This window comes from Veillonella parvula (assembly GCF_048309325.1).
GTDB classification, from domain to species: domain Bacteria; phylum Bacillota; class Negativicutes; order Veillonellales; family Veillonellaceae; genus Veillonella; species Veillonella parvula_T.
The window spans coordinates 57,672-115,342 of the sequence record NZ_DBFBTX010000001.1; the positions used below are offsets into that span (position 1 = coordinate 57,672).

At 39.1% G+C, this 57,671-nt stretch carries 49 protein-coding genes (1 of these 49 only partly in view); 46 read left to right on the forward strand and 3 right to left on the reverse strand.

Going from position 1 to position 57,671, the window contains the following annotated elements; genetic code table 11:
* Positions 1 to 137 precede the first annotated feature (137 nt).
* From ACMKPP_RS00265 to ACMKPP_RS00465, 41 genes are all read left to right on the forward strand, one after another.
* Positions 138 to 4,427: a translocation/assembly module TamB domain-containing protein gene (locus ACMKPP_RS00265; RefSeq protein WP_123138502.1), complete on the forward strand. Its 4,290-nt coding sequence runs from the start codon at positions 138 to 140 to the stop codon at positions 4,425 to 4,427.
* Between the two features lie 176 nt (positions 4,428 to 4,603).
* A complete protein-coding gene (locus ACMKPP_RS00270; protein WP_038125908.1) occupies positions 4,604 to 6,772 on the forward strand; it encodes a BamA/OMP85 family outer membrane protein in 2,169 nt (722 codons plus the stop codon).
* Between the two features lie 106 nt (positions 6,773 to 6,878).
* Positions 6,879 to 7,367 carry an OmpH/Skp family outer membrane protein gene (locus ACMKPP_RS00275; RefSeq protein WP_004695463.1) on the forward strand — a complete coding sequence of 163 codons (489 nt, stop codon included), beginning with the start codon at positions 6,879 to 6,881 and terminating at the stop codon, positions 7,365 to 7,367.
* 29 nt (positions 7,368 to 7,396) lie between these two features.
* Positions 7,397 to 8,368 (forward strand): coiled-coil domain-containing protein, encoded by a 972-nt coding sequence (locus ACMKPP_RS00280; RefSeq protein WP_008715796.1) that lies wholly within the window; start codon positions 7,397 to 7,399, stop codon positions 8,366 to 8,368.
* An 11-nt stretch (positions 8,369 to 8,379) separates the two neighbouring features.
* A complete protein-coding gene (locus ACMKPP_RS00285) occupies positions 8,380 to 8,907 on the forward strand; it encodes an OmpH/Skp family outer membrane protein (protein WP_004695467.1) in 528 nt (175 codons plus the stop codon).
* A 31-nt stretch (positions 8,908 to 8,938) separates the two neighbouring features.
* Positions 8,939 to 9,970 (forward strand): UDP-3-O-(3-hydroxymyristoyl)glucosamine N-acyltransferase, encoded by a 1,032-nt coding sequence (gene lpxD / locus ACMKPP_RS00290; RefSeq protein ID WP_004695469.1) that lies wholly within the window; start codon positions 8,939 to 8,941, stop codon positions 9,968 to 9,970.
* A 6-nt stretch (positions 9,971 to 9,976) separates the two neighbouring features.
* The gene (locus tag ACMKPP_RS00295; RefSeq protein WP_004695471.1) at positions 9,977 to 10,879 is read left to right on the forward strand and encodes a lysophospholipid acyltransferase family protein; all 903 of its coding nucleotides are present in this window, start codon (positions 9,977 to 9,979) and stop codon (positions 10,877 to 10,879) included.
* A gap of 263 nt (positions 10,880 to 11,142) precedes the next feature.
* Complete coding sequence (gene lpxC, locus ACMKPP_RS00300) at positions 11,143 to 11,982, forward strand: UDP-3-O-acyl-N-acetylglucosamine deacetylase (RefSeq protein WP_316604132.1); 840 nt, start codon at positions 11,143 to 11,145, stop codon at positions 11,980 to 11,982.
* A complete protein-coding gene (gene fabZ / locus ACMKPP_RS00305; protein ID WP_004695477.1) occupies positions 11,979 to 12,404 on the forward strand; it encodes a 3-hydroxyacyl-ACP dehydratase FabZ in 426 nt (141 codons plus the stop codon). The genes lpxC and fabZ overlap by 4 nt, the downstream gene beginning before the upstream one ends.
* Positions 12,405 to 12,424: 20 nt before the next feature.
* Positions 12,425 to 13,237 (forward strand): acyl-ACP--UDP-N-acetylglucosamine O-acyltransferase, encoded by an 813-nt coding sequence (lpxA, locus tag ACMKPP_RS00310; RefSeq protein WP_004695481.1) that lies wholly within the window; start codon positions 12,425 to 12,427, stop codon positions 13,235 to 13,237.
* A gap of 328 nt (positions 13,238 to 13,565) precedes the next feature.
* Positions 13,566 to 14,402 (forward strand): LpxI family protein, encoded by an 837-nt coding sequence (locus ACMKPP_RS00315; RefSeq protein WP_390525652.1) that lies wholly within the window; start codon positions 13,566 to 13,568, stop codon positions 14,400 to 14,402.
* Complete coding sequence (gene lpxB / locus ACMKPP_RS00320; protein ID WP_418369130.1) at positions 14,402 to 15,544, forward strand: lipid-A-disaccharide synthase; 1,143 nt, start codon at positions 14,402 to 14,404, stop codon at positions 15,542 to 15,544. Before ACMKPP_RS00315 ends, lpxB begins: the two co-directional genes overlap by 1 nt.
* Positions 15,537 to 17,267, forward strand: coding sequence for an ABC transporter ATP-binding protein (locus ACMKPP_RS00325; RefSeq protein ID WP_418369131.1), 1,731 nt, complete (start codon positions 15,537 to 15,539; stop codon positions 17,265 to 17,267). Before lpxB ends, ACMKPP_RS00325 begins: the two co-directional genes overlap by 8 nt.
* A gap of 2 nt (positions 17,268 to 17,269) precedes the next feature.
* Positions 17,270 to 18,574 carry a 3-deoxy-D-manno-octulosonic acid transferase gene (locus tag ACMKPP_RS00330; RefSeq protein WP_012864072.1) on the forward strand — a complete coding sequence of 435 codons (1,305 nt, stop codon included), beginning with the start codon at positions 17,270 to 17,272 and terminating at the stop codon, positions 18,572 to 18,574.
* A gap of 54 nt (positions 18,575 to 18,628) precedes the next feature.
* Positions 18,629 to 19,741 carry a tetraacyldisaccharide 4'-kinase gene (lpxK, locus tag ACMKPP_RS00335; RefSeq protein WP_418369132.1) on the forward strand — a complete coding sequence of 371 codons (1,113 nt, stop codon included), beginning with the start codon at positions 18,629 to 18,631 and terminating at the stop codon, positions 19,739 to 19,741.
* 44 nt (positions 19,742 to 19,785) lie between these two features.
* A complete protein-coding gene (gene kdsB, locus ACMKPP_RS00340) occupies positions 19,786 to 20,517 on the forward strand; it encodes a 3-deoxy-manno-octulosonate cytidylyltransferase (RefSeq protein WP_004695494.1) in 732 nt (243 codons plus the stop codon).
* Positions 20,518 to 21,336 carry a 3-deoxy-8-phosphooctulonate synthase gene (gene kdsA, locus ACMKPP_RS00345; RefSeq protein WP_008715784.1) on the forward strand — a complete coding sequence of 273 codons (819 nt, stop codon included), beginning with the start codon at positions 20,518 to 20,520 and terminating at the stop codon, positions 21,334 to 21,336.
* A gap of 11 nt (positions 21,337 to 21,347) precedes the next feature.
* Entirely contained in the window at positions 21,348 to 22,319 is a 972-nt protein-coding gene (locus ACMKPP_RS00350) for a KpsF/GutQ family sugar-phosphate isomerase (protein WP_004695498.1), read from the forward strand.
* On the forward strand, positions 22,319 to 22,840 hold the full coding sequence (locus tag ACMKPP_RS00355) for a KdsC family phosphatase (protein WP_128114130.1): 522 nt from the start codon (positions 22,319 to 22,321) through the stop codon (positions 22,838 to 22,840). Before ACMKPP_RS00350 ends, ACMKPP_RS00355 begins: the two co-directional genes overlap by 1 nt.
* 14 nt (positions 22,841 to 22,854) lie before the next feature.
* Positions 22,855 to 23,787 (forward strand): lysophospholipid acyltransferase family protein, encoded by a 933-nt coding sequence (locus ACMKPP_RS00360; protein ID WP_004695502.1) that lies wholly within the window; start codon positions 22,855 to 22,857, stop codon positions 23,785 to 23,787.
* Positions 23,774 to 24,310, forward strand: a complete 537-nt coding sequence (gene lptC, locus ACMKPP_RS00365; protein ID WP_021147890.1) for an LPS export ABC transporter periplasmic protein LptC — start codon at positions 23,774 to 23,776, stop codon at positions 24,308 to 24,310. Before ACMKPP_RS00360 ends, lptC begins: the two co-directional genes overlap by 14 nt.
* A 12-nt stretch (positions 24,311 to 24,322) precedes the next feature.
* Positions 24,323 to 25,045, forward strand: a complete 723-nt coding sequence (locus ACMKPP_RS00370) for an LptA/OstA family protein (RefSeq protein WP_004695505.1) — start codon at positions 24,323 to 24,325, stop codon at positions 25,043 to 25,045.
* Between the two features lie 9 nt (positions 25,046 to 25,054).
* A complete protein-coding gene (lptB, locus tag ACMKPP_RS00375; protein ID WP_004695507.1) occupies positions 25,055 to 25,774 on the forward strand; it encodes an LPS export ABC transporter ATP-binding protein in 720 nt (239 codons plus the stop codon).
* A gap of 8 nt (positions 25,775 to 25,782) precedes the next feature.
* Positions 25,783 to 26,874: an LptF/LptG family permease gene (locus ACMKPP_RS00380; RefSeq protein WP_105087056.1), complete on the forward strand. Its 1,092-nt coding sequence runs from the start codon at positions 25,783 to 25,785 to the stop codon at positions 26,872 to 26,874.
* A gap of 35 nt (positions 26,875 to 26,909) precedes the next feature.
* Positions 26,910 to 28,124, forward strand: a complete 1,215-nt coding sequence (locus ACMKPP_RS00385) for a DUF3084 domain-containing protein (RefSeq protein ID WP_021147892.1) — start codon at positions 26,910 to 26,912, stop codon at positions 28,122 to 28,124.
* 117 nt (positions 28,125 to 28,241) lie between these two features.
* Positions 28,242 to 28,769 carry a RuvC family protein gene (locus tag ACMKPP_RS00390; protein WP_418369133.1) on the forward strand — a complete coding sequence of 176 codons (528 nt, stop codon included), beginning with the start codon at positions 28,242 to 28,244 and terminating at the stop codon, positions 28,767 to 28,769.
* Positions 28,759 to 29,628, forward strand: a complete 870-nt coding sequence (locus ACMKPP_RS00395; RefSeq protein ID WP_418369134.1) for a YitT family protein — start codon at positions 28,759 to 28,761, stop codon at positions 29,626 to 29,628. Before ACMKPP_RS00390 ends, ACMKPP_RS00395 begins: the two co-directional genes overlap by 11 nt.
* A 9-nt stretch (positions 29,629 to 29,637) precedes the next feature.
* Entirely contained in the window at positions 29,638 to 30,222 is a 585-nt protein-coding gene (gene lepB / locus ACMKPP_RS00400; protein ID WP_418369135.1) for a signal peptidase I, read from the forward strand.
* A 578-nt stretch (positions 30,223 to 30,800) separates the two neighbouring features.
* Positions 30,801 to 32,063, forward strand: a complete 1,263-nt coding sequence (locus tag ACMKPP_RS00405; protein WP_418369136.1) for an S-layer homology domain-containing protein — start codon at positions 30,801 to 30,803, stop codon at positions 32,061 to 32,063.
* A 608-nt stretch (positions 32,064 to 32,671) separates the two neighbouring features.
* Entirely contained in the window at positions 32,672 to 33,913 is a 1,242-nt protein-coding gene (locus ACMKPP_RS00410; RefSeq protein WP_004698453.1) for a putative porin, read from the forward strand.
* Positions 33,914 to 34,199: 286 nt separating this feature from the next.
* Positions 34,200 to 35,012, forward strand: coding sequence for a Cof-type HAD-IIB family hydrolase (locus tag ACMKPP_RS00415; protein WP_008603424.1), 813 nt, complete (start codon positions 34,200 to 34,202; stop codon positions 35,010 to 35,012).
* A gap of 12 nt (positions 35,013 to 35,024) precedes the next feature.
* Positions 35,025 to 35,939 carry an RNase adapter RapZ gene (gene rapZ / locus ACMKPP_RS00420; RefSeq protein ID WP_004695526.1) on the forward strand — a complete coding sequence of 305 codons (915 nt, stop codon included), beginning with the start codon at positions 35,025 to 35,027 and terminating at the stop codon, positions 35,937 to 35,939.
* 12 nt (positions 35,940 to 35,951) lie between these two features.
* Positions 35,952 to 37,301: a gluconeogenesis factor YvcK family protein gene (locus ACMKPP_RS00425; RefSeq protein WP_004698495.1), complete on the forward strand. Its 1,350-nt coding sequence runs from the start codon at positions 35,952 to 35,954 to the stop codon at positions 37,299 to 37,301.
* A 15-nt stretch (positions 37,302 to 37,316) separates the two neighbouring features.
* Positions 37,317 to 38,264 carry a DNA-binding protein WhiA gene (gene whiA / locus ACMKPP_RS00430; RefSeq protein WP_004698478.1) on the forward strand — a complete coding sequence of 316 codons (948 nt, stop codon included), beginning with the start codon at positions 37,317 to 37,319 and terminating at the stop codon, positions 38,262 to 38,264.
* 12 nt (positions 38,265 to 38,276) lie between these two features.
* Entirely contained in the window at positions 38,277 to 41,324 is a 3,048-nt protein-coding gene (locus tag ACMKPP_RS00435) for a coiled-coil domain-containing protein (RefSeq protein ID WP_004698503.1), read from the forward strand.
* Positions 41,325 to 41,673: 349 nt separating this feature from the next.
* Complete coding sequence (locus ACMKPP_RS00440; protein ID WP_156696979.1) at positions 41,674 to 42,624, forward strand: aspartate carbamoyltransferase catalytic subunit; 951 nt, start codon at positions 41,674 to 41,676, stop codon at positions 42,622 to 42,624.
* Positions 42,608 to 43,894, forward strand: a complete 1,287-nt coding sequence (locus ACMKPP_RS00445; RefSeq protein WP_270279366.1) for a dihydroorotase — start codon at positions 42,608 to 42,610, stop codon at positions 43,892 to 43,894. Before ACMKPP_RS00440 ends, ACMKPP_RS00445 begins: the two co-directional genes overlap by 17 nt.
* Positions 43,894 to 44,961 (forward strand): glutamine-hydrolyzing carbamoyl-phosphate synthase small subunit, encoded by a 1,068-nt coding sequence (gene carA, locus ACMKPP_RS00450; RefSeq protein WP_008715755.1) that lies wholly within the window; start codon positions 43,894 to 43,896, stop codon positions 44,959 to 44,961. The genes ACMKPP_RS00445 and carA overlap by 1 nt, the downstream gene beginning before the upstream one ends.
* A gap of 1 nt (position 44,962) precedes the next feature.
* Positions 44,963 to 48,163 (forward strand): carbamoyl-phosphate synthase large subunit, encoded by a 3,201-nt coding sequence (gene carB / locus ACMKPP_RS00455; RefSeq protein WP_418369137.1) that lies wholly within the window; start codon positions 44,963 to 44,965, stop codon positions 48,161 to 48,163.
* Positions 48,164 to 48,168: 5 nt separating this feature from the next.
* Positions 48,169 to 48,936 carry a dihydroorotate dehydrogenase electron transfer subunit gene (locus tag ACMKPP_RS00460; protein ID WP_004698480.1) on the forward strand — a complete coding sequence of 256 codons (768 nt, stop codon included), beginning with the start codon at positions 48,169 to 48,171 and terminating at the stop codon, positions 48,934 to 48,936.
* Entirely contained in the window at positions 48,936 to 49,886 is a 951-nt protein-coding gene (locus ACMKPP_RS00465; RefSeq protein WP_302943501.1) for a dihydroorotate dehydrogenase, read from the forward strand. The genes ACMKPP_RS00460 and ACMKPP_RS00465 overlap by 1 nt, the downstream gene beginning before the upstream one ends.
* Positions 49,887 to 50,074: 188 nt before the next feature.
* On the opposite strand, the gene ACMKPP_RS00470 is transcribed toward ACMKPP_RS00465, so the two are convergent.
* A complete protein-coding gene (locus ACMKPP_RS00470) occupies positions 50,075 to 50,965 on the reverse strand; it encodes a LysR family transcriptional regulator (RefSeq protein WP_004695545.1) in 891 nt (296 codons plus the stop codon).
* A gap of 195 nt (positions 50,966 to 51,160) precedes the next feature.
* On the opposite strand from ACMKPP_RS00470, the gene ACMKPP_RS00475 reads away from it, so the two are divergent.
* A complete protein-coding gene (locus ACMKPP_RS00475; protein ID WP_004698441.1) occupies positions 51,161 to 51,346 on the forward strand; it encodes a hypothetical protein in 186 nt (61 codons plus the stop codon).
* A gap of 23 nt (positions 51,347 to 51,369) precedes the next feature.
* On the opposite strand, the gene ACMKPP_RS00480 is transcribed toward ACMKPP_RS00475, so the two are convergent.
* Positions 51,370 to 52,023, reverse strand: coding sequence for a YigZ family protein (locus ACMKPP_RS00480; RefSeq protein WP_004698470.1), 654 nt, complete (start codon positions 52,021 to 52,023; stop codon positions 51,370 to 51,372).
* A gap of 407 nt (positions 52,024 to 52,430) precedes the next feature.
* On the opposite strand from ACMKPP_RS00480, the gene ACMKPP_RS00485 reads away from it, so the two are divergent.
* Positions 52,431 to 54,605, forward strand: a complete 2,175-nt coding sequence (locus ACMKPP_RS00485; RefSeq protein WP_038150564.1) for a heavy metal translocating P-type ATPase — start codon at positions 52,431 to 52,433, stop codon at positions 54,603 to 54,605.
* Between the two features lie 207 nt (positions 54,606 to 54,812).
* Complete coding sequence (locus ACMKPP_RS00490) at positions 54,813 to 55,340, forward strand: ECF transporter S component (RefSeq protein ID WP_024060993.1); 528 nt, start codon at positions 54,813 to 54,815, stop codon at positions 55,338 to 55,340.
* A 194-nt stretch (positions 55,341 to 55,534) separates the two neighbouring features.
* On the opposite strand, the gene ACMKPP_RS00495 is transcribed toward ACMKPP_RS00490, so the two are convergent.
* Complete coding sequence (locus tag ACMKPP_RS00495) at positions 55,535 to 56,860, reverse strand: FAD-containing oxidoreductase (RefSeq protein WP_008603415.1); 1,326 nt, start codon at positions 56,858 to 56,860, stop codon at positions 55,535 to 55,537.
* 307 nt (positions 56,861 to 57,167) lie between these two features.
* Here ACMKPP_RS00495 and ylxM point away from each other — a divergent pair, with 307 nt between their 5' ends.
* On the forward strand, positions 57,168 to 57,503 hold the full coding sequence (ylxM, locus tag ACMKPP_RS00500; RefSeq protein ID WP_004695559.1) for a YlxM family DNA-binding protein: 336 nt from the start codon (positions 57,168 to 57,170) through the stop codon (positions 57,501 to 57,503).
* A protein-coding gene (gene ffh / locus ACMKPP_RS00505) for a signal recognition particle protein (RefSeq protein ID WP_008603414.1) crosses the window boundary here: on the forward strand, positions 57,493 to 57,671 show its 5' end (the start). Its footprint extends 1,174 nt past the window's final position; 179 of the gene's 1,353 nt are visible here — the first part of the coding sequence; it begins with the start codon at positions 57,493 to 57,495; its stop codon lies beyond the right edge, outside the window. The genes ylxM and ffh overlap by 11 nt, the downstream gene beginning before the upstream one ends.

The window sequence follows — 57,671 nt, forward strand, 5'->3', positions numbered from 1 at the left end:
TAATGGACATTATAGACAATGAGTGTTCTTGATAGGTTTTATAAAATTCACTCTGAAAATACTATAGTTATTACTGTGTCTGTGGTAAGATTAGTATATATATTTATATTATTCATAATGTGTATGGGAGTATCATTATGACCCGTAAAAAGTGGCTCCTTATCGGTGCAGCGATTTTAGGTTTGTCTAGTATTGTTGGTGCCAGCATCAATCCTATGGCTCAAACTTACATTGCACCTATGGTTAAAGAACAAGTAAATAATGTCATAAACGGATCTATAGACTATGATTCTCTCCGAATTAATTGGAATGGTGATGTTGTTCTAACAGATGTGACTATCAAAGATAGAGATGGTCATTTAGTTGGAACTGCTCAAGAGGTAGCTGTAGGAGTTAAACTATCTTCTTTGCCGAAGATTGTCGGTGGCAACACATCAGGGGCTACGGCTATTTCTAGTGTAATCGTTGAGGCGCCAGATTTTCATATATGGCAACTAGCTGATGGGTCGTGGAGTATAACTAAGTTAGTAAAACCATCCGATCCAAATAAGTCGGGTACTTTTGATGGCTCTGTGACTATTAATGATGGTCGCGTAGCGCTACGTACTAAAGATGGAATAAAGAGGAATGTAGAAAATCTTGATGGGACTATGGCGCTTGATATGAGTGGCATGTCTAAAGGTGCCTTTACTGCTGATGTAGATGGTTCCGCAATTACCTTGAATGGCAAAATTGATATGAACAATGTATCTAATTTTGATCTCTTTGTACAAGCTGATGAAATTGATACTGCTGGTATTATGAGTTTTGTTCCACTTCGTAAGGATCTATCTGTAACGAGTGGTAAGTTACAAGATTTACATTTAAATCTTAAAAGTGAAGATGGCAAATACATTATGAGTGGTAATGTAGGCTTTAAAGGTTTAACAGGCACTTATAAACGGGGTAATACAATTTATAATATTACCGATGGCACGGGTCGCATTATGCTTAATAATGATCAAATCGTTATTAGTCGTAGTTCTTGGAGGGTAAATGATCAAGTAACAAAGATCAATGGCTTAGTTACACTAGGCAAAGATGAAGAGTATTTAAATCTTAATGTTGTGGCCGATAAAGTAGATTTAGAGGCGATAACAGACGTCGGTGTTTCTGGTATTGTAGGTGGGCGTGCACATATTGGTGGCACGACAGTAGCTCCACGTGTAGATGCAACGATTGCTAGTGATGGTATTTCTTATAATGGTTACTATATTGATCGTTTACAAGGTGATATTGTATATGATAACGGTTTAGTTCGTACGGATGATGTGCGCCTATCAGTAGGCGAAGGTAGTGCAAAGGTTAAGGGCCAATATGTGGTTGATACAGGGGATTTTGATACTACTATAAAGATTCAAAATTTACCTTTAGGCACTTTCACAAAAGATATGATCTCACCGGTTACAGGTAATATCGATGGTGAGATGCGTATCTTAGGAAAAAATAATCAAGTTACAGATGTTGTAGGCTCTGTTAAAGGTCGCCAAATAGGCATTCGCGGTGTTGTAGTTGATACTGCAAAAGCTAACTTTACGCATGCTGATAATAGTACAAATATGACCGTTGTAGGCACTATAGGAGATGGGGCGCTAAGCGGATATGGCTATATCCAAAATGGTAATATAGATGCCACTATTTCCGGTAATGCATTGCCATTGACCGCACTAAGTCTTATTATTGGTCAAGATGTTGATGGCACCTTGAATACCTCTTTTGCGATACAAGGTACATTGGATAATCCAAATGTAATGGGCACTGTATGGGGGCAAGAGGTACATTATAAAGGGGCTCGATTCAATAATATCCATGGAGATATTAAGCTAGATAACCATATTCTCACTATCACCAATGGACATATTGGTGATGGCGATGGGGGCTATGATGTTAATGGTTGGTATAATCTTAATACAGATGTGTTAGATCTAAATGCCAAGGCTCGGGCTGCTCGTATTGAAAATGTGATTCGTACTGTTACAGATGTTCCTATTACAGGTTGGTTTGAAACAGACAATCATATTACAGGGACGGCTGCAAATCCGATTATAGAAGGTCGTGCTCATTTGTGGGATGGTTCTGCTTATGGCAAACTCGTGACCAATGCGTTTGCAAAATATAACTATCAGAATGATACATTAGAGCTTTATAGATTTGATATTGAAGGTTATGGTGCAACTATCACAGGTGGCGGTACAGTATCTAAAGAAGCAATTAATATTGATTTTGAAGGCAAAAAAATTGATATGGGCAGATTGCTCATTAATACGGATTACAAAGTTGATGGTTTGCTATCTGGTCGAGGACAAATTACTGGATCTGTGGATAACCCTCAATTCAATGGCTATATTTCATCCGATGCCTTATCAGTTAATGGGGAATTATTGAACGATATTCATGGTCGTGTTTATGCAGATAAATCGGTTGTAAATGTGCAAGATTTCACCTTTGCTGAAGCCGATGGTGGTCGCTACACTGCTAAAGGTGGTATGAAGTTTGATGATAGTAGACAACTATTTGGTGTATTAGATGTTACTAATGGTAGCGTAAAGAATTTGCTAACCTTGCTAGACCGGTCCAATGAACACATTGATGGCAAATTAAATGGTTCTGTTGAAATCGGAGGTACACGCGACAATCCAAGCGTTAATGTAACAGGCAAGATTAATGATGTAAGTATTGATGAAAAGATTGTTGGTGATGCAACTATCGATGCAAGTCTTGCTAATCGTAAATTCAAAGTTACAACTTTGAAACTGCCTGTTGATGAAGGTCTCATTGCAATAGGCGGTACGATGGATCTTGATGGTCAAGCGGACTTACAGGTTGCATTAAAGGATGTTGATATAGTACCGTTCTTGCCACTTATGGGTAAGGATATTCAAGCTACTGGTTGGGTGACTGGCGTTGTAAATATCACTGGGGAAACTAAGAATCCTAAAGTAGAATTATCCGGTGCTGTAGAGTCGGGGTCCTTTAATGGTGTTGGTATTGATGAAGGTTTTGTATTGGCTACAATGCAAGATCAAGTTATTCAGATTCAACGAATTCAAGGTGCCAAAAGTGGGTATAAACTTAGCGTCTATGGTAAGATTCCATTAGCGGCAATCTTTACGTCTGGGTATATTCCAGCAAATGATAGCAAATCTATGGATGTAACTATTGATTTTAACGAAGCAGATATGGCTGTTATCCCTCTTCTTACAACTAGTGTTAAGGAGGCAACAGGTCCGTTAAAAGGCACGGTTCACATTACAGGCACTATTGATCAGCCTGAAGCATATGGTACTGTATCCGTACGTAATGGTACGATGAAATTAGCAAGTGTAGAAAATCAAATTACTGGTATTGATGGTGACTTAATTTTCTCTGGTCAACAAGGTGATTTCCAATCCCGTATTAATATGGGCAAAGGCTCAGCTGGTTTGGCTGCTAAAGTAAATTGGTCTGGACATACTCTTACTAATTACAAGGCGGCAGTTCAGCTAGAAGACTTAGAGGTTCGCAGTGAATATGTAAGAGGACCGTTGAATGGTGAACTTTATATTGCTGACCGAGATGGATTGCCGACCCTTATTGGTACTTTAAATCTTGAAAAGATTCAATTCAAAATTCCTCTTTCCTTACAATCTAGTGAAAGTACCAAAGATATGGGGGTGGATGTTACTGTTCATGCGGGTAAAGGTGTACGTTTATATGATCGCACCTTATACAACATGTTTATCAGTGGCGATGTTCATTTTGGTGGATCTTTACAAAATCCAACTGCTAGTGGTCAATTTGATGTTAGAAATGGCACGTTTAAGTATTTGAGCCATGTATTTAATATTACAAAAGGGAATGCCCATTTCGTAGGTGGCTCTTATTTACCAAACTTACAATTAGAGGCTGAAACAAATGTAAGTAATTACACTATTATGCTTGGCGTAAAAGGGACAGTGGATCATATGGACTTATCATTGTCCTCTAATCCTAGACTGTCTAGAAAGCAAATCATTTCCATGTTGACCTTCGGCCGCGGTGCAGATTCAAATAGTAGTACTTTGACAAATGAAGATGTGAATGCCGTGGCTACAGCAGGGCTTCAAATGTTTGCTTTTGGCTATGTACAAGATGCATTACAAAATACACTTGGGTTAGACCGCATCAATATTACAACAGGGTCAATTGATCCCGATGAGCCAACCAATAGGGATACGGCAAGTAATTATAATATTGAAATCGGTAAATATGTATTACCGAGAGTCATGTTGACTTATTCTCAAGGTATTAATAACAAACAAAATAAATATGGTATAGAATATTCTGTTAAACGAAACCTTAAGTTCACGGGATGGCATACATCAAAAGGGAACAATTATATAGGTGGTCGTTGGACACGTAGCTTTTAAGAGTATGGCTAGAATGTGTAAACCCCTTAGGTATGCACATTCTAGTCATATTAATTTCATAAAATTTGTTTAATATAGTACTCATTCCAAGCAATTTATGCTATAATGATAAAGATTTATTAGTCTTTATAAATAAGATGTAAACTCTTTATGGGGATGAGTTCTAGGAGGAATTTATGTTTAAACCAAAAGCTTATAAAAGTATGCTTGCAGCGTCCGTGTTGACTGCTGTCATGGGGACAGGCAGTGTATTTGCTGCTGAGGTACAAGCTGGCTATACTCCAGATTTAAATAGCACAACGACGACTAATGCTGCTACAGCAAATGATGCAGCTACTACACAAGCTGTTTATAATGCTGATGCAACTACTACAACTATACAAGATGAAACTGATGCAGCTATCTTAGCTGCTCGTGGTGATACGACTATATCTAGTGACGGCACTGTAGTAAAAGGTTCTGATGGAACTGTTACAGTCAATAATGCTGCTTTAAAAACTGATGATAAACAAGTAAAAATGGTATCTAAAACTACTGGTGGTACTGATCTTGATAAGGCTGCTGAAAATGGCCAAACTCAAGCTGTTACAACAGTAGAAGCACAATATGTCACATCTGCTAGTGCTGAATCTGTTAATCCTTACGTAGGTAAATTGATTACCGGTTTATCTATATCTGGCGTTACAGCTGAACAGCAAGCAAATTTGTTGCCAATTTTAACTGAAAAAGTTGGCGATACCGTATCTGTTGATGGCGTATTTAAAGATGTAACTAATCTTGGTAATACTGGTTACTTCTCCGAAGTAAATCCTGTATTTACTTCCGTGCCTGAAGGCGTAAAATTGGACTTTGCCGTAACAGTAAATCCAGTTACTACTGGCGTTTCCTTTGAAGGTAATACTGTATATTCCTCCGAAGTATTGACTAAGTTCATGGATATTCAACCAGGTCAAGTTCTTAACTCTGTATCCGTAGGGCAAAAAGTTCAAGGCATTAATGCTGCATATGCTCGCGATGGCTATATGTTAGCACACGTTGATGGTATCCGTGTAGATGACCAAGGCATACTTCATATACACATTGTTGAAGGTGTCGTAGAAGATATCATTCCAGCAGGTAACAAGAAAACCCGCAATAAAGTTATTACTCGTGAATTTGTTCAAAAGAAAGGAAAACCTTTTAATAAATTCTTGGTACGTCGTTCTGTAGAACGCGTATATAACTTAGGTTTCTTTGATGACGTAAACGTTCGTATGTTGCCAGGTGAACAAGATCCAAATAATGTAATTATTGAAATCGATGTATTGGAACATAAGACTGGTACCATCACATTAGGCGCTGGTTACTCTAAATCTGATGGATTGATGGGTATTGTTGAATTTGGTGAAGATAATTTACGTGGTACTGGCGATAAATTTAAAGTTCACTGGGAAATCGGTGGTAAGAAAAAATATAAGAACTACCAAATCTCCTATTTGAAACCTTGGATTGATAGCAAAGGTACATCCCTTGGCTTCTCCTTCTTCAACCGCGAAGATGAATACACAGATTACAATGAAGATGGTAGTGAAGTAGCAGAATACAATAAGAAATCTCGTGGTTTCAATATTTCCTTCGGTCGTCAAACTGGGGAATATACTCGTGATTACTTGACATTAGAATCTCGTAAAGATACTTATAAATGGGATGATGATGATAGCTCTGGTTTCCGTTATGATAAAAATGCGGGTAAAGGTACAAACTGGGATAATGGTTCCTATAACTTTGCATCTGACAACTATGTAAAAAATAACTTCGGTCGCATTAACTCCGTAACATGGCAAAAAGTATACGATTCTCGTGATAATATCTATGAACCAACTCGTGGTCGTCGTATTTCCTATACTACACAATGGGCTGGTCATGGTTTAGGCGGTGACTTCGACTTCTATAAATTCACAGCTGAAGCACGCATGTATAAAAAACTTGGTGCTAAGAATGTATTGGCATTCCGTGCACGTGGTGGCTTTATTCAAGGTGATGCTCCTTATAGCCAATTGTTCACATTGGGTGGTGCTGATTCCTTACGTGGTTATGAAGATGATCAATTCCGTGGCAAGTATATGTACAATGCTACATTGGAATTCCGTTTCCCAATCGTTAAAAAGGTTAGTGGCGTATTGTTTACTGATATCGGTGATGCATGGGATGCACCAAATGTTACATGGTATAATAGCAAGAAAACCTTTAACTATGGCGTTGGTGCTGGTGTTCGTATTACGACTCCAATTGGTCCAGTTAAACTTGACTATGGCGTGGGTAAACACAAAAATAAATTCCACTTCAGCTTCGGTACACAATTCTAATATAGTAAATGTATATGGTGAAGGCCTCTTTTTAAAGAGGCTTTCACCAATATCTCTATATGGCATCCTTTGATGCAGTGATTTAAAGAAATGAGGGCACTCTATTATGATGCGAATGATGAACAACAAGGCGAATGTAAAGATTTTTTCCATCGTCATTGCTGCAATTTTTATTGTTGGTATTGGTGCGTTAGCTTATACGCAAATGGCTTCGCCTAGTAGTAATAGTGGGACTAGTACTATTGGGGTTATTGATACATCTCGTATGTTGTCTCAAGATAATCCAATTTATATCTCTGCAGCTCAAGAATATATGAGCTATCAAAGCCAATTACAACAAGAAACGCAAGCTAAAATTGATGCAGCACAAGATGATGCTACTAAACAAAAAATCGCTGAAGAAGCGCGTCAAAACCTAGCAAAAAAAGATCAAGAAATTGCTAAATCCGTTCAAGATAAAGCTATGGAGGCTGCAAAAGCAGTTGGTGATGCTAAGGGTCTTAGCGTTGTTATGACTAAAGATACTGTACTATATGGCGGTGTTGACATTACAGATCAAGTATTGAAAAAACTAGCTACTGATGCAAAAAAATAAACTGTAGTTCTATGTAAGGGAGAACGACAATGAACGGGAAACAACGATATATAGGACTAGTCATATTTCTCGTTGCTGCAATAAGTGCTATGGTTTGGGCCTATGGTTTTGTAACAAATCGCCAACAGGGTCCTGATGGCATGTCAATAGGTGTTGTACGCATTGATGATGTACTAGCGTTTAATCCATCCTATGCGGATTATAAACAAGCCAAGAATGAACTGGAACTTTTACAACGTCAATATGAACTTGAACAACAAGCCTTAAATGCCAAGTCAGAGACACAAGATGAACAGTTGAAAACACTTGCACTGGATTCAACCTTGTCAGATGCTCTTACGGTAGAATTGCAAACTCGTATTGCAACAAAAGAAAATGAACTAAATCAGCAATTAAATTCGAAGCGCAATGAATTGACTCAAAAGTATTTAGCTGAGTTAAAGGTTAGTACTAATGAATATGATCTGGAAATCGTAAACCTTCAATTAGACTTATATGCCTATGATGCACGTGTATATATAGATGATGCACAAAGAGCAGCGGCTATGGCTGAAAAGGCTAAAAAAGAAGAAAGGTTAAAAGAATTATTAGCTAAGAGAAAGCCGTCGGATTTCGATGTGGATTCAATTAAAGCAAAGGTACAGGCTGAGCTTGCTCCAATGCAACAAAAAGGGCAGGAAGAGCTCAATCAATACGCTGCATCCCTACAGAAGGAATTAGCTGAGAAACGAGACTCCATGGTGCAACAACAAGCACAAGCCATCATTGCTAATAATAATCTGCCTGTGGCGCAAGAGTGGAATGATACATGGGCAAAAAAGCTTTCAGATAAAGAAGCTGAAGTGAGTGCGCTTCATGAGGCCATTTTAGAAGATGTTCGTATGCGCGTAGCAATTATTGCTGAGGAACAACATTTGGATTTAGTCATCATCGATGATGGTGGTAATATTAAAGGGCTTGATATTACTGATGCAGTGAAGGCGTCCTATCGAGTTCAATAAGGAGTTATATTATGAATAAACGTATTAAATCTTTAGTATTAAGTGCAGCTTTAGTAGCTTCTATGGCTATCTTAGGTGGTTGTGGTTCTAACAATGTTGGCTATGTGGATAGCGTGAAAGTAGCAAATAGTACTGAAAAAGGTATTGAAATTACTAAAGAGATTAACGCTAAAAAAGCGGAATTAGATGCTAAAATTGCTGCTGCTGATGAAGCATCTAAACAAAATGTATTTAACCAAGCGAATCAAGAATTAAATGCCTTTGCAAATGCAAAAGCACAAGAATACCGTCAATATCAAGAACAAAAAATCAATGAACTTGTGAAAGAAAAAAAACTTGATGTTATTATTGAAAAAGGCGCTGTTGTTGGTGGTGGCTCTGATGTAACCGATGATTTGATCACAAAAATGGGTAAGGCTTCTGACGATCAAATCAAAGAAGTTGAAAACGCAGCTAAAGCTCAAGAGCAACAAGATGCTCAGCAAAATGCACAGCAAGCAGATCAAGCTACAACAAGTACAACTGAAGCTGCACAATAATTGAGGATTACCACAGGGGGAGGAGTTTGCCTTGGAAAAAACTTTACAGGAACTCGCAAATTTAGTAGGCGGTCAACTTATAGGGGATGAGTCTATTGTCATTACTGAGACACGTAGCTTTGAACAAGCGGTAAAACAATCCATAACTTTTGCAATTGGTGAATATGTTGAACATATTGCGTTATGCCAAGCGGGTGCTGTTATCGTTGAATCAGAAGTAAAAAATGCACCGATGGCGCAAATCGTAGTTGATAATGCAAAATCTGCATTTGCCCAAGTGCTAGAAGTATTCCATCCACCTGTTGTAGTTCCCCGTGAAGTGCATAGTACTGCTATTATTGGCAAGAATGTTACACTTGGTAAAAATGTAGCTATTGGTGCCTATTGTGTTATTAATGATAATGCTGTTATCGGTGATAATGTAACGATTCGACCTTATGTATATATTGGTCATAATGTACGAATTGGGGAAGATTCTGACATCTATGCGGGTGCTATCGTACATGAGAACTGTATTTTGGGTAAACGCGTTGTATTGCGTGCTAAAGCAGTTATCGGTGGTGAAGGTTTTGGTTTTGCCACAGAAAATGGTATTCATACGCATATTCCTCAAGTAGGCAATGTTATTCTTGAAGATGATGTAGAAATTGGCTCTTGCACTACTATCGACAATGCTACAATGGGATCTACCTTGGTACGCCGCGGTACCAAAATTGACAATCTTGTTCACCTTGGCCACAATGTTGAGATTGGAGAAGATTGTTTCTTAATCGCACAGGTTGGGATTGCAGGTAGTACAAAATGTGGTAACCATGTAATCTTTGCAGGACAAACAGGCTGTACAGGTCATATTACAATTGGAGATAATGTACAATTTGCAGGTAAAACAGGAATTACTGGCAATGTGCCTTCTAATTCTGTTATGGCTGGGTATCCAATGAGACCTCATAAAGAGTGGCTAAAATTGGCTGCTTACGAGAATCGTTTGCCAGAAATGGTGAAAACTGTAAAACAATTACAAAAAGAAATTGACGCTTTGAAAGCACAGCTTAAGGAGAGCTAATAATCCATGTATAGGTTTATGAAAATCTTTAGTGCCTTTATTTGCTTATTACCTAAAGGTTTGCAATATGCTATTGGTACATTGCTTGGTGAAATTGCGTGGTTAGTGGTGCCACCTAAACGCAAGCGCCTGGCGATAGGCCAAATTTTATTCTGTAATATTACAGATGATCCTAAAGAAGCTCGACGTATTGCGAAAGCTAGTACTACACGCTTTGGCCGTATGATTATTGATGTATTGCGCTATCCTGAAATTAAAGATGGCGCATACAAAGATATGGTGGAGTTTATTAATCGAGAGTACTTAGATGATGCCTTAGAAAATGGTCGAGGTGCAATTTTAGCTGCTGTTCATAGTGGTAACTGGGAACTTTTAGGTGGCGTTCTTGCTTCTGAAGGATATCCATTGATTTCTGTGGCTATGAAACAGAATGGTGATGCCGATAAGTTTATCAATGAATATCGTCGGATTATGCATCAACATGTGACCTATAAAACAGGTGTTCGTGAAATGATTAATGAACTAAAAAAAGGTGCATTTTTAGGCCTTATTATGGATCAGGACCCTGGTGATGATGGCGTTCTTGTACCATTCTTTGGCTATGAAACATTGACGGCTGCTGGGCCAGCTGTACTGGCTCGTATGCAAGATGTGCCTATTATTTTTGTAACCATACATTATAGCCCGTTTTCTGAGAAATATGAGATTGAAGCACATCCACCAATTTATGTGGAACGTACAGATGATAAAAAGCGTGATATAGCGGTAACAACAACTCGTCTAAATGAGTTTATTGAAGATTATATTCGACGATATCCTGAAGATTGGTTCTGGCTTCATAACCGTTGGAAATGGACTCGTCGTTTTTATGGTGAACAAATAGATACACCACCTGATGTTTTTCAATAGTTAATAATTTTAAAGAGATTTTGTTTATGCGATTGTGGAATCTTCAAGATGAAACTGATTCCTACTAGCATGGATGAAATCTCTTTTTATTTTATAACTTATAACTTAGTGTTTAAAAATAGTCTATTAAAATTTTAAAGACTAAGAATAGTCTTTCCAATTAGCGTAATATATGGTAAATTTCTTGTAACGCCTATGCAAATAGGGTATAATACATATTGGTGTATAGTAAACGTGAATTCGGATTATGAAAGGACATTCTTATGAGTAAGCCACAACAAACAATAAAAAAGGCTGTTTCATATCAAGGGATTGGCCTTCATAGCGGTGAACCAGTACATATGGTTTTTAAGCCTGCACCTGAAGATACAGGAATTGTGTTTGTCCGCACGGACATTGAAGGGCATCCTTCTGTGCGAGCACACATTGATAATGTGACGAACACTATGCGCGCTACCACGTTGGAAAATGGTGAAGCAAAGGTATTTACTGTTGAACATGTGATGGCAGCGTTCAGTGCTATGAATATTGATAACTGTTATATTGAAATGGATTCTCCAGAACCTCCTGTAGGTGATGGTAGTAGTGCTATTTTTGTCAATCTTATTGAAGAGGCTGGCATTGAAGAACAAATAGCGTCGCGTCATATATACAAAGTGACTCGATCTCATGCTGTTTATGATGGGGATCGTTTTATTGTGATTTTGCCATATGATGGCTATCGCATGACTTTTACATCAATTAACAGCCATCCGTTGCTTGGTACTCAACAATGTGATTTTGAAGTATCGCCTGAGTATTTCAAAGCACACATTGGATCGGCTAGGACTATCGGATTTATGAAGGAATTGGAACAATTACAGGCCATGGGGCTTGCAAAAGGCGGTAGCCTAGATAATGCATTAGTCTATGATGATGAGAAATGTCTATCTGTACCACGCTTTGAGGATGAATTAGTTCGCCATAAAGCATTAGATGTTATAGGGGATTTATTCTTGTTAGGACCGATTGAAGGCCATGTAATTGCTTTGAAATCGAGTCATGAATTAAATTCAAGATTGGCTCGCAGTATAATGGAAGAAATAAGGGAGACACAGCCATGATTCTTAATCACGAAGATATTTTAGAAATTTTACCTCATCGTTACCCAATGCTTTTGGTTGATCGTATTGTTGAGTTAGAACCTATGAAACGTGCTGTGGGTATTAAAAATGCTACATTCAACGAATTGTTCTTCCAAGGTCACTTTCCAGGGAACCCAGTTATGCCAGGTGTATTATTGACTGAAGCTATTGCTCAAGTTGGTGGTATTGCATTATTGTACCCTGAGGAAAATCGTGGTCTTACTCCTATGTTTACAGGTATTGATAAAGTGCGTTTCCGCCATCCTGTAAAACCTGGCGATCAAGTTCGCATGGAGGTAGATATTGTTAAAATTAAAGGTAAAATGGGCAAGGTTGAAGGCCGTGCCTATGTTGGCGACAAATTGTGCGCTAGCGGTGAATACATGTTTGCCCTTGTATAATAGAATGAGGAGTGATTGTAGTGATAGTTGTAGGCATGGAAAATGCGGAATCCAACATCCATAGTACAGCCATAGTCCATCCAAATGCTAAATTGGGCAAAGATGTAATCGTAGGTCCTGGCGCTGTTATCGGCGAACATGTCGAGATTGGCGATGGCACACAAATCGGTGCACATGTTGTAATTGGTGGTTGGACAACCATTGGTAAGCGTTGTGAAATTTATCCTAACGCATCTATTGGGTTGGAACCGCAAGATTTAAAATTTAAAGGCGAAAAAAGCTATTGTAATATTGGCGATGAAACGGTTATTCGTGAATTCGTAACTATTAGCCGCGCTACTGGTGAAGGTGAAGAAACACGTGTAGGCAATAATTGTTTACTTCAAGCCTGTACACATGTGGCTCATAACTGTATCGTTGGTAATAATGTAATAATGAGTAATTGTGCTGGTCTTGCAGGGCACGCTATCGTTGAAGATCGCGTGGTTATTGGCGGCCTTGCAGGTATTCATCAATTTGTTAAAATCGGTCGTAACGCTATGGTTGGCGGAATGGCTAAGGTGGTACAAGATATCCCACCTTACGTAATTGCCGATGGTCAACCGGCACGTGTTATCGGTCTTAACTCTGTAGGATTATCTCGTGCAGGGATTTCCGAAGATGTACGACGTGATTTGAAACAGGCATTCCGCATTATTTATCGTTCTGGATTCAGCTTATCCAAGGCGATTGAAGAAATGGAATTACAATTGGACTCTTCCGTAGAAATTGAAAATTTATTACGATTCCTACGCAATGCCGATAGAGGCATTATGCGTACTCGTCGCGACTAATTATGAGGACCTCGTACCATGTACGAGGTCTTTTTGTGCATATTATAACTGGTTGAGTTTTATATTAATGATAATTTGTACTATATTTTCATAATTATAAAAAGTTTTGATAGATATATTCGTAGATGTTTTAGTGCTTAAAAGTAATAAGAAAATTTTAATAAAATGATGAAGAAAAGGGCATAAAGCTTGGCTTTTTAATGGTAAAAAGTAGCTATTTATAGTAAAATATATTGTATATGATTATGTCTATTTTTAGGCATTTTCATAGGGAACTTGAAATTACTAATTGATATATAGGCCGTGAGGTCATCTAGGAGGTATAGTCTTGGCAAAGGTAGGATTAATTGCGGGCATAGGTGTTTTGCCTGTAGAATTCATGCGTGCCGCTCATGTATTGGGCCACGAGGTGGTTGTTATCGGTGTAGTACCTGATATAGACCCAGCTCTAAAGGCTGAGGCTGATGCTTTCTACGATATTGGTGTTGCTAAACTAGGTAAAATCTTCAAAACCTTGAAAAAAGAAGAGGTTCAAGAGTTAACTATGCTTGGGAAAGTTACTAAAGAGATTCTTTTTAAAGGCCTTACGTTTCCTGATTTAAAAACATTAGGCGTTTTAAAGCGTCTTAAAAATCGTAAAGATGATACGATTATGCTCGCTATCGTTGATGAAATAGAACGGGAAGGCTTTAAAGTATTAGATCAAACAGCATACTTAAAACCATTTATGCCAAAGGTAGGGGTGCTTTCAAAAGCACAACCTACAGATGAGCAATGGGCTGACATTTGTTTTGGTTTTGAATTAGCTAAACAAATGGGGGCCCTTGATATTGGTCAAACCGTTGTTGTTAAACATAAGGCGGCCATGGCTATTGAAGCCATTGAAGGGACTGATAAGTGTATCTTACGAGGTGGCGAACTGGGTCGTGGGGATGCGATTGTCGTTAAAACCGAAAAACCAAATCAAGACGTACGCTTTGATGTGCCGGCAGTAGGCATAAAAACTCTCATGTCTATGATTGATAGCGGTTGTAAGGTGCTAGCTGTAGAAGCGGAAAAGACTATTTTCGTACAACAACAAGACGTGCTTAATATGGCAGATCGTCATGGTATTGTTATCTGTGCTGTAGACCAAGAATTTGTAAATTCCAGAAAGGATGCATAATGAAAGTCATGTTTTCCGCCGGTGAAGCTTCCGGCGATACTCATGCGGCAAGTGTAGCCAATGCATTGAGAGAAATAGATCCTTCTGTAGAGATGTTTGGTATGGGTGGCAACCTGATGGAACGCGCTGGTGTTCGTATCGTGTATGATATTAAGAACCTTGGTGTCATTGGTATTGTAGAGATTGTGAAATCATTGCCAAAATTCTTTAAGCTGCGCACGTACTTGAAACGTGTCATGATGAAGGAAAAACCAGATATTCTCGTTTGTGTAGATTATCCAGGTTTTAATATGAAATTAGCTGCGGTGGCGCATGAACTGGAGATTCCTGTTTTATATTATATTGCTCCAACGATTTGGGCTTGGCACAGTAGTCGTGGTAATACAATTCGTAAGTATGTAACCAAGGTAGCATCTATCTTCCCATTTGAAGCTGAAGCGTATCGCAAGTACAAATGTGATGTAGACTTTGTAGGTCATCCTTTACTCGATATCGTACATCCTACGATGACTAAGGATGCGGCCGAAGAATACTTTGGGGCTCGCAAAGAGGCTAAAAAGGTATTGCTCATGCCTGGCAGTCGTAAACAAGAGGTTTTATCCTTGCTTGATACGATGTTAAAAAGTGGTGAGCAATTGATGGCGAAGTATGAAGATGTTCAATTCTTCTTGCCTCGAGCACATACGATTGATCGAAGTGAACTAGAAGCTTTTATCGATGCTCATAAGGTACCTGTTACGATTACGGAAGACCATACATATGACTTGATGCAGATTTGTGATGTGTGCCTTGCCGCATCAGGAACCGCTACATTAGAAACGGCTATGATGGAATTGCCAACAGTGTTATTGTATCGCGTATCACCAATTACTTATGGTATTGGTAAGATGGTTGTAAATGTAACACATGTGGGCTTGCCTAATATTGTAGCTGGTAAAGAGGTCATTCCTGAATTATTACAAGATGCTGTCACACCAGAAGCAATTGTGTCTTTGGTGGAACCATTGATTAGTGATGTAGAGAAAAACGAAGCTATGCGTAGTGAATTGCGCGAAGTACGTCATAAATTAGGTGAGCCTGGTGCAGTAAAACGAGTGGCACATCTTGTGTACAACCTCGGTAAGGAGAAATGTAATGAATAGTTATTCTAGGCTCTTATATTTTGTAAAGCCTTATTATAAGCGGATGCTTTTTGCAGTGTTCTGCATGATTGTTGCCGCTGCTGCCTATTTGGTAGTGCCTTGGCTGATTAAGAATGTAGTAGACCAAGTGTTAGATGAAAAGAATATGTTTATGTTGAACCTTATTGTAGGTGCTATCATACTCATCTTCTTAATTCGTGGTTTTGCAACCTATGGTCAAACCTATAATATGTCCTACATTGGACAACGCGTGATTATCGATGTCCGTGAGGCCATATTCAATCACTTACAAAGATTAAGTTTATCTTACTTTGATCGCCGCAAAACGGGCGTTATCATGAGTAATCTTACAAATGACGTAGCTGCATTGCAAACGGCCGTGGTAGATAACTTGATTTCTTTTATCACTGAATCGGTAACACTTGTCGGTTCTTTGGTGTCAATGCTTCTCATTGACTGGAAACTGACGTTAGTTACTTTTATTACGGTTCCCGTAGTTTTAGTGATTATCAATGTTTTTGGTAAGAAGCTTCGCGTGGCGGGGCATGATGTCCAAGGGCGTGTAGCTGATATTACGGCACTTTTACAAGAGGTAATTAGTGCAGTTCGCGTTGTAAAATCCTTTGCTCGTGAAGATTTTGAGCGCAAGCGCTTTGAAGATGAAAACGACCGTAACTTTAAAGCGGTTATTAAAGCTACTAAATTGACTAGTTTGTTAAGTCCAATGGTTGAGTTTTCTGCGGCAATCGCTGTAGCGGTCATCCTTTGGTACGGTGGTTACTCCGTAGTAACAGGTGCCATCACTGCTGGTTCTTTGATTGCTTTCTTGATTTATGCTATTAACTTGTCCAATCCCGTAAAACGTTTGAGTCAAGTATATGGTAATATTCAAAAGGCGTTGGCTGCTGCCGATCGTGTATTTGAAATTTTAGATACTAAAACAGATGTTGTGGAGAAACCTGATGCTATTACATTGCCTGCTATTACCGGCAATGTGGAGTTTAATGATGTTTCTTTCTCCTATGATGGAGAAAAGACTGCCTTAGAAAACTTTACCTTGTCAGTTAAGGCTGGCGAAAGTGTAGCCCTTGTTGGACCATCTGGTGCAGGTAAGACAACTCTCGCTAACTTACTACCTCGTTTCTATGATGTAACCGGTGGTTCTATTACAATTGATGGTTACGATATAAAAGATGTTACTTTTAAATCTTTGCGTGAACAAATTGGTCTTGTACCACAGGAAACCGTATTATTCAATGCTACAATTAAAGAGAATATCTTGTATGGCCGTTTAGATGCTACTGATGAAGACGTGTATGAAGCGGCTAAAGCGGCTAACGTACTTGAGTTCGTTGAGAAGATGCCTGATGGTCTCGATACAATTGTAGGCGAACGAGGCAGTTCATTATCTGGTGGACAACGTCAACGGGTTGCTATCGCACGTGCTATTTTAAAAGATCCTCGAATTCTAATTTTAGATGAAGCCACATCTGCTTTAGATACTGAGAGCGAAAAGCTTGTACAAGAGGCGTTAGATCGTCTCATGAAAGGGCGTACGGCATTTGTCATTGCCCATCGATTGAGCACCGTTCAAAATGCTCATCAAATTGTTGTACTTAATCAAGGTCGCTTGGTAGAGCAGGGGACTCACCAAGAGCTATTAGCTGTTGACGGCGGATTGTACAATCATCTTTATTCCGTTCAATTCTCCAATAAAGGATAACCATGTACTGGATATATAACGTATTGCTCATATTTTATTGGATAGGCTTGATTCCGGTTATTTTATACCGACTTGCCTTTGAAGATGGCTTTTATGAGCGTATCAAACAAAGTGCAGGCTATATGCCCGCTTCGCTATTAAAGAAAATTGAAGGGCGTCGTGCTATTTGGATTCACGCCGCTTCCGTAGGGGAAATTGTGGCTACCAGTCCATTGGTAAAAGAGGTTAAAAAGGAATTTCCTGAAGCTGTTGTGGTTGTGTCAGTAGTTACTGCTACTGGTCATGCTATGGCTCATCGTATCATTCCTGAAGCAGAAGGAATTATATTCTTTCCCCTTGATTTGCCGTATTTAACTCGTAAAATTTTACATATTATTAAGCCGATTACTATTTTACTCGTAGAAACTGAAATTTGGCCAAACTTCTTGCGTATCGCCGAATCGGAAAACATTCCAGTTATGATGGTTAATGGACGCATTTCAGATCGCAGTATGAAACGTTATAAGTATATCAGTGCTTTTACGCGTGAAATGTTACGCTCTATTGAACGTTTCTGCATGCAGTCCAAATTTGATGCGGCGTATATTGAAAGTTTAGGTGCTCATACACCTGATATTACCGTAACAGGTAATATGAAATACGATCAAACATATGCCACCGTATCATATGAAGAAAAACAAGCTCTTCTCGATGAATTTGGCTTTGGAAATAATCATCCTATCATTATTGCAGGTAGTACTCACAAAGGTGAAGAAGAGGCTATTTTTGAAACCTTCAAGCAAGTATTGAAAGAGTATCCACAAGCTCGTTTATTGATTGCGCCTCGTGAGATTTATCGCGGTCATGATGTGCAAAATATTGCAAAGCGTTATGAATTGAGTGCTATTTGTCGTAGCGATATGAAGGAGCCTGTTCATGAAGGTATTCCCGTTGTCGTTTTAGATACCATTGGTGAACTTGGCCGACTGTATAGCTTAGGCGATATTATCTTTGTTGGTGGTTCCCTTGTTAAAACTGGAGGCCATAATATTTTGGAACCAGCTGCACATGGTAAGCCAATTTTGGTTGGGCCTCATATGTTTAACTTTAAAGAAATTTTCGCCTTATTAAACTCTCGAAATGCTTGTGAGCAAGTGAAGAATGGAAAAGAGTTAACCGCTATGGTCTTGCGTTTATGTAAGGATAGAGACTTGGCTAAAAAGATGGGGCAAAACTGCCTGGATATCATTAAAGAAAATCGTGGTGCTACGCGGCGTAATACACAAGAGTTACGTTTGCTATTTGAGAAACATCAAATTATTCCGTAGTAAGACTAAATTTGTAGATTAGTTTACTGTATTACATAATAGGAGGCGTCACCTATGAGTGGGGAAGCATTATTCAAATCCATCGTTAGTGGTGAAGATCAATCCGTATTAGGTGATATAGCTCGCTCCAGTTTAGGCCTTTTGAGTAAAGGTTATGAGAAAGCTGTATCAATACGCAATGCTCGATTTGATGAGGGTAAAGGCGTTACGAAAGTTACAGTGCCTGTAATCAGCGTTGGCAACATTACGGCTGGTGGTACTGGAAAAACACCGATGGTGCGATTTATTTGTGATGTGCTTACTCAGAAGGGCCTTCATCCTACTGTTCTTAGTCGTGGATACCGTGCAGAAGATAATAACAAAAATATTATTATTTCTAAAGACGGAACAATGCTTGTAGAGCCATCTATCAGTGGTGATGAGGCTTGGTTACTGGCTAAGGTTTTACAAAAATCTAATGTAATCATTGGACGTGAACGTTCCAAATCTGCAGAAATCGCTATTAATGAGCTAGGTGCCGATTGTCTTATTATGGATGATGGCTTTCAACATCGTGCACTAGCAAGAGATATTGATATTGTACTAATTGATGCATCCAATCCGTTTGGCTATGAACATGTGTTGCCACGGGGACTATTACGTGAACCCCTTAGTGGTTTACAGCGTGCGGATATTATCGTTCTTACTAAGGTTGATCAAGTAGCACCAGGTATTGTATCCGGCATTCGAAAGCGATTAACTCAGATGATTCCCAATATACCTGTCTATGAAACAACACATAAACCGCAATTTATGTACACCTTAGATGAGTGGGCTAATGGCTCTATTGGGGCTTCTGTAGATGCTTACAAAGAACAACGCATTATGGCTGTGAGTGGAATTGGAAACCCTCAATCCTTTACACAAACGTTAACTGATGTAGGGTATAACGTTGTTCATACCTTGCCATTTGGAGATCATCATGACTTTTCAAATGATGATGTAGTTGAGATTTGGAAACAAGCATTTGCTCATCAAGCTGATGCTATTTGCATTACAGAAAAGGATGCAGTTAAGTTGAGTCAGTTGCATGCAATTGAAGACTTGGAAATACCGATTCTGGTGCTATCTATAGGAATTGAATTTGTTTCTGGAAAACAAGAATTCATAGAAAATTTAGAGATTTAGTGTATAATAATAAGATACACGAATAACAGAAATGGGGTTTTATCGTGAAGTTTGGATGTGTTATTCCTGCGCGTTATGGTTCTACAAGATTACCGGGCAAACCATTAGCTGATATTGCAGGTAAACCTATGATTGAACGGGTTTATGCAAGGGTATCACAAGCTACAAAGACAGTATGTACAATTGTAGCCACTGATGATAACCGCGTATATTCTGCAGTACAACAGTTTGGGGGAACTGTTATGATGACAGATCCTAATCATCCTACAGGGACGGATCGATTAGCAGAGGTTGCGAGTCATTATACAGACTTGGATGTTGTTATCAATGTCCAAGGTGATGAACCGATGATTGATCCAAATCTTATTGATGACTTGGCACGTCTATTTGAGGAAGATCCAAACTTGCAGATGGCCACAGTAGCTACTCCTTTATTAGAGGAAGAGTACGAGGAGCCATCAGCGGTAAAGGTCATTTTAAATAATCGTAATGATGCGATGTATTTTTCTAGATCTTTAATCCCATATCCTCGCCATGATTTTGTGCGTCCGCCACTAAAACATATTGGCATCTATGCATATCGTAGAGAGTTTTTATTAAACTACGCTAAGATGGAGCCAACTCCGGCGGAGCAAACAGAATCTCTAGAACAATTACGTGCTCTAGAGAACGGTTATACAATTCGTGTTATTTTGACAAATAAACGATTTATCGGTGTTGATACACCTGAAGACTTAGCTCGTGTTAATGCAATTTACGAGCAAGAGGAGAAATAAATGAAAACAGTTCAAATTAAAGATATTACTGTGGGTGGCGGCAAGGGTTTATTTGTCCTTGCAGGTCCATGTGTTATTGAGGACTATGACCGCACATTAGCTATCGGTAAACGAGCAAAAGAGATATGCGAACGTTTAGGTGTTCCCTATATCTTTAAAGCTTCCTTTGATAAAGCTAATCGCTCTAGCTTTAGTTCCTTCCGTGGACCAGGTCTTGAGGAAGGGTTAAAAATGCTTGCTTCTATTAAGAAGGAACTCAATGTGCCCGTTGTCAGTGACATTCACTCTATCGAGCAAATTGAACCTGCAGCTGAAGTATTAGATATTCTACAAATTCCAGCTTTTTTATGCCGTCAAACTGATCTTGTTTACGGCGCTGCTAAAACTGGTAAATGCGTAAATGTTAAAAAAGGTCAATTCATGGCTCCTAAGGACATGGAAAATGTTCTTAATAAAATGAAAGAAACAGGTAATGAAAATCTTATGCTTACCGAACGTGGTTTTAGCTTTGGTTATAATAATCTCGTAGTTGACATGAGATCGTTTCCAATTATGCGTTCTTTCGACTATCCAGTAATCTTTGATGCTACTCATAGCGTTCAATTACCAGGTGGTGCAGGGACTAAATCTAGTGGTAACCGTGAATTTGTACCAAATTTGGCGCGTGCGGCTGTGGCTAGTGGTGTAGATGGGCTATTCTTTGAAGTGCACGATAATCCTGAGGAAGCATTATCTGATGGTCCTAATATGTTGTATTTAGATCAATTCGAAGATGTGCTTCGTGATTTAGTAGCTATTGATAAAATCGTAAAAGGTTAGGGGCGGTATTTGTGACTATTTTAGAACAAGCGGCACAGGTGCTTCATGAGGAAGCTCGTGCTATTGAAGAATTAAGTTCTCGTTTGGATCACAATTTTGTAAATGCTGTAAATATGATTTTGGCTTGTAAGGGCCGTGTAGTATGTACAGGAATGGGAAAATCTGGTCATATTGGTCGTAAAATTGCGGCTACCTTGGCTAGTACAGGGACACCGGCACTTTTTATGCATCCTGGTGAAGGCGTGCATGGTGATCTTGGTATGATTACTGAAGATGATGTAGTGTTAGCCTTTTCTAATAGTGGTGAAACAGGAGAAATTATTAGTATTTTGCCGTCTCTGCGCCGCATAGGGGCTAAATTAATCTGTGTTGTAGGGAAACCAGAGTCTACATTAGCAAAAAATTCTGATATTGTATTGTTGGCAGAGGTAGAACGAGAAGCTTGCCCATTAGGTTTAGCACCTACTACAAGTACTACTGTTGCCCTAGCACTAGGTGATGCGTTAGCAGTATGTTTATTGGAACGCCATCATTTTACTCCAGAAAACTTTGCTGTATTCCATCCAGGTGGTTCCTTAGGTCGCAAATTATTGTTGACTGTAGAAAATATCATGCATGGTGGCGAGGATAATCCAACAGTATTTAAAGGGGCTACCGTTCGTGATGCACTTTTTGTAATGACAGAAAAAGGGTTAGGTGCTACAAATGTTATTGATGAAGAAGGACATTTGTTAGGTCTAGTGACTGATGGTGATGTTCGACGTGGACTTGATTCTGGCAGCAATTTTTTAGAATGGCCCGTAGAGGATATGATGACGTCTATGCCGCGTACGATTACAAAGGATAAATTGGCCGCAGAAGCGCTTCATTTGATGGAGAAAAATCAACCTCGCCCTATCACCGTATTACCTGTGGTTGATACTAATAATGTATGTCTTGGCATTGTTCACATTACCGATTTATTGCGTAGAGGCATTGTATAATGAATATTCAATGGATTGTTCTCGATGTTGATGGAGTTTTATCAGATGGCACTCTAATTTATACATCGACTGGAGAAGAGCTCAAAGCCTTTTCTGTAAAAGATGGTTTAGGCTTGACTGCGGCTCGTAAATCAGGGATAAAGTTAGCAATTATTACGGCTCGCGTATCTCCGATGGTAGAGCGTCGTGCAAAGGAATTGCACTTTGATGAACTTCTTATGGGACATGCTAATAAAACTGAAGCATTAAGAGCTCTTTGTAAAAAACATCAAACCGACTTAGATTCGGTTGCTTACATGGGGGATGATCTTAATGATTTAGGAGCTCTTCAACTCGTAGGTTTACCGATGGCACCAAACAATGCGGTATTAGAGGTTAAATCATTAGCTAAATTTATTTCTAACGCAAATGGTGGTCATGGTGCCGTTAGAGAGGCTGTAGAATATATCTTGAAGAATCAAGGTTTATGGGATTCTATTGTTGCAGATTATGCGCGAGAGGCCCATGCTCATGGACAATAAAGGAGGTGGGCAGAATGAATAACGAATGGCAATACCATTTAGTTAAAGGCATTAGTTGGCTTGTTTGTCGACTACCATACAAGCTCATTTTGCTCATAGGCGCTTGTTTAGGTCCTGTATATGGGCTAATAGCGAAGAAGCAAAAGCTTAGAGGCATAAATAATATTAAAATTGGCATGAACATGAATGATCAAGAGGCGGAACAATTAATTAATAAGTTGTTCAAAAATCTTGGCCGCAGTGTTATGGAAGTATTATACATGCCAAACCTGACGAAATCCTTTATCAATAAACACATAGAGATGCGTGGTGTTGAACATTTAGAAAAGGCCATTGCTGAAGATAAGGGAGTTATCGTTCTTACCGGCCATGTAGGCAACTGGGAATGGATGGGGGCTGCTATGGCAGCTCATGGATATCCTTCCACTACAATTGTTAAGAAACAACCTAATGCTCAATTCACACGCCTTATGAATGAATATCGTGAGATGGTGGGGCTTGACGTATTTGCTAGTGGTGGCAACGAAATCGTTTCTGCTGCTAAGGCTTTAAAAAAGAAAAAACTTCTTGGATTCTTAGCGGACCAAGATGGATATATAAATGGTTTACCAGTTCCGTTTTTGGGACAAGATTCATCAGCTGTTATGGGACCAGCCACATTTGCAAAGAAATTTGGCTCTCCTGTAGTACCTATTTTTGCATCTCGTAAGCCTGAAGGAGGACATATCGTTCATATCTTGCCGGCATTACATTATGAGGAAACTGGCGATGAAGATGTTGATATGTATCGTCTAACTGAAGCCTGTGTACGTGTTACAGAAGACTTTATTCGTGAACATCCAGATGAGTGGCTTTGGTTCCAACATCGTTGGATGACTAAGATGGATCAAATTATTGATTACGATAAGAAGATAGCTATACGGGAGAGAGCACATGAAAAACAATAAAAAGTTAATTGCCATTGTGGTCGCTATAGTATTAGCTCTAATCGGTCTTATTGTATTTATTATGAAAGACTCTAATGAGGCTACTTCCACTCAAAATCAAAGTGGACAACTCGTTAATTTCCAAGGTGCTGACTTGCAAGAGGAGAAGGATGGCAAGCTAGTATGGGCATTATCGGCTGAGAAGATTGAATATGACCCGCGTACAAAAGCTATCGTTCTGACCAATTTGAAAGGTCTGTTCTATCAAGATGATGTGACTACTACGATTACAGCTCCTCATGCTGTACTGACGGGTGATCGAAACTCTCTTGATATTGATCAAGGCGTTACTGCTACTAATACGGAAGGTGCAGAATTTAAAACTGAGGCCCTTCATTTTGATAACAAAACGAAAACATTGACATCTAAAACGGCTTTCACTTATAACAGCAAGGATGTAACCCTTACAGGTGACAAACTTGAGGGCAATATGTCCTTAAAAATTATTAAAGCCATTGGACATGCGAAATTAACAAAGAAGTAATTGAGAGGAAATATGATGAATAAGAAAAAACAGATTGGTATGGCTATATTAGCTGTACTCATGACCGCATCTGTTACAGTTTGGGCAGCAAATGATCCGTTGACTATCAGTGCTGATACATTGTCTTATGATGGCAATTCAGGTCGTGCAGATGCAACAGGTAATGTTGTTATTACCCAAGCGGATAAAACTATGACTGGTGCCAAGGGTTGGTACAATACAAAAACTCAAGAAGCAAATCTTGATGGTGGTGTATCTATGATTGGTTCTGATATGGCCATGTCTGCTCAAACGGTTCACAGTTACAATAATAATAAATTCACTGCTAATGGTAGCGTTCATTTACAACGTGCTGATCGCCAAATATTTGGTGACAGTGTTGAGTATAGTACTGATTCTGAATACGGTCTTGTAACAGGTAATGCCCGTTTGATTGCTGAAGGGACAACCTTGACAGGTGATAAGGTAGAAGGCTGGATGAAGGAAGTTCGTGCTGTAGCGCAAGGTAATGTTACTTTCTCTAATCCTGAACGAAACGTATCTGGTTCTGCTGACCGAGCTACATATACGCAAACACCAAACCAAAATGATGGGGTTGTACTCTTATCTGGTTCTGCGCATGCCGTTCAAAATGGTAATGTACTGAATGCACCGGAACTGAAAATTCGTTTAGCTGATGATTCTGCTGAAACATTAGGTGGACGTAGCACACTTGTCATTGTTCCGAATAAATAAGGATAATATATGTATATTGAAACCAAAAACTTAGTTAAAACCTTTAGCGGACGCAATGTAGTAGATGGGGTGAGTCTACGCGTTGATAAAGGCCAAGTTGTAGGTCTATTGGGTCCTAATGGGGCTGGTAAAACTACGTCATTTTATATGATTGTAGGCATTGAAAGACCGAGCTCTGGCATCATTACCGTTGATGGCAAGGATATTACAAATATTCCTATGTATAAACGGGCTGCTGAAGGGATAGGATACCTACCACAAGAGGCATCAATCTTTCGTTCCATGTCTGTAGAAGATAACATTCGTGCCATGCTACAGATTACGGCAAAAAAGCCTGATGAGATTGAAGCTATCGTGGAATCATTGATTGAAGAATTTCATATTGGACATGTCCGTGACCGTATGGGGATGCAATTATCTGGTGGTGAACGACGTCGAGTAGAAATTGCGCGTTGCCTCGCCTTAGAGCCTAATTTTATCCTTCTTGATGAACCTTTTGCAGGTGTCGATCCAATTGCGGTTGCTGACATTCAACAAATTATCTTGCACGTCAAGAATCGAGGTATTGGTATCTTGATTACAGACCATAATGTTCGTGAAACATTGGGGATTGTAGATAAGGCTTATATTTTGAGTAGTGGTAAAATCCTCCTAGAGGGTACCCCTGATGAAATTGCGAATGATCCAATCGCTCGTGAACATTATTTAGGGGATAACTTTAAATTATAGGAGGGGCTATGAGATTATTAGATAAATATATTTTAAAAGCCTTTGTAGGCCCATTCCTATTTGGGGTTTTTGCTTTTACTAGTATTTTTATTGGTACAGGCACATTGTTTAGGATTGCTCAATATATTACTGAATATGGAGCGCCATTGTTGCTTGTCATGCAAGCATTTGTCTTGGCTTTACCAAGTATTGTTATCTTAACATTCCCAATGTCGGTTTTATTGGCTTCTCTTATGACCTTTAGTCGTTTGAGTAGCACTAGTGAAATCGTTGTTATGCGTGCTGGTGGACTAAGCTTTTTACGCTTGGCCATGCCCGTATATATTATTGCACTCATCATTTCCATTGGGGCTGTAGCATTTAATGAATTTGTTGTGCCTCGTACAAATCATATGTATCAAACGATTGTGCGCGAACAAATCATGAAAAATGCATCACCTCAAACACAAAATCATATCGTGTTAAAAACGATGAATGGTGATGAGCTAGGCACATTGATGTATGCTAAGAGCTATGATGCTGAAACCAAACAGTTGTCCATGATTACGGTTCAACAATTTGGGGAGGGTGGCAAGTTACAACAAGTTGAAAATGCAGATACGGCTATTTGGAATGGTCAATATTGGGTGATGCAGAATGGTATCATCTATGATTTATCAGCTGGTAATGGTGTTGAACGTACCATGAAATTTAAGGAGCAATCCTTGCCGATTAAGTCTGCTCCAAAAGATATTCAACAAGATCAACGTAAGCCTGAGGAATTGACGATTAAGGAGTTACGTCACCAAATCAGAGCTTATAAGGCTGCTTATACTAATGCTAATAAACTTGAAATGGAAATGTACCAACGCTTCACAATTCCGTTGGCAAGTTTTGTATTTGCTCTCGTAGGTGCACCTTTAGGCCTTCAAAAACAACGCTCTAGTTCATCTATCGGCTTTGGTATTAGTATTCTCATCATCTTTATTTATTATGGGGTGATGACCTTTGCTGGTGCATTAGGGAAAGGTGGAGCATTGCCAACCATATTGGCTGCATTAATACCGGATACATTAGGTATTATTGCAGGATTGTATTTGAATTGGCGCGTATCGAAATAACAGATTGTATATTCTTAGGAGAAAGGAGGGACATGATGTTAGTAGGTGTCAAAATCTTAATAATTATCGCTCTTATGGGTGGTCTCATTGCTTACATGGGGGATAAGCTGGGCACTAAAATTGGTAAACGTCGTATGTCCCTCTTTGGATTACGACCTAAGCACACATCTATTATAGTCACTATTGTGACAGGCCTTTTAGTTGCAGCAGCTACGGTTGGAGTATTAACCTTTACGTCTCAAAGTGTAAGAACCGCATTGTTCGGTATGGATCAGTTGCGAGCTGATATGAAGCAGTTGAATAATGAGGTCGCTGCAAAGACGCAAGAACTGATTCGTGGACAGGCTTTGTTAGAACAAAATAAACAAGAGCTTGAAGAGCGGATGGCTGAGATTGAACAAATTCGCCGTGAAGTAGAGGCTACAAAAGCCGAATTGGCGAGTGCACAAGCTGCTAAAGATGCAACAGAAGCCGAGCTGGCATCTTTACAAGCCTCTTATGCAGAGGTATCTCAAAAGGTAGCTGAGCTTGAAGCAACACGTGCTAAGATGGAAGCCCATATTAAGAATCTACAAAATACACAAGAACAATTGCAAAATGGCATCATTCATTTACGGGAAGGAACCATTCTTTTCCAAGTAGATCAGCTATTAGCACAAGCTGTTGTACGACCTGGTCTAAGTGAAGAAGATAGTAATAATGCTATTAAACATATTATCGATGATACAAATAAACTTGTTTTGCGCCGATTAGGCATAGAGGATAATGGTCAATCCGTTGTGTATGTAGATCGACAAAATGTTGAGGTAGCTACTCAAAAGTTAATCAATTCCAAGACTCCTATGGTGGTTCAAGTTGTGGCAGCCGGAAATATTATTTCAGGTGAACCTGCAGTTGCAGTTATTCAAGTATATCCACAACAATTTATCTATAAAAATGGAGAGGTAATTCACTCTACAGTAATTGATGGGGGTACTAATGCTCAATCGTCTATGCTTCAATTCTTGAAACAAGTAAACGAGCGTGCTAAGGCAAAGGGGATTATTCCTGATTCCTTATCAGGTGATATTGGAACGATACCTGGTGATGATTTGTTTACAGCAATTAAGAGAATAAGCACTATGCGTGGTAAGGTTCATGTGGAAGCTTATAGTGATGGCGACACATATTCATCTGGTCCTGTTCACCTCAAGTTGCGTATTACTCAAATGCCAGATTTCAATGATAAGGCAAAAATGCAAACTAATTAATATGATGAAGGTATGCTGTTTTCATACATTATAAAAGAAGGTCTTATGTAATTTTCAACATAAGACCTTCTTTTTATGTTAAAATATAACTACTGTATTTACAAAGGGGATAATTAAATGATTGAAAATACATATATTTTAGCAGTGGATCCAGGAAATGTGAAGACCGGTATAGCCATAGTAAGACCTTCTGGCGATATGGTGTGCCGTAAAATTATTTCCTCAAAGACCTTCAATGATGATATTGAACGTGTTTTAACTGAATATTATGGTATCGTTCATATTGTTTGTGGCAATGGCACGAATCATAAGCATTTGTATCCTTCTCTTCAACAAATTGGACGCAATCACAAGATTACAACTAGTTTAATAGACGAATCTCACAGTACGGAGGAGGCTCGTAAATTATATTGGCAATATAATCCTCCTACAGGGTGGCGAAAGATTATTCCTACATCTATGCAATTTCCACCAGAACCTGTAGATGATTTGACTGCTCTCGTTATTGGTTTGCGTTATACGAAGCAATTAGCTCAAAATGAACTAGCTGCTAAAGAAGATACTGTGGACGCAAACGAGTTAGAAGAAAAGCGATTACATGCTATGGAACAGTTATACGGAAAAGGAGAAGCTCATGACAAGTGAAACTTCAACGCGTAACTGGTCAAACCTTATTATGCGTTGTGTAATGATGATTCTAGGGGCCTTAATATATACGGTAGGGTTAGATTTATTTTTAGTACCCAATAGTATTATTGACGGTGGGGTAGTTGGTATTTCATTGATGGCTGCGGAACTATCTGGTATATCTTTTAGTATTTTCGTAGTACTTATCAATTTACCATTCTTGTATTTAGGCTATAGAGCAATCGGTAAAGGCTTTACCTTATCTACATTGTTCTCCATTGTCTGGATGGCTATATTTTCTAACTTTGCTCATGATTTTACACCGATTACGACAGATCCATTTTTAGGATCTATCTTTGGTGGTATAATCTTAGGTATTGGGGTAGGTCTTATTATTCGTAATGGTGGTTCATTAGACGGTTCTGAAATTGTAGCTATTATTTGGGATAAGAAGTCTACCTTCTCCGTAGGTGAAATTGTAATGGCCATGAATTTAGTTATTCTTGGAGCAGCGGGCTTTGTATATAGTTGGAATAGTGCCATGTATTCCTTAATTGCTTATTTTATTGCTTATAAGATGATTGATGTGACCATCACTGGACTTGAAGAATCTAAAGGGGTTATGATTATTACCGATGCAGATAATTCCAAGATTATTGCTGATGCATTAAATGCTAATCTTAATCGTGGTGTTACTATTATGTACGGAGAAGGTGGGTATTTAAAACAACCGAAACATGTATTATATTCTGTAGTAACGCGGCTAGAAATTACAAGATTAAAGGATACCGTTTATGAAGTAGATCCTACAGCATTTATTACGATCCAAGACGTACATGATGTCTTTGGTGGGAGATTTACGAAAGGTGGTCATTAAGAGGAAACTATGAGTAATAAGTTAGGTAATACAATAGTAAAAGAAATATTAGATTGGATTTATGCTATTGCATTGGCATTAATCATTGCTATGGTAATTCATATTTTCTTGATTCAACCTACTAGAGTATCTGGGGAATCAATGGATGATACATTACATAATGGACAATATTTGATTGTTACCAAATGGCATCACATAATGAATGATATGCCCGAATATGGACAAATTGTTATTATTGATAGTCGTGTTAATCGTGTTCGTACATGGGTGGATGATGTAAAAGAACCATTGATGAACTATGCATCTGTTTTCAATAAATCAGCTCAAACAAATGATGTATGGGTAAAACGTGTAATAGGTAGACCTGGTGATGTACTAGAGTTTAAAGATGGGTATGTATGGCGTAACGGAGAGAAATTACAAGAGCCATATACAAAAGATACAAAAATGAATTATACTCGTTCTACACCTGTAACAGTTCCTGAAGGTTATGTATTTGTGATGGGGGATAATCGTAATCATTCTAGTGATAGTCGGTTTATCGGCCCAGTTCCTGTTGATCATATTTTAGGGTTTGTTTCTTACGCAATTTAATAATCGTGAAAGCCTATCTATGATGTTTTTCATCGTAGATAGGCTTTTTTATAAGTTAAGAAGGATTAAGTTACGTTGTATCTTGTGAAATGTATACTAAATAAAATTTAGCAAGACGGCTAGGTTGAATCTAAATATATTACTTAGTTATCTTATAGAAAATAAACAATTCAAATATATAAATTAATTATAATTATTATATTATTTATATTTAATAAGTAATAATTATTAATTTTATGGATGTAGATAATAAAATCATCTATTTTTTTAGTCTATAAAATGAAATTTTGTAAAACTAAATTTTTAAAAATACAGTAAAAATCTATGTTTTTAGGATAAATTTTATTCATGAAAGAAATTTCATAAGATTTAGTTGTGTAAAATGCTTTACAAAGTTTTGGGGTGATGGTATATTCACATCAACAGAAAGGCTACGCTACAAAGAAGTGGAGCTAAGATAGATAATTTAGTTGAGGAAACATGGACACTCCTAATACATCTTTCATAGTGATACTACTTATGTAGTGAACGTCTTCTGCAAATATAAATTCTTATTTATAAGAAAGAAGGAATTCATTATGAAAAAACAATTCGCAACAATGTTAGCAGCAACAGCAGTGTTAGGTGTAACAACAGCATTTGCTGCAAATCCATTCTCCGATGTAACTCCAGACAGCTGGGCATACCAAGCAGTATCCCAATTGGCACAAGCTGGTATCGTTAATGGTTATCCAGATGGCACTTTCAAAGGCCAAAACAACATCACTCGTTATGAAATGGCTCAAATGGTAGCTAAAGCTATGGCTAACCAAGACCGTGCTAACGCTGAACAACAAGCTATGATTAACCGCTTGGCAGATGAGTTCTCTAACGAGTTGAACAACCTCGGCGTTCGAGTATCTCGCTTGGAAGACCGTGTAGGTAATGTAAAGGTAACTGGCGATGCTCGTATCCGTTACCAAGGTTCTGAAGACAAAGGTGTTTACAAAGCTAATAGTAAATCCTTAACTGACGGCCGTGCACGTGTACAATTCAATGCTAATGTAAATGATAAAACACAAGCAGTTGTTCGTGTAAAAGGTAATTATGAATTTGGTGACTCTACTAAAGGTTCTCAAGCAACAATCGATCGTGCTTATGTGGATCACAAATTTGGTAGCAACGTATCTGCTAAAGCTGGTCGTTTCCAACAAACAATTGGTGGCGGTTTGATGTACGATGATACATTTGACGGTGCACAATTGAATGTAGGTAATGATAAAGTTCAAGTACAAGGTGCGTATGGTTACATGATTGATGGTGCTGCTGATGGCAACTCCAAATCTGATAACCCATCTGTATCCTATGTAGGCTTAAAAGGTAAAGTTGGTAAAGAATCCTCCGTTGGTGGTTTCTACTCCAGATTATCTAGCGGCAACTTGAACCACAATGGTGTAACAGTTAATTCCGATAAACAAGATGTTTACGGTTTCAATGCGGACTTCCGTAAAAATAAATTGTGGGCTGGCGGTGAATGGTTGAAAGCTTCTAACGTAGACGATTCTCAAGCTTGGACAGCAGGTCTTGGCTATGGTAACTACGATATCGCTAAAAAAGGTACATGGGATGTGAAAGGTCAATACTTCAACCAAAAAGCTAATGCACCAATCGTAAGTTCCACTTGGGATCAAGCATATGATTTAACAAATACATCTAATGGTTACAAAGGTTACATGGCTAGCGTAGACTACGCAGTACAAGATAACGTAGGTTTATCCGCTGGTTATGGTTTCAACTCTAAAGACCAAAGCGGTAATGATCTTTCCGATTTCTACCGTGCAGAATTAAATTACAAATTCTAATTCCCTTACAAACAAAAAAAAGACTTCTTCGGAAGTCTTTTTTTGTTGCATAAAAGTATTATGAATTATTTTATATATAATAGTATATATATAGTAAAATGTTTTATAAATACATAATATTAAAAGTAATCGAATAATTTAGTGGTTATCAAGAATTATATCCCTTATATTGTAGGATATATTTATAAAATCTTTCTGTATAGAAAGATAAATTTCTTATTAATTATATATATATTAATAAGTTTAACTTAATGAAAAATATAATAAAAATTCTCAATTAATAGAAAAGGATATAAAATTAAATTTTTTTATGAAAAAAATTATATCCTATAAAACTAGATAAAATCTAACTTAGCAAGCATTTTAAGTTATAAAAACAAGATAATGAGAACACAATTGAGAAAAAAGGGTTTACACGAAAAAGTGGTTGTGCTAATATCACCGTACGAGAAGTAGCAAACACATGAAATGAAGAACTTCGATGTAGAATGTGGCGAGGAAACGTGGACACTCCCAAAGATTCTTAATCTGAAGAACTGAGTAGAATGTGAATGTTATGACTTGTAACATTTTATTTTCTATTTTTTTCAGAAAGAAGGAATTCAACTATGAAAAAACAATTCGCAGCAATCTTTGCAGCAACAGCAGTATTGGGTGTAACTACTGCATTCGCAGCTAACCCATTCTCCGACGTAACTCCAGATTCTTGGGCATACCAAGCAGTTTCTCAATTGGCTAACGCTGGTGTTATCAATGGTTACCCAGATGGTACTTTCAAAGGCCAAAATAACATCACTCGTTACGAAATGGCTCAAATGGTAGCTAAAGCTATGGCTAATCAAGACCGCGCTAACGCTGAACAACAAGCTATGATCAACCGTTTGGCTGATGAATTCTCCAACGAATTGAACAACTTGGGCGTTCGTGTAGCTCGCTTGGAAGACCGCGTTGGTAATGTAAAAGTTACTGGTGATGCTCGTCTTCGTTACAAAGATGCTGAACATGCTAAATCCAAATTTGACGCTCGTGCACGTGTACAATTCAACGCAAAAGTAAACGATCGTACAGACGCTGTAGTTCGTTTGACTTCTGGTAACTTCGAATTAGGCAATTCTGAAAATGAAGATAAAGCAGATGCTACAATTGACCGCGCTTATGTAAACCATAAATTCGGCGAACGCGTATCCGCTAAAGCTGGTCGTTTCGGTCAATCCTTCGGTGGCGGCTTGATGTTCGACGGCACATTCGACGGTGCTCAATTGAATGTTGGCAACGATAAAATTAATGTACAAGCTGCATACGGTTACATGGTATCCGGTGATAATGGTAGAATTGTTGCCAATAATACCAATGGTAACGAATTAACAAAAGATCAAAATGTAACTAACACATATATTGGTTTAACTGGTAAAGTAGGTAAACACACTATGGTAGGCGGTTTCTACGACCGTGTAAATCAAGATACTGATAATGGTTACAAAAACATCTATGGCTTCAATGCTGATGCTAACTTCGACAAAGTTTGGGTTGGTGGCGAATGGTTGAAAGATTCCCATGTAGACGACTCTCAAGCTTGGACTGCAGGTCTTGGCTTTGGTAACTACGACATCAAAAAAGCAGGTACTTGGGGCGTAAAAGGTCAATACTTCAACCAAAAGAAAAATGCACCAATTGTAGATACTACTTATAATCAATTCTACACTACAGATGCTAAAGGTTGGATGGCTTCCGTTGACTATGCATTGCAAAATAACGTTGGTTTATCTGCTAACTATGGTTTCGACTGGAAAACTCAAGATGGTACTGACAAAGGTGACTTTTACCGTGCAGACCTTAACTACAAATTCTAATTTGATAGTTAATTATATGAAAGAGACTTCTTCGGGAGTCTCTTTTTTGTGTTTAATATAAAGTTAAATGAAAATTATATGAAGTGTTTATTATAGTGTTTTATTAATATTATACAATTGATTAAGAAATAATAATTAATTGATAATAGAGGATTTTGCATTTAATGAAAGTTTTATGACTATACTTTCTAATCATTATTAGAGTTCTTACCGCTAATTTCTATCTATATAGCCACTATTAATGGTATAATAAAGAGTATTTAAAATTTTTATAAAGGAGGCAAACATGAATCCTTCTTTTTCTCATATTAAAATGGTTGCCATTGATTGTGATGAAACCTTGGTACGCAGTGATAATACTGTATCTGACTATACAGTAGATGTGTTACATCGTTTACAGCAAAGGGGCATCGTTGTTACCATTGCTACGGGACGGATGTATCAAACGGCAAAGCCTATTGGTTCTGCTTTAAAGCTTGGTAATGTACCCATGATTTTGTTCTCTGGAGGACTCATTCAAGAATTAGAAACAGGGTGTAAACTATTTGAGCAGACCGTTTCTGTTGAGGCTGTACAGCGTATTTATGAATTAGCAAAACAATATGATTGGCATATACAATCCTATATAGATGATCATTTGCTATGTCATCATAAAACATGGCAGTCCGATCTCTATGAAGTTCAAACGGGAGCGAAAGTAGAGTTTTTAGGTGATGGCTTATATACTTTAGAGTCTGAACCAAATAAGCTAATCGCTATTGATACAGTAGAGGGGATTGATCAAATTATTGATACTTTGACTCCTGAAGTGGGCGATTTGGTTAATCTAGTTCGTAGCCAAAAAGACTTTTTAGAAATCGTTGCCCTTAATGTGTCAAAGGGGCGTGCTTTGACACAACTAGCTTTAGATAATCATATTAGTTTAGAACATATCGTTTCTTTTGGTAATGCAGAAAATGATATTTCTATGCTACGTAAAACAGGTTACTCTGTAGCTGTTGAAAACGCTACAGATCATGTAAAATCTGTGGCTCATACAATTTGTGGCCATCATAATGACGATGGAGTAGCCCATTGGATTGAAGATAATCTTTTATAATGGAGTAAAACTATGGAAGCATTTCGTTTGTTAATAGTTACAGGTATGTCAGGTGCCGGCAAAACTCAAGTATTGCAAGCTTTAGAAGATATGGGGTATTTATGTATTGATAATATTCCCCCTGTGCTGATTCCTAAATTAAGTGAAATTTGCCGACAAGGTGGAGAACGGACTAATCGCGTTGCTCTTGTTGTAGATATTCGGGGGGGCGAATTTTTTGAAGCTCTTTCTTCATCTTTAGATACATTAAAAGATATGAAGGTAGATTTTGAAATTGTATTTATGGATGCTACAGATGAGACTTTGATTCGTCGATATAAGGAAAGTCGACGGAGTCATCCATTGGCTCCTAATGGGCTAATTACAACAGGGCTAAAAAAAGAACGCCAAATTCTTAACTCTGTGCGCCATAAAGCAGATTTTATTATTGATACCACTAATATGAAGACGGCTAGCTTGAAAGAGTATTTAAAAACGCGCTTTGCTCAAGTTGATGAAGCTCATGGTATGGCGATTACTGTAGTGAGCTTTGGTTTTAAGTATGGTATTCCTCTCGATGCAGATATGGTATGGGATGTTCGTTTTCTACCTAATCCATTTTATATTCCTGAGTTTCGTCATAAAACAGGTCGTGTGAAAGCAGTGAATGAATATATCCATTCCTTTGAAGTAACCGAGGAATTTAAAAAACGTTACTTTGATACCATGGACTTCCTTGTACCAAATTATGAACAAGAAGGGAAATCTCAGTTTATTGTGGCAGTAGGTTGCACAGGTGGTATGCATAGATCTGTAGCTATGGCAGAGGCTCTATACTCCCACTTGTTAGAAAAAGGATATCGTGTAACTGTTGAACATAGAGATATGATGAAAAATAATGTAGAAGAAGATTATAATCCTCATGAAATTATAACACTTGATAACTAGGTAGGGGGGATTATGTTGCGAAAAGGATGGTTCCGGTGGCTAATTCCGGGTCTAAATATAAAACGTTGGCTTGCCCTATTTAGTTGTGGTGTAGGTCTTTTAATTATTGGTATTTCTTTGATTTTTAACTATCAATGGCTTGCGGTTCTTGAAGATATTGTACTTGCCTTTTCCTATAATATGACGGGCTTTTACAATTATAATGTACTCATTGCTGTAGGGACTGTAGTATTATCGATTGGTGCTGTATTAATGCTCATCGGTACGAGTAAAGTTATTAAAACGATTATTCGTGCGGTACTACCTAATCCTGACAGCAAGGTATCGGATATTATTTTTCAAAATATCCGACTCGATAAGGGCCCAAAAATTGTAGTAATCGGTGGTGGTACGGGCTTATCAAATTTATTGCGTGGTTTAAAATCACATACATCAAACCTATCTGCGATTGTAACTGTCGCTGATGATGGAGGTTCTTCTGGTCGCTTGCGAGAAGACTTTCAAATGATAGCTCCTGGTGATTTGCGAAACTGTTTAGTATCATTAGCTGAACAAGAAGGAGTGATGGAGAACTTATTCCGTTATCGTTTCGATGGTGAAAATGAGCTTTCTGGGCACAGTTTTGGTAATCTCTTTATCACTGCGCTTGCTCAAGTTTATGATGGAGATATTGAAGAAGCTCTTGAAGCGGCTAGTAAATTGTTGCGTGTCCGTGGTCGTGTAATTCCTTCCTCTACAGAGTTCATTAAATTGCGTGCAGAGATGACAGATGGCACTATTGTAGAAGGTGAAAGTAATATACCACACTCGGGTAAACGAATTCGTCATATCTATAGTGATCCAGCATTGCCTAAGCCAGAGGGGGCTGCATTACGTGCCATTGATGAAGCGGATGTAATTATTTTAGGTCCTGGTAGTTTATATACAAGCATTATCCCAAATTTACTAACCGATAAGTTGGCCTCTCATGTACGTGCCAGTAAGGCTAATAAAATCTATATTGCTAATGTTATGACACAACCGGGTGAAACCACAGGCTACACATTAAATGATCATGTAGAGGCTTTAATTGCTCATGGCGGAGAAGGAATTATAGATACTGTTCTTGCCAATGATGGGCCGTTGCCAATTCAAATGGTTGAACAATATAGTGCTGTAGGATCTGAACCATTGGTATTAGATACTAAGAAGTTACAAGACAAAGGAATCCGCACTATACGAGCTACCTTAATTAACCCTCAAAAACCAGCTGTTCACGATCCTGAACGGTTAGGTAAAGTTATTATGGATATCATTCATGCTATGCAATCTAACACTGAACCGCATATCTTGGAATATTATCTTCAACGAGATGATCATTAATGAGAAGGGATGTCCATGTCATTTGCAGAAGATGTAAAAAATGAATTATGCCAATATGAAGCCTCTAATGATGCAGATGTGGCCATGAAAATTGAAGCGTCTTGCTTATTGCGTATGAGCGGATCTATCATTTTGGGGATGAAAGGTGCCGTTGGCATTCGTTTGGCTACGGCTAATAATGCAGTAGCTCGTCGGTTGCTTGGGATTTTGAAAAAGCAATACGAATTACCTACAAATGTATTAGTACGACAAGGTTTAAACCTGCGTAAAAAAAATATGTATACGCTCTCTGTGGAACCTTCTATAGAGGGGAGACGGGCTTTAGAGGATCTCGCTTTATGGCCTGTAACCGAACAAATTCCTCGCAGTTGGCTCAAATCAATGGAAGCACGACGTGCCTTTTTAAGGGGAGCTTTTTTAGGGGGAGGCTCTGTTAATAAACCACAAAGTGATTACCATCTTGAGTTTATGACGGGAAACGAGATTTTTGCGAGGGAAATTATCCATGTATTACGGCTTTTTCACATTCATGCAGGCTTAACGGAGCGGAAGGAAGAGTATGTAGTATATCTTAAAGAAGGGGATGCAGTAACAAATTGTTTGCAAATCATGGGTGCTCAATCGGCGCTTATGGAATTTGAAAATGTGCGGATTATGAAAACCGTACGGAATCAAATTAATCGTCAAGTCAACTGTGAGACTGCAAATTTACAGAAGGTTGTGGATGCAGCAGTTCGTCAGGTAAAAGCAATCCGTATTATTGATAGAGAAATCGGCATTGAAGAATTACCAGAAAAGTTGCGCGTCGTTGCAAGACTTCGGTGGGAGAATCCTGAAGCGAGTTTAAAAGAACTTGAAGAGTTGATGGAGGGGAAACTATCTAAATCTGGAATTGGCCATCGACTAAAGAAGATTGAAGCATTAGCACTTACGTATGACCCATTGGGGCTCGAAGAAGTATAGAGGTAATAATATATGTTTTCCTATAAATCAAGATATTGTGTAGCTGCGGCTATGGCCGCCATGGCTGCCCTTACAGGCCATGTAGAAGCTCGTGATATAGATTTACAATCAATTGGATATTTTCAGTTTTCTCCGTTGCCACCATCGTTGGTGTCTCAAACGGATACATTGCTCCTATCAGATAGTCCTGAATATGTAGGACCTGTAGGAGGTACGTTAAGTGCAGGTACAATTAATGGCAATGGTCGTATCTATTTCTATCATGTAAATGAAATGGATTTACCTCACAAGATTGCTATCGTCTTAGAAAACCAAACGGCTTATCCAACTTCAGTACATGTCATGAGACAATTAAAATCTGTAGCTACACCTGATTATTTTGCAGCAGGTCGTGATTTGTCTCGAAAGGATTTGGAGCAACCTCTTAATGAAAGCCCAGATGCAAGACCATTATATTCTCTTAGCATTCCACCACAAGGGCGCCAATTAATCTTTAGTGACTTAGAAAATACACCGGTAAATCGAGATGCATTATTTACGGGTATTGTAGATATTAAAACAGAAGGGCCTATATTTGCGCGTGTTATGATGCTGCCTATGGGGATGGACCCCGTAGATGCGTCACATTGGGTGAAAAATCTTCCCATAGATGAAATACAATTGCGCGGTACCTATACTGGTGCTAAACGTAATATGGAGGTTGCTACACCATTCGACACCGCTTTAGGTGGTGCCTTTGTAGAAATTGGTAATGACCGAGAAGATACGTTTATCAATGGTGTAGACGAAATGCAAAATAAAGCATTTGTTCGAGATCGTGGTAACTATGGCGTATCATATACGCTAAAAATTCCTACTAAGGGTAATGAACCGTTTAGACTGTATTTTAACCCTCTTGGGGGACCTTATTCTGGTTCCTTTACGATAAAAACATTACATCAACAAGGTGCTAGAAGGGGACAGACAGATACACGGACTTATCACATTGGTGGTGCAGATGGTATTTCCGCATTAGGGGAAGGTACTATATTAGATAGCCGTCTTTTAGGGAACTATAATGCGGGCGATTTATTAACGTTAAACTTTATGCCAGCTGGTGCATCGAATTTGCCAATTCGTTTCTTGTTGATTCCTGAATCTCTTGCAAATCCACAAAAACATCAAACCATTGCTGTTAATGTACCGAAAGATGTTAAAGATATCTTAGGGCACCCAACTCAAGGGGGGACACAAATACCTGTAGGTCCTGTAGGGGGGAAAGATGGAGATAAAGGGACAGTAGATACTAAAAAATCTACTGTTGAAAGTCCAGCTAAACGGGCAGAAAAAATTGCTCATGAAGAAACTAAAAAGATGAGCGATAAAGCTGCAGCAGATGTAAAAAAAGAAGCGCAACTTAAAAAAGCAAAAGACGAGAAAGAAGCCTTAGCTCGTAAAAAAGCCGAAGAGGCTCGACTAGCTGCAGAAAAAGCTGAAATGTTGCGAAAGGCTGCAGAGGCCAAGCATGCTGAAATTGAGCGCAAGATGGCTGAAAAAGCCGAAGCAGAGCGTAAAGCAGAGGAAGCTCGAAAGGCGGAAGCGGCTCGTAAAGCTGAAATGGCACGTATCGAGGCAGCGAGAAAAGCGGAAGCGGATCGACTAGAGGCGGCTCGTAAAGCAGAAGAAGCTCGACTAGCAGCGGAAGCAAAACGTCTTGAAGAAGAACGTAGAATTGAAGCTGCTCGTATTGAGGCCGCACGCAAAGCGGAGGAAGAAAGAAAAGCGGCCGAAGCTAAGGCTCGCTTTGAAGCGCAACGAGCAGCAGAAAAAGCTGCTTTAGAAGCCAAAAAGGCCGAAGAGGAACGCTTGGCTGCTGAGGCTAGAGTTCGTTTAGAAGCACAACGTAAAGCTGAGCAGGAAGCATTGGAAGCAAGACGTGCCGAAGAAGCTCGTAAAGCAACAGAAGCGAAAGCTGCTTTAGAAGCACAACGTGCTGCCGAGCAAGCCGCTCTTGAAGCGAAGCGCCAAGAAGACGCTCGTAGAGCGGCAGAGGCTAAGGCTGCTTTGGAAGCACAACAAATGGAAGCAGCAAGAAAAGCAGAAGAGGCTCGTCGTGCGGAGGAAGCGCGTAGAGCAGAAGAAGCTCGAATTGAAGCGGAACGTAAAGCTGAGGCCGCTCGCGTAGCAGCAGAAGCAAAACGAGCAGAGGACGCACGCAAAGCTGAAGCAGCTCGAATTGAAGCAGCGCGTAAAGCTGAACAAGCTCGTTTAGCAGCAGAAGCACGTAGAGCAGAAGAAGCTCGGAAAGCAGAAGCAGTTAGACTTGAGGCACAACGTAGAGCTGAACAGGAACGTCTTGAAGCTGCGCGCCGTGCAGAAGAAGCTCGAATTGTTGCAGAGGCTAAACGTGCTGAAGAAGCGCGTAGAGCCGAAGAAGCTCGCCGCATAGAAGAAGCAAGACGTGCCGAAGAGGCTCGTAAAGCAGAGGAGGCCCGCTTAGCGGCAGAAGCTCGTAAGGCAGAGCAAGAGCGACTTGCTGCAGAACGAGCTGAAGCAGAACGTCAAGCCGCAGAGGCACGACGTATTGCTGAGGAACGATATAAAGCGCAACTAGAAGCAGAGCGTAAAGCTGAAGCTGCTCGTCAACAAGCGTTGGCTCAAGCTGAAATCGAGCGTAAAGCAAAAGAGCGTGCTGAAGCTATTCAACGTGTCCGAGATCAACAAGAGAGTGCTCGTCGTCGTGCAGAACTTGCACGTCAACAACTTGAAGCCGAACGTAAGGCTGCTCAAGCATCTAAGAGGACTCCTTCCTTCAGTGAACTTGATGATATTCATGGGGATACATCAAATGTAACTATTCCAAATGCTGTATCCATTGATGAGTTGACAAAACCTAGACCGACTGCATCTCAAAATACACGTCGTCGTGAGCAACGTCAACCTCAATTGTCGCCAAATCAGCAATATGTGCAGATAGATCCTGTAGCGAATGAGCCGCAACAAGATCAAATGCCATATACTCCACAAAATGAACAGCAAAATGATGAAGAAAACCCACCAAGATTATATCCATTAGGTTAAGACCCTTAATTTCTAAAAAAAATTTTAGATTAAAGTTTAAGATATAGAAGTGGATTAATAGCTGTTTAAATATAGAGAGGACAAGCAATTTTATATGCTTGTCCTCTTTTTAAAATCCATATGAATTTTGTGTTTTACATTGACTTTCAAAGGTGGATTCAGTACAATAAATAAAGAAATGCATATATGGTACGAGAGACCATTGCATAATACAATACCTTTTAATTTAGTCCAGAGAGGCTGAGAAAGGAATATAGTTGAAGTGCCCATAGGGGCTTCTTTGTGCAAACTATTTGACCTTTTGCCCTGGGCAAAAGGTCTTTTTTGTTACGTGAGTTAGGAGGAAATCATGGGACAAGTTAGCCTAAAAGGCAAAGATTTATTGGGTTTGCAAAATGTGTCACCTGAAGAAATCAAATTGATTTTAGATGTGGCAAAGAAAATGAAGAAAATCGTTCTTTCTGATGACAAGAAGGTTCCACTTTTAAAGGGGAAATCCATTATCAACCTTTTTATGGAACCAAGTACTCGTACCCGTAGTTCCTTTGAGTTAGCCGGTAAATACTTAGGGGCTGACGTAATCAATCTTTCTCCTAGTGGATCTTCCATGGGTAAAGGTGAAAGCTTCCGCGATACATTATTAACTATGTCCTACATGGGTACAGATGCTATCGTAATGCGCCACAGCGCAGAAGGTGCACCTTTATACGCTACGAAAGCCGTAGATCCGATTATCATTAACGCAGGTGATGGCGCTCATGAGCATCCAACACAAGCATTACTAGACATGTATTCTATCTTAGAGAAAAAGGAATCTATTGAAGGCTTAAAGGTGGTTATCCTTGGCGATATAATGCATAGTCGCGTAGCACGCTCCAATATTTATGGACTTACAAAAATGGGGGCTGATGTACATTTAGCTGGTCCTCGTACAATGGTATATCCAGAACTTGAAAAATTAGGTGTTACCGTACACCACGATATTCGTGAAGCCGTTGCTGATGCAGATGTGGTAAACGTACTTCGCATTCAATTAGAACGCATTCACTCTGCACTATATCCTACAAACAGAGAATATGCACGTATCTTTGGTATCAATAGCGATGTATTGAAATTAGCTAAAGACGATGTAATGGTCATGCATCCAGGCCCGATGAACCGTGGCCTAGAAATCGCACCAGATGTTGCGTATTCTGATCAATCAGTAATTCAAGAACAAGTGCGTAATGGCGTAGCTATACGTATGGCTGTATTGTACTTAACTATTATCGGAGGTGACGGTAGTGAGCTTGCTTATTAAAAATGGTACGGTAGTAAATCCGGCGAAAAAACAAAACGAAGTAGCAGACATTCTCGTAAAAGATGGTAAAATTGCAGCCATCGGTCAAAACTTAAATGCTGAAGGTGCTGAGATATATGATGCAACAGGTCTTATTGTAGCACCAGGCCTTATCGATATTCACACACATTTGCGTGAGCCAGGTCAAGAAGCGAAAGAAGATTTCCACTCCGGTACACAAGCCGCTGCTGCAGGTGGTTTCACACGTGTTGTAACTATGGCTAATACAAATCCTGTGGTAGATAATGCTGCGCTCGTAAGAGGGTTGCAAAAGCAAGCCGAACTTACTGGTGTTGTTAAGGTAGAATTTATTGGTGCTGTATCAAAAGGTCTTGAAGGTAAGGAACTTGCTGAAATGGGGGATATGGCAGAAGCTGGTGTAGTAGCTTTCTCCGATGATGGTCACTATGTAGAAAATGCTGCATTTATGCGTCGTGCTTTAGAATACTCGTCCATGTTTAATAAGATGGTTATCGACCATGCAGAAGATATTACATTGACTAAAAATGGCCATATGCATGAAGGTATTGTTTCTTATGAATTAGGTGTTATTGGTCGTCCTGCAGTAGCTGAAGATTTGGCTGTTGCTCGTGATATCTTGTTATCTGAAATGACAGGTGGTCATATCCATATTGCTCACGTAAGTAGTAAAAATACTGTAGATATGGTGCGCCATGCGAAGGCTAAAGGTCTTAATGTAACCTGTGAAGTTACAAGCCAACATTTGTCTTTCACAGATGAATACCTACGCGAATATAATCCAGCATTTAAAATGGCTCCTCCAATTCGCTCAGAAGATCATCGCCAAGCATTATTAGAAGGCTTGAAAGATGGCACAATCGATGCGATTATTACAGACCATGCACCACATGCATACGAAGAAAAAGACCATGAATTCTGCTGTGCACCAAATGGTTTTAGTGGCCTCGAAACATCTTTGGCAGCGGTTATTACAAATGCATATGGTCCTGATAAACTTAGCATTGATCAAGTTGTGTACTATATGAGTACTCGACCAGCTGAGTTGATGCACCTTGATGCAGGTGTTCTTGAAGTTGGTAAGCCAGCGGATATTACTGTATTTTCTACAACTGAAAAGTGGACAGTAGATAGAAATAAATTTTATACAAAAGGTAAAGTTAGCCCATTTGATGGTATGACTGTTACAGGTAAAGCTAAACTCACAGTAGTTGATGGCAAAATTGTTATGAAGGAGGGCGTAGTCTTATAATGAAAGGCAAGTTAGTTCTTGAAGATGGTTCCGTGTTTGAAGGTTCCTTATTAGGTGGCGCCCCAACGGTAGGCGAAGTTGTATTTAACACAGGTATGACCGGGTATCAAGAAATCTTGACTGACCCATCCTATGCGGATCAAATTATTACATTAACCTATCCTTTAATTGGTAATTATGGTACTTTAAATTCTATCACTCAAGGTCCTAAACCATATTGTAAAGGTTTTATTGTAGGTGAACTGTGTGACTTCCCATCTAACTGGCAAAATGAGGGGTTATTTAGTGAGTATCTTCGTTTGCACGGCATCCCTTGCCTTTATGATGTAGATACACGTGCGATTACACGTGTTCTTCGTAACCATGGTGTAATGAAGGGCGTACTCGTACGCTCTGATTACCCTATGGAAGATATTCAAAAATTGTTTAAACAAGACTTGCCAACAGATCAAGTTATGCGTGTAACTACAAAATGGCAAGGTATGCGTGGCGATAAAAATGCTGAATTCCACGTAGCGGTAATGGATTATGGTGTAAAGGAAAATATCCTTCGCTCTCTAGAAGCTGCAGGCTGTCGTCTTACTGTATTTCCTGCAGATGCTAAGGCTGAAGATGTGTTGGCAGCAAATCCAGATGGTATTTTTTTATCTAATGGCCCTGGAGACCCTCAAGATCTTGGCTATGCAGTAGAAGAAGTAAAGAAAATGTTTGGTAAGAAACCAATCTTTGGCATCTGTATGGGGCATCAAGTATTGGCACAAGCTTATGGTGGCACCACATTCAAATTGAAATTTGGTCACCGTGGTTCTAACCATCCTGTACAAGATTTACGTACTGGTCGGGTATATATTACATCTCAAAACCATGGTTATGCGGTAGATGATACTTCTTTGCCAGATTTCGTAGAAATTACACATCGTAGCGTAAATGATGGTACCGTAGAAGGTATGCGTCATAAAGAATTGCCAATCTTCTCCGTACAATACCATCCAGAAGCATCCCCAGGACCTACTGATAACCTATATTTATTTGACGAATTTGAAGACTTAATGAGAAAGGGAAAATAATATGACCTCAGAAGCAAAAAAAGTACTTGTAATTGGTTCTGGTCCAATTATTATCGGTCAAGCTGCAGAGTTTGATTATGCTGGTACACAAGCATGCCGTTCCCTTCGAGAAGAGGGTTATAAAGTAGTATTAGTTAACTCCAACCCTGCTACTATTATGACTGATACAGATATTGCAGACCGCGTATATGTAGAACCGATTAGTCTTGAATTCGTAACAGAAGTTATAAAAAAAGAACGCCCTTGGGGCTTGTTGGCTACATTAGGTGGTCAAGTAGGTCTTAATATGGCGGTACAATTGTCTGAAGCTGGCGTATTAGAAGAATATGGTGTAAAACTTCTTGGTACAACTCTTGAAGCCATTAAACAAGCCGAAGACCGTGAACTCTTCAAAGAAGCGATGAAGGAAATCAACCAACCGGTCCCTGAATCCGATATCTTTAACGATCTTGAAGAAGCAGTAGCCTTTGCTAATCGTATTGGGTATCCTATTATCATCCGTCCTGCATACACATTAGGCGGTACTGGTGGAGGTATTGCCCATAATGAAGATGAAATGTATGAAATCACACGTCGTGGTTTGAAACTTTCACCAATTCACCAAATTCTAGCAGAACGTTCCGTTGCAGGCTGGAAAGAGATTGAATACGAAGTAATGCGCGATAGTGCAGATAACTGCATCATCGTATGTAATATGGAAAATATTGACCCTGTTGGTGTGCATACTGGGGATTCTATCGTTGTGGCACCAAGCCAAACCTTGAACGATATTCAATACCAAATGCTGCGTACCGCATCTGTAGAGATTATCCGTTATTTAAAAATCGAAGGCGGTTGTAACGTACAATACGCTTTGAATCCAAATAGCAACGAATATATTGTTATCGAAGTAAACCCTCGCGTATCTCGTTCCTCTGCATTGGCATCTAAAGCAACTGGGTACCCAATTGCGAAGGTAGCAGCAAAAATTGCAGTAGGCATGACATTGGATCAAATTACAAATGCTGTAACCGGTGAAACTAAAGCATGCTTTGAGCCGACTCTTGACTATGTAGTAACTAAGTTTCCACGCTGGCCTTTTGAAAAATTCAACTTAGCAGATCGTACCTTGGGCACACAAATGAAGGCTACTGGTGAAGTTATGGCTATCGACCGCTCTTTAGAAGGGTCTTTGTTAAAAGCAATTCGTTCCTTGGAGATCGGTTTAGACCATATTGAGCTTAAGAAAATCGCTCATGAGTCTATGGAACAATTGATCGAACGTTTACATTTAGTAGATGATGAACGTATCTATGTTGTAGCAGAAGCACTTCGCAAGGGAATCAGTGTAGAAAAAATTCACTATATTACAAAAATTGATACATTCTTTATTGAAAAAATCAAAAACATTGTTACTGTGGAAAAAGCATTGGCTGAGCAAGGTTTAACAGAGGATGTATTGCGCAAAGCAAAACGTTATTCCTTCACTGATTCCATTATCGCTCGTTATGCTAATACAACTGTAGAAGATGTTCGTGCAAAACGTAAAGAATGGAATATTCTTCCAACATATAAATACGTAGATACTTGCGCAGCTGAATTTGAATCTAAAACACCTTATTATTACAGTGCGTATGCACAAGAAGACGAAGTTAAACCACTAGGCGAAAAATCCGTAGTGGTACTTGGTTCCGGTCCGATTCGTATCGGTCAAGGTGTAGAGTTCGATTACTGTTCCGTACATTCCTCTTGGGCCCTTCGTAAAGCGGGTTACCAATCTATTATGATTAATAACAACCCAGAAACAGTGTCTACAGACTTTGATATTTCTGACTCTTTATACTTTGAGCCATTGACTGTGGACGATGTTATGGAAATCATCAATAAAGAACAGCCAGCGGGCGTCATTGCTCAATTTGGTGGTCAAACGGCTATCAATTTGGCAGGCCCATTGGCAGAACGTGGCGTCAAAATCCTCGGTACATCCGTAGATAGCATCGATATGGCGGAAGACCGTGAACGCTTTGATGAATTGTTGGCGAAACTTGGTATTCCTCGCCCAGTAGGTGCTCTGGTAACCTCTGATGAAGAAGCACAAGAAGCAGCTAAAAAGTTGAAATACCCATTAATCGTTCGCCCTTCTTATGTATTGGGCGGTCGTGCGATGGAAATCGTATACAACGATAAAGAGCTTGATGTATACATGAAGGAAGCCGTAGTAGCATCTAAGGAGCATCCTGTTCTTATCGACCGTTATATGGTTGGTATGGAGGTAGAGGTTGACGCTATTTCCGATGGTACCGATGTATGTATCCCTGGTATTATGGAACAAATCGAACGCGCCGGTGTTCACTCTGGTGACTCCATGGCCGTTTATCCAGCTCAACATTTGAGTCAAGAATTGATTGATCAAATCGTTGATTATACACGTCGTATTGCAGTAGGCCTTAATGTTAAAGGTGTACTTAATATTCAATATATCGTGGCTGATGGTGAACTTAACGTAATCGAAGTTAACCCCCGTTCTAGCCGTACTGTACCGTTCATTTCTAAGGTTACAGGTATCAATATGGTAGAATGTGCAACACGCATTGCCCTTGGTGAAAGCTTAAAAGATTTGGGCTTGCCACTTGGTCTTGTACCTAATAAACCTTATGTAGCTGTAAAAGCACCTGTATTCTCCTTCTCCAAAATGGGGCTTGTGGAAATCGCCCTTGGACCTGAAATGAAATCTACTGGCGAAGTTATGGGGATTGGTCGTACATATTCTGAAGCTTTATTCAAAGCTATCAATGGTGCAAACATGCGTATTCCAGAGGATGGTACAATTCTCATGACAGTAGCAGACCGTGATAAAGCAGAAGCTTGTGAACTTGCAAAAGGGTTCATCGATCTTGGTTATCATATTGAAGCAACTGGTGGTACAGGTAAATACTTTATCGAACACGGTGTTGATTGTAAGGTGGTTAATAAAATCTCTGAAGGGGATGACAACTGTGCTGACCACATTCGTCAAGACAAGGTCGATCTTGTACTTAATACATTGACTGCAGGTAAACGTCCTGAACGCGAAGGCTTCCAATTACGTCGTCTCGCTGTAGAAATGGGTACACCTTGCTTAACAAGTCTTGATACAGCACGGGAAGTATTGCGTGTTGTGGCGAATCGTAAAGATGATGCTAACTACTCTGTAGAAGCGTTACAAGATTTTGAATTGGAGTAATAACCATGAGTGGCTATGTAGAACAGGGCGAAGTCGTTCGCAATGAGCAAATAGGCTCTGATGTGTGGATTATGGATATTCACGCACCAAAACAAGCAGTAGAAGCAAAGGTAGGACAGTTTTGTAATGTTCGCGTAGCGGACTCTACGGCGCCATTATTGCGCCGCCCTATTAGCTATGCTGGATTTGATGCCCGAAAGGGTACGATTACCCTTTTGTATCGCGTCGTAGGTAAGGGGACTGAGATTATGACACATCTCGTACCTGGCGATACATTAGATTGTTTAGGCCCTTTGGGCGAACCGTTTGTAACATCTAATAATATGCTTCTCATTGGCGGTGGCGTTGGTATTGCACCGATGCTATGTATCGCATCTCATTTGAAAGAAGGTGAAGAAGCACAAGTTATTTTGGGCTTTAGAAATGAAAGCGAAACCTTCTGGGCAGATTTATTTAAAGATACACCTGTTCAAGTCCACATCACTACTGATGATGGTAGTGTGGGCACAAAAGGTTTCCCTACGGCTATTATGCCTGACCTAATTAATGCTAATTCCTTTACTTCTGTCATGACTTGTGGTCCTACGCCGATGATGAAAGGCGTAGCTCAAGTGGCTAAAGAACTGAATGTGCCTTGCCAAGTTTCTCTTGAGGAGCGTATGGGCTGTGGTACTGGAGGTTGTTTAGGCTGTGCTTGTGATGGTGCAGAAGGTAAACGCTATAAAGTTTGTAAGGATGGTCCTGTATTCCCCGCTGAGGAGGTGTTCTTTTAATGCATGAACGCGATTTAAATAACACCGTTACGCCAAATCCAAAGCTTGCCATTGATTATTGCGGGATTAAGATGAAAAATCCTATTATCGCCGCATCTGGCACCTTTGGCAATGGCCCTGAGTATGCTGGGTATTTAGATCTTAGCAATGAGATAGGAGCTATCTCCGTAAAAGGTTTAACACCTAAGGGGCGTCACGGAAACCCTGGAACTCGTATTGCAGAAACACCATCTGGCGTATTGAACTGCATTGGCCTTGAAAATCCTGGAGCTGAACATTTTGTTAGAGAAATTCTACCAGAGCTTAAGAAATATGATGTACCATTGCTAGCGAATATGTCTGCGGGCACAATTGATGAGTTTGCTTGGATGGCAGAGACATTATCTGTAGATGGCATTGCAGGGTTAGAAGTCAACGTATCTTGCCCAAATGTAGAATGTGAAGGCATTGCTTTTGGTGTAGATCCAAAGGTTGTTGAATCGGTAACTAAAGCGGTTCGTAAGGTAACGGATAAACCTGTTATCGTTAAGCTTTCACCAAATGTAACAGACATTGTAGAAATCGCAAAGGCTGTTGAAGCAGGCGGTGGTAATGGAGTAAGTCTAATTAATACCTTGTTGGGCATGGCTATAGATATTCACCGTCGCAAGCCTGTATTGGGGAACACTTATGGTGGATTATCCGGCCCAGCCGTAAAACCCGTGGCTCTTCGCATGGTGCACCAAGTTTATAAAGGGGTAACTATTCCTATTATTGGTCTTGGTGGTATCATGACTGGCACAGATGCTATCGAATTTATGATGGCAGGGGCGCAAGCCGTTCAAGTTGGTACAGCTACGATGGTAGATCCAACAGCAATTTCACGTATTGCCCGTGAAATGAGCGAATATGTAGAACAATATAATCTTAACAGCATCACTGATATTGTAGGTGCTGTTCATCAAGTATAACAGAATCATATATACGGCGAGCTTAAACAACCATAAGAATTGTCGTTATATAGGATATGATACAAAAAGACCTAGTACATTTAGTACTAGGTCTTTTCTTATGTATTGAATTGGGGTCTATAATTACATAGATGCCAATTATATAGACTGTTAATGTCATAGTATGGTAATAATATGTATAATTATGATTATACATATGCTTTGTAGAAGTCAATAAATTGCTGTGCTACTGGGGAAAGTGCATGGCCTTTAAGTGTGATAAAAGCTTTTTTGAAATCCCCCGAGAATTCTGGTAATTTGATGCGGGCCATTTTGCGATGATTGATGAGTTCCTTAGCGTCCATTGGGACTAAAGAAACTGTACGTCCAGAAGAGGCCCACTCAATAGCTGAGCTTTTAGTTGTGGTGATAGCTACCGCATTAAGTTGCTCCATATCTGTTAAGCTAGATTGCATAATCATTCGGACAGAGCCACCAGAAAGGGATAGAGGACATTTTTTTATGTCTTCCCACGTGATGGTATCATGCTCACGATCTGTCCAGAATACATCACGGCGGAAAATAGCGTATAAATGCTCTTCTTGGGTAAGCAGAATATCGAATTTATCGATATCTACCATTTGAATATTGGCGATACCTAATTCGGCGCTACCGTTGATGAGTTGGGTCACTACATTTGTCATAAGTCCTTCATAAATTTCAAAATGGACAGATGGATATTTCATGGAAAAAGCTGGTAAATATTGCTGTACGATTGGCGTTGAACGAGATGCAGACGTCGCAATGCGTAAAGTACCTTCAATGCGTGAATTCAATTGTTGTACAGCATTATATGTAGATTCTTCAATAGAGCAAAGTTGTTGTGCTTTTTCATAGAAGATTTTACCAGCATCTGTTAATTGCAAGTTTGATCCTCGTTGGCCGCGTTTAATGTTGATTAATTGAGCCCCAAATTCAGCCTCTAAATATTTCAACTGCTTACTTAACGCTGGTTGTGTAATATGAAGAATCTCTGCGGCCTGTGTCATATTGCCCGTTTGAACAAGGGTAATAAAATTGTGGTAGTAAGATGTATCCATAGAATCTCCCTATTATACACATAATATGATAAATAAAAATTATAACGAACTAAGTAACGGTCATTTCACATTTAATAAAATGCTATATATACTAAATTCAACAAAGTAATAGAAAGTAAATTAAGTTTTAAATTATCTTTCTATACTTATCACAAATTTTGATATATAACAATAGTTAAGAAAGTAGGTACTACTATGGGCGTGGTAAAAAGAACATTAAGTCGAGCAATTCGTAATTGGGAAGCACGTAGATTAATGACGGCTCGTAATAAAATTAGCCGGAAAAAACAATTAGAACGAGTATGGCCTTATCCTATGACTAAGGAAAAACGTCGTGAACTCGGTCAAGGTATAGCCGGTTTAGTTAATAACGGCAATTAAAAGTTTGGAATCTACTAACTAGATTATTTATCTAGTGGTAGTACCACCTCAATAGAATCTAATACATTACAAGTAGCAGCTCCATGACTTATGTCTTGGAGCTCTTTTTGTATGCGCTCTACATCAGTAGGTGGTATTAGGATTGTAATGTCTACATATTCACCAAAGCTTGCTTCATAGTGTAATTTTTCATCCTGTACATATCTTTCTACTGCTCCATACAGTGAATAGTCAATCTTTGCTTGTAGCCGAGTTCGTGTTGTATGTAGTTCTTTAGGCGCAAGACGTAAGGTTTCCGCAACGGAGTGTGAATAGGCCCGAATCAAGCCACCAGCGCCCAATTTAATGCCTCCAAAATAACGTGTTACGACGACGGCTACATTGGTAATACCAGTCTTTTTGAGTACTTCTAGCATTGGTTTACCTGCTGTGCCTGATGGTTCTCCATTATCGGAAGATCGTTGTTGTTCTTGCTGTGGGCCTAATGTATAGGCTGTGCAGTTATGGCGCGCATCCCAGAATTCTTTATTGATGCGGCTTATAAAGGTTTGGGCTTCCTCTTCAGTCTTGCAAGGATATACTGTTGTTATAAACCGTGATTTTTCAACAACATATTCATGGCGAAATTCCTTTGCTACCGAAGTAAATTCCACTGTAGGGCTTACTGATTCAGACATATATTCACCTCCTTTGGAATCAAAGTTTATGTTTATTCATCATCACTTTATTATAATCTATTTATGAAGGCTATGTATAGGTAAAAGCGGTTAATTCCCTTATAAAAAAGAAATAGCCTCTATATTTGGTAGGATATTGACGTAATGAGAATTTATGTTATTATTAAATGTAGATATATGAGTAGTTAGTCATGTAATATGTTCATATATTGAAGTTTTAGAATATATTGAAACATTCTTAGTGAACGTGTTTATTGCTATTTTATTTACAATAGGATATATAGCTTTTTATAGATAGATGTTTAGACGTATATTTAAGTACATAAATACAAAATATAGTACGAATTTGTAATAATATAGTAAGTTGTAAGATAAGATATATCTACAGAGTAGAAAGGCCTGTGAATATGAGCGTAAAAAAACAAGAATTTGATATTACAGGTATGCACTGTGCAGCCTGTGTAAAACGCGTTGAAAATGTCGTTTCTAAAGTTGATGGCGTAGAATCTGTTAAGGTCAACCTCTTAACTAGAAAGGGGAGCGTTGAATATAAAGATGGCGCTACTATAGATTCACAACAGATTATTGATGCCATTACAAATATTGGTTTTGGTGCTGCAGAAGCAGACGAAACAAAGCAAGAAATAGAAAAGGTTAACTTAAAACCTCATATTACACGCCTTATTATTGCCGCCTGTATGGCGGTACCGATGATGATTAATATGACCTTACATCGATTTGGTATTCAGGCATTGCCTGTATGGGTAGAGTTTGTTCTTGCTACTATTGCTCAGTTCGGTCCTGGTCTCATGTTCTATAAGAGCGCCTGGAGTGCAGTGAAAAATGGGGCGCTTACGATGGATGTGCTCGTTGTAATGGGCACGACGGTAGCTTATCTATTCAGTATCTATAACTGGCAATTTCACCCTGAATTAGGCCCTCATGGAATATATTTTGAAACCTCTGCGTGGCTCATTACTTTTATCCTTCTTGGTAAACTCTTAGAAGAGATTGCAAAAGGGCGTACCTCCGAAGCACTTCAAAAATTGATTGCCTTACAACCTGCAACGGCTCATGTGTTGCGTGATGGAGAATTTATTGATATCCCTACATCTAAGGTGGTAGCCGGTGATATTTTACAAGTTCGTGCAGGTGAAAAGATCCCTGTTGATGGCACGATTACTGAGGGATATTCCACAGTAGATGAGGCTATGCTGACCGGTGAAAGCTTACCGGTAGAAAAACAAGTTGGTTCTGAAGTTATTGGTGCTACTATAAACCTAAGTGGTGCTTTTACCATGGAAGCCAAGCGTATCGGTTCCGATACGATGTTGTCTCAAATTATCAAGGTTGTAGAAGAGGCACAAACCTCCAAGGCTAGTATTCAACGTATTGCAGATATCGTGGCTCAATATTTTGTACCGACCGTTATTGGCCTTGCTGTTTTGACAGGTCTTGTGTGGTACTTCATTATGGGAGATTCTATTAACGTTGCTCTCATTAATGCAACAGCGGTACTGGTTATCGCATGTCCTTGTGCGCTTGGCCTTGCTACACCAACATCTATCATGGTTGGGTCTGGACTTGGTGCGGAACACGGTGTGCTCATCAAGAGTGCAGAATATCTTGAAAAAGCGGGTAAACTCGATGCCATTGTTATGGATAAAACCGGTACCCTTACACAGGGTGTATTGGATGTGACGGCTTTTAAAAATTATAATGGTGATGAAAGTACTAATATGTCTATTATGATGGCTCTTGAAAGTGGTACATCTCATCCGATTGCAAAGGCCATGGTTTACTATGGTGAAGATCATGGCTATAAAGGTAAAGCTGTTGAACTTGAAAGTTTTGCTGATGTACCAGGTAAAGGGTTACAAGGTGCATACCAAGGCGTATCCGTACAACTTGGGCACAGTCGTTGGATGAATGAACTAGGTTATGATTTAACGGCGGTTCAAGAAGATATTTTACGCTTTGAAGAACAAGGTGCTTCCGTATCTGTTCTAGCTGTAGATGGCGTTGTTAGTGCTTTGTGGGCTGTAGAAGACGAATTACGTCCAGAAACTATCGAGGTTGTAAAAGAGTTACATGCTCAAGGTATTGATGTATGGATGCTTACTGGTGATAATCGTCGAACTGCTCAATATATTGCTAAACAAGCGGGTATCTCTCATGTTATAGCTGAAGTATTGCCTCAAGATAAGGCTAGCAAGGTAAAAGAATTGCAAGATAAAGGTCTTGTAGTGGGGATGGTTGGTGACGGTATCAATGATGCTCCGGCTCTTGTTACAGCAGATATTGGTTTTGCCATCGGTAGTGGTACCGATATTGCGGTAGAGGCGGCGGATATCGTTCTTGTACGAAATGATTTACATACCTTGGTACAAGCAGTACGACTTAGCCGTAAGACAATGACCAACATTAAACAAAACCTATTCTGGGCATTGATCTTTAACTGTATTGGCATTCCTTTGGCCGCTATTGGTGCGTTAAATCCTATGATTGCTGGTACAGCGATGGCATTTAGCTCTGTTACAGTTGTAAGTAATTCACTTCGTTTGAAACGAGCTAAAATTTAAGATTATACATATAATTGAATACTATAAAGCACCTATACAGAGGTATAGGTGCTTTATTATATCTACAGACATATAGCTAAGTATATATTTATATCTTGTATTGAGACGTGAAATGGATATTTAATTCCTATGATAATGGTGTTTTTAGACGGCTTATGATTTGTTATACTGAATATAGTGATTGATTTAAAAGAGAGGTTCATGATTATGAAATTAAGTACTCGAGACATTGTCTATATTGGTTTTATTGCCGCGTTATGTGCAGTGGCTACTACAATTCGCATTGAAATACCAGGTGGCGCTATGGTTCATTTAGGATCTGCTGCACTCTTTACAACATCTATCCTCTTTGGTGGATTATATGGCGGCTTAGGTGCGGCAATTGGATCTGCACTATTTGATCTCTTTGGTGGTCATACGCAGTATATCGTATTCTCTTTCTTTATTAAAGGCATTGCAGGACTTATCGTAGGTGGTATGACTGCAGGCTATTTGCCACCCTCTATTACAAAACCAACGGCATCCTTTGGTCGTATTTTAGTAGCCCTTATTATTGGTGCTATTTGGACAGCTTTAGGCTACTTCCTTGCGTGGTGGTTCGTTCTTGAAAGTGCGGTCGTTGCGGCTAGCAAAATTCAATACTCCTTGATTACAAGTGCCGCAGGCATTGTAGTAGCAATTATATTAACACCTAAATTACAAACGATAGTACGCAGATTGTTTACTAAAAATTAATTTATATAATGTTTTAGGCAGATAATGGTAAAATATCTATAATAATCTAATATATTTATAATGACCTAATACACTTATATAACTGCCTTTTCAATACATACAAAAGCCTTTAGATGCTAAATTAGTTTAGCGTCTAAAGGCTTTTGTGTTAGGTTATTATTTTATAGTTAGTGCTTGTATTAGCTATTAAGCTATTAGAAATTACAAAGATCGTTTAAATTTTCTGCCATTGTAGGGTGTGTGAAGATTTGATTTTTGAAATATGTATATGGAATGTTATTATCCATAGCCATTTTAATTAAGTTGATCAATTCTTCTGCGCCTTGGGAATAGAGTGTTGCGCCCAGGATTAAGTCGTTATCCGCATCTACAACAATTTTAAAAGCACCTTTTAAATAGTCGTTTACATGTGCTCTAGGCATGGTAGCTACGAGCATTTCTTTCGTTTTAACAGTATATCCTTGGTTGATTGCATCTTCTTCTGTAAGACCTACACGAGAAAGTGGAGGTGTTAAGAAGGTAGTATAAGGTATATTTTTACGATCTTTTAAGGTATACTGGCCGTTGCCTGTAAGTGTGCCAAATACGATACGGAAGTCATCAAGAGATACATATGTGAATTGAGGTCCACCGTTTACATCGCCGACTGCGTATACACCAGGAACGGAGCTTTCACAAGTATCATTAACTACAATGGCACCGCGTTCGTTAGTAACGATGTCCGTATGTTCTAAACCGATATTAGCTGTATTGGCTTTGCGCCCTGTAGCGTATAGAACAGCATCAAATGTATAGTTTTGATTATTAGCTTTGATAACTGGTTTGTTGTCATCATTGGATACAGAGTCTAATGTTACATTATTAAGAATGGTAATGCCTTGTTCAGTTAAGTACTCAGTAGCTAGCTCTTGAACGATAGGTTCTTCACGTTTTAAGATGCTAGATTCGATGTTGAATACAGTTACCTTAGCACCAAGTTTTGCATATAGACTTGCAAATTCAAGACCGATAGGACCAGCGCCGATAACTCCTAATGTACTAGGTTGAGTAGGTAATTGTTGAATTTCTGTACTATTATAGAAACCTGTAGCTGTATCAATGCCAGAAATATTAGGTTTAATCGCTACAGCACCAGTGTTTATAACGATAGTGTCAGCAGATAATATAATCTTATCCTTGCCAGCGGTAACAGCGATTTCTTTATTGCTAATAAATGCACCATGCCCAGTATAGACATCGACATGTTCATTTGTATCTAACATACCGAAGTTTTTATTGCGTAAGCGAGATGTAACAACTTCACGTTGATTTAATACTTGATCGTATGATAAGCCTTTTGATGCGGCAATGATCATCGTTTTAGTAGGAATACATGCGATATTAATACATGTACCACCGTACATTAGTGGATTTTCTTCAATCATGGCTACTGATTTGCCCATAGAGCCAAATTTTGCGGCTAATGTTTTGCCAGCCTTGCCGAAACCTAAGACGATAATGTCATATTGTTTGGTATTCATATAATACCTCCTGTTTTTTATATTGAAAATATTAGATATTGATATTATAGCATATTATTATAGATATAAAAGTAGAAATTAGAAATAATTATCATTGATTATGAATTAAATTTGTCTAGAATGATTATGTTAAGGTAGTCAATTAGTTTATGATTTTGGTTCAAGGAGATGAGATAGCTTGTATAACTATGATTTATATGTATTATAGTAATGAAGTAAGTGTGTTAAGTATTTCTACTTGACACATCTTTTTTTATAATGTACCATATGTAAAGTAATATGACTTGACAGTGATGGAGGTGGCGAAATGGAAGAACGAGTACTCATAAGTTTGCTCTTAGATTTCTATGGGCCATTGTTGACGGACAAGCAACGCATGTCCTTACAACTTCACCACGAAGATGATATGTCCCTTGGCGAGATTGCTGAGGAATTAGGCGTATCACGACAGGCTGTACACGATAACTTACAGCGTGCTCGACACATTTTAAATGATTACGAATCAAAATTGCACTTGGTGGCACAATATGAACAACGGGAAGGCTTGCTTTCACAGTTGAAAGCAACATTGCCTAAAGAGGTGTTAGCCGAAACCAAGGTGCAACAAGTATTGGCGCAAATGGAGGGATATTATGGCATTTGATAGCTTGTCAGAAAAACTGCAAGAAGCCTTTCAATCCTTAAAAGGGAAGGGCAAAATTACAGAAGATGATGTCAATCTTGCGTTGCGTCAGGTACGTACAGCTTTATTAGAAGCTGACGTTAACTTTATGGTAGCAAAGGACTTTGTTAAGTCCATTAAGGAAAAGGC

Coding starts and splice junctions, on each gene's coding strand:
- ACMKPP_RS00285 (WP_004695467.1), top strand. CDS start 8,380: ATGAATAAACGTATTAAATCTTTAGTATTAAGTGCAGCTTTAGTAGCT.
- ACMKPP_RS00415 (WP_008603424.1), top strand. CDS start 34,200: ATGAATCCTTCTTTTTCTCATATTAAAATGGTTGCCATTGATTGTGAT.
- lpxK (WP_418369132.1), top strand. CDS start 18,629: ATGAGTGGGGAAGCATTATTCAAATCCATCGTTAGTGGTGAAGATCAA.
- ACMKPP_RS00425 (WP_004698495.1), top strand. CDS start 35,952: ATGTTGCGAAAAGGATGGTTCCGGTGGCTAATTCCGGGTCTAAATATA.
- ACMKPP_RS00410 (WP_004698453.1), top strand. CDS start 32,672: ATGAAAAAACAATTCGCAGCAATCTTTGCAGCAACAGCAGTATTGGGT.
- ACMKPP_RS00475 (WP_004698441.1), top strand. CDS start 51,161: ATGGGCGTGGTAAAAAGAACATTAAGTCGAGCAATTCGTAATTGGGAA.
- carB (WP_418369137.1), top strand. CDS start 44,963: ATGACCTCAGAAGCAAAAAAAGTACTTGTAATTGGTTCTGGTCCAATT.
- ACMKPP_RS00380 (WP_105087056.1), top strand. CDS start 25,783: ATGAGATTATTAGATAAATATATTTTAAAAGCCTTTGTAGGCCCATTC.
- ACMKPP_RS00330 (WP_012864072.1), top strand. CDS start 17,270: ATGTACTGGATATATAACGTATTGCTCATATTTTATTGGATAGGCTTG.
- ACMKPP_RS00270 (WP_038125908.1), top strand. CDS start 4,604: ATGTTTAAACCAAAAGCTTATAAAAGTATGCTTGCAGCGTCCGTGTTG.
- ACMKPP_RS00490 (WP_024060993.1), top strand. CDS start 54,813: ATGAAATTAAGTACTCGAGACATTGTCTATATTGGTTTTATTGCCGCG.
- ACMKPP_RS00370 (WP_004695505.1), top strand. CDS start 24,323: ATGATGAATAAGAAAAAACAGATTGGTATGGCTATATTAGCTGTACTC.
- carA (WP_008715755.1), top strand. CDS start 43,894: ATGAAAGGCAAGTTAGTTCTTGAAGATGGTTCCGTGTTTGAAGGTTCC.
- ACMKPP_RS00390 (WP_418369133.1), top strand. CDS start 28,242: ATGATTGAAAATACATATATTTTAGCAGTGGATCCAGGAAATGTGAAG.
- lepB (WP_418369135.1), top strand. CDS start 29,638: ATGAGTAATAAGTTAGGTAATACAATAGTAAAAGAAATATTAGATTGG.
- ACMKPP_RS00495 (WP_008603415.1), bottom strand. CDS start 56,860: ATGAATACCAAACAATATGACATTATCGTCTTAGGTTTCGGCAAGGCT.
- ACMKPP_RS00480 (WP_004698470.1), bottom strand. CDS start 52,023: ATGTCTGAATCAGTAAGCCCTACAGTGGAATTTACTTCGGTAGCAAAG.
- ACMKPP_RS00325 (WP_418369131.1), top strand. CDS start 15,537: ATGAATAGTTATTCTAGGCTCTTATATTTTGTAAAGCCTTATTATAAG.
- ACMKPP_RS00360 (WP_004695502.1), top strand. CDS start 22,855: ATGAATAACGAATGGCAATACCATTTAGTTAAAGGCATTAGTTGGCTT.
- ACMKPP_RS00460 (WP_004698480.1), top strand. CDS start 48,169: ATGAGTGGCTATGTAGAACAGGGCGAAGTCGTTCGCAATGAGCAAATA.
- ACMKPP_RS00355 (WP_128114130.1), top strand. CDS start 22,319: ATGAATATTCAATGGATTGTTCTCGATGTTGATGGAGTTTTATCAGAT.
- ACMKPP_RS00485 (WP_038150564.1), top strand. CDS start 52,431: ATGAGCGTAAAAAAACAAGAATTTGATATTACAGGTATGCACTGTGCA.
- ACMKPP_RS00265 (WP_123138502.1), top strand. CDS start 138: ATGACCCGTAAAAAGTGGCTCCTTATCGGTGCAGCGATTTTAGGTTTG.
- ACMKPP_RS00275 (WP_004695463.1), top strand. CDS start 6,879: ATGATGCGAATGATGAACAACAAGGCGAATGTAAAGATTTTTTCCATC.
- ACMKPP_RS00465 (WP_302943501.1), top strand. CDS start 48,936: ATGCATGAACGCGATTTAAATAACACCGTTACGCCAAATCCAAAGCTT.
- ACMKPP_RS00435 (WP_004698503.1), top strand. CDS start 38,277: ATGTTTTCCTATAAATCAAGATATTGTGTAGCTGCGGCTATGGCCGCC.
- lptB (WP_004695507.1), top strand. CDS start 25,055: ATGTATATTGAAACCAAAAACTTAGTTAAAACCTTTAGCGGACGCAAT.
- lpxC (WP_316604132.1), top strand. CDS start 11,143: ATGAGTAAGCCACAACAAACAATAAAAAAGGCTGTTTCATATCAAGGG.
- ACMKPP_RS00280 (WP_008715796.1), top strand. CDS start 7,397: ATGAACGGGAAACAACGATATATAGGACTAGTCATATTTCTCGTTGCT.
- ACMKPP_RS00395 (WP_418369134.1), top strand. CDS start 28,759: ATGACAAGTGAAACTTCAACGCGTAACTGGTCAAACCTTATTATGCGT.
- rapZ (WP_004695526.1), top strand. CDS start 35,025: ATGGAAGCATTTCGTTTGTTAATAGTTACAGGTATGTCAGGTGCCGGC.
- kdsA (WP_008715784.1), top strand. CDS start 20,518: ATGAAAACAGTTCAAATTAAAGATATTACTGTGGGTGGCGGCAAGGGT.
- fabZ (WP_004695477.1), top strand. CDS start 11,979: ATGATTCTTAATCACGAAGATATTTTAGAAATTTTACCTCATCGTTAC.
- ACMKPP_RS00470 (WP_004695545.1), bottom strand. CDS start 50,965: ATGGATACATCTTACTACCACAATTTTATTACCCTTGTTCAAACGGGC.
- ylxM (WP_004695559.1), top strand. CDS start 57,168: ATGGAAGAACGAGTACTCATAAGTTTGCTCTTAGATTTCTATGGGCCA.
- ACMKPP_RS00295 (WP_004695471.1), top strand. CDS start 9,977: ATGTATAGGTTTATGAAAATCTTTAGTGCCTTTATTTGCTTATTACCT.
- ACMKPP_RS00440 (WP_156696979.1), top strand. CDS start 41,674: ATGGGACAAGTTAGCCTAAAAGGCAAAGATTTATTGGGTTTGCAAAAT.
- lpxB (WP_418369130.1), top strand. CDS start 14,402: ATGAAAGTCATGTTTTCCGCCGGTGAAGCTTCCGGCGATACTCATGCG.
- ACMKPP_RS00405 (WP_418369136.1), top strand. CDS start 30,801: ATGAAAAAACAATTCGCAACAATGTTAGCAGCAACAGCAGTGTTAGGT.
- lptC (WP_021147890.1), top strand. CDS start 23,774: ATGAAAAACAATAAAAAGTTAATTGCCATTGTGGTCGCTATAGTATTA.
- ACMKPP_RS00385 (WP_021147892.1), top strand. CDS start 26,910: ATGTTAGTAGGTGTCAAAATCTTAATAATTATCGCTCTTATGGGTGGT.
- whiA (WP_004698478.1), top strand. CDS start 37,317: ATGTCATTTGCAGAAGATGTAAAAAATGAATTATGCCAATATGAAGCC.